This window comes from Dietzia sp. NPDC055340 (assembly GCF_053645335.1).
Genome location: NZ_JBSHML010000001.1, coordinates 170,945 through 226,519 on the forward strand (window position 1 = coordinate 170,945; position 55,575 = coordinate 226,519).

Below are 55,575 nucleotides of genomic sequence, written 5' to 3' on the forward strand. Positions count from 1 at the left end.
CACGAGCCCGTCGTCGACAAGCGAGGCCAACGCCCGCGCACGTTGCACGTCGTCCGGCCACACCAGGTCGAGCCGCGCGGCGGTCGCGGTGCCGTCGCCGTCGCGCAGCACGTCGAGCAACATGCCGCGGACCTGACGGTCGGTCCCGGCATACGCCTGGGCCTTCCGCCTGGGCCCGTCCCAGGCGGGCTTTCCGGCGGCAACCCACGCGCACGAGGAGGCGAGCGGGCAGGCGTCGCAGTCGGGGGAGCGGGCGGTGCACACGAGCGCGCCAAGTTCCATGATTGCGACGGAGAAGGCCACGGCGTCCTCACGCCGCGCGGGCAACAACGCCTCGACGGCGGCGAGGTCGCGACGGTTCGACGGCGGGCCCGCCTCGGCGAGCCCGTTGACGGCGCGCGCCACGACGCGCCGCACGTTTGTGTCCACCACGGGGACGGCCTGGCCGTGCGCGAAGCAGGCGACGGCGCGCGCCGTGTAGTCGCCGACGCCCGGCAGGGAGAGCAGGTCGTCGACGTCGGTGGGAACCTCGCCCCCGAATGTGTCGACGACGACGACAGCGCACTCCCGCAGTCGCAACGCACGGCGCGGATAGCCGAGTTTGCCCCACATGCGGATCACGTCCGCGGGGGCGGCGGCGGCGAGTTCGGCCGGGCCCGGCCACCGCGCCAGCCAGTCGCGCCAGACCGGCTCCACCCGGGCGACGGGCGTCTGTTGACTCATCACCTCACACAGCAGGATCTCCCAGGCGCTCACGCCGTCCTCGCGCCACGGCAGGGCGCGGCCGGCGCCGGAGAACCAGGAGATCAGGGCAGGGGTGTCGATGTCGTGGGCTGCGGTGGAGGTCACTGAGGGTCCTTCTGGGAAGCGAGTGCACAATATGAGCCATGCCTCATACCAACCCGATCAGCGCCTGGGCCTCGCTCCGCGACGGCAATCATCGATTCGTCAACGGCGAGATGCGTCATCCCAGCCAGAATACCCAGCGGCGTGAGGACCTGGTCGCCGCGCAGCAACCCAAGGCCGTGTTGTTCGGCTGTTCGGACTCGCGGGTGGCGGCAGAGATCATCTTCGACCAAGGGCTGGGCGATATGTTCGTCATCCGCACGGCGGGCCACATCATCGACACCGCGGTCCTGGGGTCGATCGAGTACGCCGTGCACCTGCTGGAGACGCCGCTGATCGTGGTGCTGGGGCACGACAGCTGCGGCGGCGTGGCCGCGGCGGTCGAGGCGCTCAAGACCGGCGAGATCCCGCCAGGGTTCCTGCGGGACGTGGTCGAGAAGGTCTCCCCGTCGATCCTCAACGGCCGTCGCGAGGGCCTCACGACGACCGACGACCTCGAGGCGCGGCACATTCTGGAGACCGGTGAGCTGCTGGAGCAGCGGTCCAAGATCATCTCGGAGCGGGTGGCCGCCGGCAAGCTCGCGATCGTGGGCGTGACGTACAAGCTCAACGACGGGCGAGCGTATCTGCGCAGCGTGATCGGCGACGTCGAGGACGTCCCGCACGGTCCCGGCGAGGAGATGGTCGCGGTCTGAGGGACACGCCGCGCCGCAGGTCGGGTGGGCGCGGGCTCGGATCTAGAGTTGGGCTCGTGCAAGAACCTCAGGGCCCCCTACCGCGCGAAGTCTATGTCCGCCGTCGTGTCGCGGCGGTCGTCGTCGCGGTCGTCGTCGTCCTGGCGGTGGTGGTGGCGCTCTTCCTGGCCTCCCGCGACACCGGGACGGACACCCAGGCGACGGCCGACGGCGGGGACCCGGATACGTCGGAGGCCGCAGAGACCACCGAGACCTCGACCACCGAGCCCACCGAGAGCGACAAGCCCGACGACGGCGGCGCGTCCCGCGGTCGTTGCGCTGACGAGGACCTGCGCCTGGACGTGTGGCCCGCCGGGCCGAACGTGCCGGTCGGCGAGGAGGTCCGCTTTTTCGTCAACGTCCTCAACACGTCCGAGACGACGTGCGACCGCGACCTGTCCGAGGCGCCGCTCTCGTTCGAGGTCTATCGGCTCGACGACAACACCAAGGTCTGGTCCAGCATCGACTGCACGACGCCCCGCGACGAGGACGAGGTCGAACTGCGCCCGAACGAGCCGGAGCCGCGCCAGATCGACTGGTCGGGCCGCCGTTCCGCCGAGGGCGCCTGTGCCGAGTCCGACCGCACGCCGGTCGAGGTGGGTTCCTACCAGGTGTACGCGCTGGTCGGGAACGTCTTCAGCCCGGCCGCGACGTTCAACGTGGTCGACGCGCCCGAGGCCTGACGTCTGAGACCTGACGCTCGCGTCTGACGTCGGTCAGCCGGTGACGAGGCCGGTGAGCCGCTGCCGGACGTGCCGCGCCCACAGGGAGCCGACGCCCTCGACATCGGCGAAGTCCGCCTGCTCGGCCGCCAGCAGCGCCGTCACCGAGCCGAACCGCTCCACGAGTGCCGCGATCTGCACCGGCCGCAGCCGGGGGATATGGGCGAGCATCCGGTAGCCGCGCGCCGAGACCTGGTCGTCCAGGTCCTCGGGCTCGGCCGGTAGCCCGAGGCAGCGCGCGACGGGGCCGGGTAGCAGCAGATCCGCGTCGGAGAGCACGGTGAGCCGCTCCAGGCCCGTCTCGACCTGCTCGGCAGTGGGCAGGGCCGGGGAATCCGCATCGGCGGGATCCATGCCGGTCTGGTCCACCACCAGGTAGTCGGCGACGAGGCCCCAGAGCTCATCCGGGGTGTCCGAGAGCAGCTCCTCGAGCTGCAGTGTGGTCTGACGCCCGTACTCGCCCATCTCGACGGTCAGCTCGGCGAGCTCGGTCCCCAGTCGCTCCAGGCGAAGCAGGCGCTGGGCCATGGTGATCACGTCACGCACGGCCGCGTACCCGCCGATCTCCGCGCGATCGAGTCGGGCCCGGGCGCGGGCGGTGCGGGCGCCGTGACGCTCCATCGTGGCGACGGTCTGGTCGGCGCGGGCGAGCAGCACGACGGGATCGGCCAACACGCGGGCCTGCCCTGCGGCGTACACGGTCACCGTGGTCATGGATGCCGACACGGCGACCGCGGGGACACCGGTGTGCCGGGCGGTCCGCTCCGCGGCGCGGTGACGGGTGCCCGTCTCCACTGCGGGCAGCGAGGGATCGGGCACCAGATGGACGTTGGCGCGGGTGATCCTCGTGCCGTCCGTGGACAGGACCACGGCGCCGTCCATCTTGCTCAGCTCGCGCAGGCGGGCCGGGGTGAACGGGACGTCGAGATCGACCCCGCCGTCACAGATGGACTGGACCGCGGGATCGTCCCCGAGTACGACGAGGCCGCCGGTTCCGCTACGCCGGATCCGGTCGAGCGCGTCGCGCAGCGGCGTGCCCGGGGCGAGGCGGCGGAGAACGCCGCGGACCTCGGCGTCGACGGGCGAGCCGTCAGCCGAGCGGGCGGACAGGGCGGACGTCTCAGTGCCCCTCGGACGGGGCGGCGGTCTCGGCCGGGCGGGTGTACTCGCCGATCTCGAGGTGCTCGGCCATCACGGCCGCGTCCAGCTCGATCCGCTCGCCGTTGCTGAAGGAGACGGTGGCGGGGACCGAGGTGCCGATGTGCAGCTCCTCGCCTCCGGGCAGCATCGCCGTGGCGTGCTCGAGGCAGACGTCGGCGGCTGGCGGCATGGGCGCCGCGTCCGGGCTGGCGTCGAAGACGATCGAGCAGCCACGCTCCATCGGCCGGGTGTCGCCGAGCTGTACCGGCATGCCGTCGACCTCGGCCGACTCGATGCCGATCGGGTCCTCCATGCCGTAGCCGGTGTACGAGGCCGCGAAGCCGACACGGGCCTCGCCGCCGTCCTGCGGGATGAGCACCTGGAAGTCGTTCACGGACAGATCGCCGGCCGAGCCACGGCCGCCGTCGACCGCGGCGACCTGGTTGGCGGTCTGCGACACCTGGCCGGATCCGCAGGCCGACGCCCCGAGGGCGGCGCCCACGGCCAGGACTACGAGCGCGGTGCGGCGCAGGCCGGTGTTCGGTGAAGTCACGTCAGGCTCCTCGGGGAATGGTCGTCTCTCAGGCCGGTCTCATCGTAGTCCACGGCCCCGCGCCATCGGTGCCGGAGTGGCCCCCCCGGGGGCGCCGGAATGCCTGGACAGGTCCGGCACGGTGCTGACCTGCGCAAACGGAAAACACCGAGGCTGAGGGCGTGCTAAGATAGGTCAGTCGAAAGGGGAAAGCCACTCATGGAGTTCAAGGTCGGCGACACCGTCGTCTACCCGCATCACGGCGCCGCGACCATTCAGGCGATCGAGATGCGGACGGTCAAGGGCACCGAGAAGGAATACCTCGTCCTCAAGGTTTCGCAGGGCGATCTCACGGTCAAGGTCCCGGCCGAGAACGCCGAGTACGTCGGAGTGCGCGACGTGGTGGACCAGGCGGGCCTCGACAAGGTCTTCGAGGTCCTGCGCACCGAGCACGCGGAGGAGCCCACCAACTGGTCCCGCCGCTACAAGGCGAACGGCGAGAAGCTCGCCTCGGGCGATGTGAACAAGGTCGCCGAGGTCGTACGTGACCTCTGGCGCCGCGATCTCGACCGTGGACTGTCCGCGGGCGAGAAGCGCATGCTGGCCAAGGCCCGCCAGGTGCTCGTCGGTGAGCTCGCGCTCGCCGAGCGCGCGGACGAGGATCGCGCGGACGCGCTCCTCGAAGAGGTGCTGGGCTCAGCAGCGCCCGCGTCCGCGTAATGCGGCACACCACCAGGTGACGCACCACGAATCGACCGGCCACCCCGCCCCTACGAGCAGGGTGGCCGCGGTCGTCCCCGCCGCCGGATCCGGCGTCCGTCTCGGCGCGGGGATCCCCAAGGCCTTCGTCGAGCTCGGGGGCCGCACCATGCTCGAACGGTCCGTGGCAGGGCTGCTCGCCTCGGGCGTCGTGGACGATGTGGTGGCCGTGGTGCCGGACGATCGCGTAGACGAGGCCGAGTCACTGCTGTCGCCCCTGCGGGTGGGCCGCCACGTCGTCGTCGTCACCACCGGCGGAGCCGAGCGCACCGACTCGGTGCGCAACGGCCTCGCGGCGCTGACCACCGCCCACGACGCGACGACAAGCGCGGCGGTTTACGACGTCCTGCTCGTCCATGACGCGGCGCGGTGCCTCACGCCCGCGGGGTCGATCCGACGCGTGGTCGAGGCGGTGCGCGCGGGCGAGGCCGCGGTGGTCCCCGTGCTTCCGGTCGTCGACACCGTCAAACAGGTCGATGCCGCGGGCCACGTGGTGGGCACCCCCGACCGTGCCGCCCTGCGCGCCGTCCAGACCCCGCAGGGCTTCGCGCCCGACGTGCTCCTCGCCGCCTACGACGCGGCCGGGGACGTGGCCACCGACGACGCGGGTCTGGTCGAGCGGCTCGGCCGACGCGTCGCCACCGTTCAGGGCGCGGCGCTCGCGTTCAAGATCACCACCGCGGACGACCGCGCGCTCGCAGAATTCCACCTGCGGTCCCGACCGACCGCACAGCCCCAGGAGGACCCGTGACCGGACCCGTCATCCCCCGCGTGGGGATCGGCACCGACGCCCACCGCGTCGAGCCGGGCAAGCCGTGCATGATGGCCTGCCTGCACTTTCCCGACGATCACGGGTGCGAGGGCCACTCCGACGGCGACGTCGTGGCGCACTCGCTCGTCGACGCGCTGCTGTCCGCGGCGGGGCTCGGAGACCTCGGCACCCTGGTCGGGACCGGGCGGCCCGAGTACGACGACGTCTCCGGGGAACAGCTCCTGCGCGAGGCCGTCCGCGAACTCGGCAGGCACGGCTGGACGATCGGCAACGGGGCCGTGCAGATGGTCGGCAACCGGCCCAAGATGGGGCCGCGGCGGGTCGAGGCCGAGGAGCGGCTGTCGGAGATCATCGGGGCGCCGGTGTCCGTCTCGGCCACCACGACCGACGGCATGGGGTACACCGGCCGCGGCGAGGGCGTCTCCGCCGTGGCCACCGCTCTGGTCTACCGGGCCTGAACTACCCCACACCCCGCGCGACGAGGCGGGCGTACGGCGCGGCCACCGGTAGACTCGGCCACCGTGACACTCCATCTGTATGACACCGCCACCCGCTCCCTGAGGGAGTTCGCCCCCGTCCGGGAAGGGCACGCGTCTGTCTACCTCTGTGGAGCCACCCCGCAGTCCGCCCCGCACATCGGGCACGTGCGCTCCGGCGTCGCGTTCGACATCCTCCGTCGCTGGCTGCTGGCCGCGGGCTATGACGTGGCGTTCGTGCGCAATGTCACCGACATCGACGACAAGATCCTGACCAAGGCGGCCGAGAACGGTCGCCCCTGGTGGGAATGGGCCGCCACGCACGAGCGCGAGTTCACCCGCGCCTACGACGCGCTGGGCGTGCTGCCGCCGTCGACCGAGCCGCGGGCGACCGGGCACATGACCCAGATGATCGAGTACATGGAGCGGCTCATCGAGCGCGGCTACGCGTACCCGGCCGAGGGGTCGGTCTACTTCGACGTGGCCGCCTGGTCGGCCGCGCCGGAGGGCGACTACGGGCACCTGTCCGGACACAAGCTCGACGAGGTGGACCAGGGGGAGTCCGCGGACCTGCGCGGTAAGCGCGACCCGCGCGATTTCGCCCTGTGGAAGGCGGCCAAGGACGGCGAGCCCAGCTGGCCCACCCCGTGGGGCGACGGCCGGCCCGGCTGGCACCTCGAGTGCTCGGCCATGGCCACCTGGTACCTCGGCGGCACCTTCGACATCCACGGCGGCGGCCTGGACCTGCAGTTCCCGCACCACGAGAACGAGGCCGCACAGTCCCACGCCGCCGGTGACGGCTTCGCGCGGTACTGGCTGCACAACGGCTGGGTCACCATGGCCGGCGAGAAGATGAGCAAGTCGCTGGGCAACGTGCTCAGCGTGCCCAACATCCTCGAGCACGTCCGGCCGGTCGAGCTGCGCTACTACCTGGGCAGCGCCCACTACCGCTCGATGCTCGAGTACTCGCCCGAGGCCCTGCAGGAGGCGGCGGCCGGCTACCGGCGCATCGAGGCGTTCGTAGGGCGGGTGAACGAGGCTGTCAGGGCAGACGCAGGGCCGTCCGTCGCTCCCGAGACCGCGGTGCCCGTCGGGACGTGGACCGAGGGGTTCGCCGCCGCGATGAACGACGACCTGGGGGTGCCGGCCGCGCTGGCCGAGATCCACGGGCAGGTCCGGGCGGGCAACACCGCGCTGGCGGCCGGCGACATGGAGGCGGCGTTGGCCGCCGCCTCGTCCGTGCGGGCGATGGCAGGTGTGCTGGGCGTGGATCCACTCGACGCCCGGTGGGTTGCCGCCGGTGGGGGCGACGACGACACGGCCGTCGCGCTGGATCTTCTCGTACAGGCCGAGTTGGCCGCACGGCAGCAGGCTCGGGCGGACAAGGACTTCGCCACCTCGGACGCCATTCGTGACCGGCTGGTCGCGGCGGGCATCGACGTGGCCGACACTGCGGACGGCCAGAAGTGGTCGCTCGCCAACCGGAAGGACTGATATGGCGGGCAACTCGAGCCGGCGCGGAGCGATCCGCAAGAGCGGCACGAAGAAGGGGCAGGTCGTCGGTTCCGGCGGCCAGCGTCGTCGTGGCCTGGAGGCGCGTGGCGCCACCCCCAAGGCGGAGGACCGGACCTATCACGCGGCCCACCGCCGGGCGAAGTCTGCGGACCGCAAGGCGCAGGGCGCGCAGCAGCGTCGCCAGTACGCCCAGAAGAAGGCCGACGGGCCCGAGCTCGTGGTGGGCCGCAACCCGGTCGTGGAGTGCCTGCGGGCCGGGGTCCCGGCGACCGCGCTGTTCGTGGCCGTGGGCGCGGACAACGACGAGCGGCTCACCGAGGCCGTGCGTTTCGCCGCCGACAACGGGATCTCGATCCTGGAGGTGCCGCGCGTCGATCTGGACCGCATGACGTCCAACGGCATGCATCAGGGGATCGGGCTGCAGGTTCCGCCGTACGAGTACGCGGACCCGAACGACCTCATCCAGAGCGCCATGCACTCGTCGCAGCCGGCGCTGCTGGTGGCGCTCGACAACATCACGGACACGCGGAACCTCGGCGCCGTCATCCGCTCGGTCGCGGCGTTCGGCGGCCACGGCGTCCTGATCCCCGAGCGTCGCAGTGCCTCCATCACCGCGGTGGCGTGGCGGACCTCGGCCGGCGCGGCGGCACGCCTGCCCGTCGCCCGCGCCACCAACCTCAACCGCACGCTGCTGGACTGGGCCAAGTCCGGCGCCCAGCTCGTCGGGCTCGACGCCGGTGGCGACGTGTCGTTGGACGACTACGACGGCACCGGCCCCACGGTCATTGTGGTGGGATCCGAGGGCAAGGGCCTGTCCCGGCTGGTACGCGAGAACTGCGACTCCATCCTGTCGATCCCGATCGCCTCGAAGGTGGAGAGCCTCAACGCCTCGGTCGCGGCGGGCGTGGTGCTGTCGGAGTTCGCGCGTCAGCGGCGCGTCAAGGGCTGACGCTGGCTGTCCGGCCAGGCGGGTACATTGTTTGGTGCACTTCGCTTGTGACTTCTGATCCAGGGAGATAGACATGCTCGGTTCGCTGTTCAACGGCTCGATGGAGATCGCCGGTGGCATCGCCAACCAGTTCCCCGGTCCGGAAGGCGGGGGGATCAGCCTGGGCTCGCTGATCGTTGGTTCTGCGGCGGCCCCGTGGAGCCTCGTACAGGCGGGCGCACAGGCGCTGGGGATCCCGCTCGAGTGGCTCTTCCCGGCACCCTGATCCACCCGCCGCGGATCCCCGCGCGAGTCCTGACGCGCTACCCGTGGGTGCCGACGGTCATGCCCGCGGGCGGCGGGGTGACCGGCAGCGATCAAAGGTCGCTCGTGCGTACTCCCACGTCTCCTCGCCGTAGTACAGGTGGCCGGCGAGCATGTAGAGACCGGCCAGCCGCTGGTAGGTCCACGCCCGATCGAGGAACTCAGGATCCACGCGACCGACGTAGCGCGCCAGGACGTCCTCCACGAAGCGCGGGCCGTATTCGTACAGCTCCGCGAAGTCGATGGCCGGGTCTCCGATGCACATATCGGTGAAGTCGATCAGGCCAAGCTGGCCTGGTGAGCCGGCCTCGGCCTCGGTTCCGCCAGCACGGCCGCGCTGCCAGTACAGGTGGCGGGCGTAGATGTCGTAGTGCAAAAACACCCGGGGCAGCAGGGTGGACTGCAGCACGGCCACCTCGTCGCAGATCTCGCGGGCCGTGCGCATCTCGTCCGGTGTGAGCACGTCGGGCATGTTGTTCTCCACGATCCCGCGCACGAAGTCCAGGTTCTCGGGCTGGTACGACGGCGCGACCAGATCCATCGGTGGCGCCGAGGTGTCCTGGATGTGCAGCGCAGACAGCAGAGAACCCAGCTGCGTGGCGATGTTCGTCTGCTCGGTGAAGGGCAGGCTGTGCAGTAGGCCCGCGGTGAGGCGTTCCCCGTGGACCATCGGGTAGCCGGCGAACGGGATGAGGCCCTCGTCCGGCCGCGCGCTCGCAGGCACATGCGTGTAGCGGGGGAGCGCCGCCTCGATCCGGGGCGCCAGGTGCTCGAGCACCGCGATCTCGGTTGGCAGCTGCGCGAGCGCCTGCTCGTCGGAGGGGAAGCGGAACACCAGATCGGCGTACCCGAGGGCGTCCTCGCCGGAGCAGCCGCGGCAGAGGATCACCACGTGGTCCCAGCCCTCGTCGGTGCGGCTGACCGACTCCCAGTGCAGCGACGGGTAGGCCATGCGGATCGCGTGGAGTTCTGCCCCGCCTTCAGCCGCGGCGTCGTCGACATCGGGTCCGGCGCCAGCGTCGGGCTCGGGCTCGGGCTCGGAGGCGGTGTCCATCATCGTCCAGACGTTAGTAGCGACAAGCGCGGACGCCGTGCTTCCTCTCGGCATGGCGGGCTGACCTGGTCCGACCCGGCGTCGCGAAGAGGGTTTCGCACAGTGCCTCTCGGGCGATGTGGGCGAAAGGCTCTTCGCGACGAAAGGCGGCGGCGCTGTGGAGTGCTGTGAGGCGGGCGCGGCACGGGGCCGGCCCGGCTCACCGCCTGCGCGCACCCACGACCCGACAGGCCAGGTAGATCACGAACGAGATCGTGGTGACGAACACCGACACCGGCACGCCGGGTGCCAGCGAGAGCAGCATCCCGCCCACGGCCGCGACCTCGGCGAACAGAATCGTCAGCCCGATCGCGCGCGCCGGGCTCGAGGTCACGGCGGCCGCGGCGGCGGCCGGGGTGATGAGCAGCGACAGCACCAGCAGCGCGCCCACGACCTGCACGGCCTGCGCGGCGGCGAGCCCCACGAGCACGGCGAAGACCATGTTGATCGCCCGCACGGGCACGCCGCGGGCCTCGGCGACCTCGGGGTCGGCGGAGGAGAACACGAGCGGCCGGTACAGGGCCACGAGCGCGGCGCAGATGATCGCCGCGACGATCGCCATCTGCACCACCCCGTGCTCGGATACCCCCACGATCTGGCCGGTGAGCAGGGCGAAGGCGGTGCCGGAACGACCGGGGTACAGGTGGATGAACAGCACGGCCAGGCCGAGGCCGAACGCCAGCACCACGCCGATCGACGAGTCGCGCTGGGAGGCCCGCGAGCCCATGATCCCGAACATCAGGGCCGCGATCACCGACCCGACGATCGCGCCGAACCCCAGGTTGAGGCCGAACAGCAACGCGGCGGCGGCGCCGGTCAACGCCAACTCGCTGGCACCGTGCACGGAGAACGACATCTGCCGCATCACGACGAACGGCCCGATCGCCCCGGCGAGCAACCCGAGCAGCGCGATGGCGGCCAGACCGAGCAGCACGAAATCCTGCTGCAGCAGGTAGGCGGTGACCTCGGTGTCGGCGAGGGACCGACCGATCTCGAGCAGGCGGTCCATCAGTGCGCTCCGTGGTCGTCGTCGTCGTGATGGTGGTGCCCGGTCGAGTAGGGCTCGGCCACCAGGTGCTGCGTGTCGCCCACCACGACGATCTGCCCGCGCACCCGCAGCACCTCGACGGGCGAGGAGTACAGGTCGGACATGACCTCGGAGGTGAACACCTCGTCGGGCGTGCCGATGCGGTGCCGGCCGTCGACGATGTAGAGCACGCGGTCGACCATCGGCAGCACCGGGTTGATCTCGTGGGTGACGAAGACGATCGCGGTGTCGTCGTCGCGGCGCCGGTGGTCGAGCACGGAGGCGACGGTGCGTTGGCCGGTGAGGTCGAGGCTGAGCAGTGGCTCGTCGCACAGCATGACGCACGGGTCGCACGCGATCGCCTGGGCCACGCGCACGCGCTGCTGCTCACCGCCGGACATCCGGCCGAGCGGCTTGTCGGCGAGCTTTCCGGCCTCGAGCCGGGCCAGCGAGTCCTCGACGATCCGCTTTTTCACCCCGCGTCGTCCGGGCCATCCGGGGCCCCAGCGGGTGCCGTCGATCCCCAGACTGACCAGGTCGCGGCCGCGCAGGGTGATGCCGGGGTCGAACGCGCGCTGCTGCGGCACGTAGCCGAGGTGGGTGCCGCGGTCGCCGGGCGCCCGGCCGTCCACGACGACACGGCCGGCGTCGGGGGCGAGCTCGCCGAGCAGCACCTTGAGCAGGGTGGACTTGCCGGCGCCGTTGGGTCCGAGGACGGCCACGAACTCGCCGGGCTGGATCTGCAGGTCGAGGTCGCGGATGAGGGTCCGGCCGCCGCGCGAGATGGTCACGCCGTCGAGCGAGACCACCGGGCCGGGCCCGGGGATGCCGCGCTCGTGGTCAGTGCCCACCGTCGCCCTCCGGCGTGGCGTCGGAGAGTGCGCGGGTCAGGTCGTCGACGATGTCGCGCATCCAGGTGAGATAGTCCGCGCCGTCGGGGAGGGTCTCGGTGAGATCGACGACGACGACACCGGCCTCCACCGCGGCGTCACGCACCCGGGCCGTGACGGCCGTCTCGGTCTGCGAGTTGAACGCCAGGAACGCGACCTCCCGCTTGTGGAGCAGGTCGATCAGGCCGGCGAGGTCGGCGGCCGCCGGGTCCGTGTCGTCCTCGACGGAGGAGAGGAACCCGGCCGGCGTCAGGTCCACCATGTGTGCGTAGTCGAACAGATGCGCGCCGATGCGCTCGGTCTGGGCGTAGGTGAAGTGCCCGCGGTCGTGGATCTCGTCGAGCTGCGCACGGAGCGGGCTCAGCTCCCCGCCGAAGTCCCGGGCGTTGGCCCGGTACTCCTCGGCGTGCTCGGGGTCGAGTTCGGAGAGCTGCTCGGCTACCCGCTCGGCCACGGCGGCCGTGGTGGGCAGGCTGAACCAGACGTGCTCGTTGGTCTCCGAATCGTGCGAGTGGCCGTGGTCGTCGGCGGCATTGTCGGCGGGGATGTCGTCGTCGTGCGCGTGGTCGTGACCGGCGTGACCCGCGTCGTCGCCGTGATCGTGGGAGTGCTCCGGCGCGGCCTCGCCGGTGACCCGGGAGTACTCGTCGACGGCCCGCACCACCGGGACATCCCCGGCGTTGGCCAGGGCGAGGTCCACGAACGAGTCGTAGCCGCCGCCGTTGTAGACCACGAGGTCGGCCGTGGCGACCCGGGCGGCGTCGGCGGGGCCGGCCTCGTAGGAGTGGGGGTCGGCGGCGGGGTCGGAGATCACGGACTCGACCTCCGCGTTGCCGCCGGCGACCTGCCGGGCGATGTCCGCGTAGACGGTCGTCGACGCCACCACGGACGGACCGTCGCCGTCGGCGGGCCCCGTGCCCGAGGCGCCGCCGCAGGCGGTCAGCGCGCCGGCGCCGACCAGAGCGGTGGCGAGCACGGCCAGGGTCCGGGACAGGCCGGCGCGGCGGGGCTGGCGGGAGGCCGGGCGGGAGGTCGACACGGGCACCACTCCTCGGGGTGAAGGCGAACGGTAATGGGAACCGTTGTCGGTAAGTGTACGACCGCGCCTGCGCAGGGCGACAACCCCGGGGGTGCTCCCGCCGCATGTGCCGCGCCCGCCCGCCTCCGGGTGTCCGGAATCGCCGCCCATTGGATGTCTCGCCACCCACGGGATTCGGCAGGTGGCGCGACATCCGATGGGTGGCGCTGCGGACCGGCGGGGTCAGCCGCGGAGGTCGGCCAGGGTTTCCAGCAGGCGCACGACGGCGGGGATGTCCTCCACTCGGTGGCCGGCCGCGGTCTCGCCCGGACCGACCTTGATCCCCACGTCCTGCGGGCGCAGTCGCGCGAAGCCGCGCTCGTCGGTGACGTCGTCGCCGATGAAGATCGTCACGTCGGCGCCGGCCTGCTCGGTGAGCCGCTCGAGTGCCGCCCCCTTGCTCGCCTCGCGGACCGCGATCTCCACGACGTTCTTGCCCTCGGTCACGAACACCCCGCCGGCAGCGGCGGGCCCGGCCAGCGCCCGGGCCGTCGCCTGCTCGCGTGCGGCCGGATCCTCGACCGGCCGGACATGCAGCACGGCGGCGGTCGGCTTGGATTCGACGTGCGCCCCGGGGGCGTCGGAGGCGATCTCCGTGAGTTCGGCGTGGATGCGGGCCAGGAGGGCGTTGTCGTCGTCGTCGAGTGGGGCGTCGAACCCGCCCTCCCACTCCGAACCGTGGCTGCCCACCAGCACCACCGGGGCGCCCGCGCCGCTCACCTCGGCCAGCGCGGCGCGGTTGCGGCCCGACAGGAGGGCGACCGTCGTGCCGGGCAGTTCCGCGAGTCGCGCGAGGACGTCGAGCGCGCCGGGGGCGGCGAAGGCGCTCATGGGCTCGTCGGCGAAGGGGGCGAGGGTGCCGTCGTAGTCGCACGCCACGACGAGGGCGGATGCGGCGGCGGCGCGGCGCAGTGCCTCGGCCAGGGCCGGGGTGAGGTCCGGCTCGGTGGGCTCTGGGGTGGAGGCGGTGTGGTCGGCGGCGCTCATGGCTCCAGCGTAGAAGATGTCCTTGACGGGGCGCGGACCGAATGTACGATTGTCGACAATCCGACGAAAGGTGGCCTGATGACCGCGTCTCTCACCGCACTGCAGCTCGCCGAGAAGTTCCGACGCGGCGAGCTGTCGCCCGTCGACGCGGCGCGCGACGCGCTGGCCGCGATCGATCGGGTCGACGGTCGGCTGAACGCGATCTGCCACACCGACCCCGACGAGACGCTCCGGCAGGCACGGGCGGCCGAGCGACGGTACCGCGACGGCACGGCGATCGGCCCCATCGACGGCGTCCCCACCACCATCAAGGACATCTTCTACACCCGTGGAGTGCCGACCCTGCGCGGCTCCCACCTGCTGGCCGACAAGCCCGGCGCGGACGACCCGGCCTCCTGGCCCGACGACGCCCCCGTGACCGCCGCGACCCACGAGGCCGGCTGCGTGGTGATCGGCAAGACCACCACACCCGAGTTCGCGTGGAAGGGCGTCACCGACAACACCCTGACCGGCATCACCCGCAACCCCTACGACCCGGCGCTCACCCCGGGCGGCTCGAGCGGCGGCGCCTCGGCCGCGGTCGCCGCAGGGCTCGGGCAGCTCGCGCTGGGGACCGACGGCGGCGGATCGGTGCGGATACCGGCCGCGTTCTGCGGCATCGTCGCCCTCAAGCCCACCTACGGCGTCATCCCCATGTTCCCGTCGAGCCCGTTCGGCACACTGGCCCACGCCGGGCCGATGACGCGCACCGTCGCGGACACGGCCGCGTTCATGGACGCGCTCCTGCGCCCCGATCCACGCGACTGGTCCGCGGTGCCCGCCCGCGCCACCACGCCCACCACCGGTGGATACCTCGCCGCCGCCACCGACGGCGCCCGCGGCGACCGGCCGCTCGAGGGGCTGCGCGTCGCCTACAGCGCGACCCTGGGATTCGGGAGGAACGACGACGACGTCGAGCGTGAGGTCGCGCGGGCCGTGGGCGTACTCGAGGCGCTCGGCGCGCGCGTCGACACGGTGGATCCCGGGATCACCGACCCCGTCGACGCGTTCCACGTCCTGTGGTTCGCCGGGCTCGCGGCGGTGCTCGCGCCGCACGGCCCGGGGGCGGTCGAGCGAGTGGACCCGTCGATGCGGGAGGCGCTCGGCCGCTACCACGACTTCTCGGCCGCCGACTACCTCGACGCGGTCGCGATCCGGATGGCGTTGGGCGCCCGGCTGGCAGACTTCCACCAGAACTACGACCTGCTGGTCACGCCCACCACGCCGATCCCCGCGTTCGCCGTGGGCTCGGACGTCCCGCCGGGCTGGCACAGCCCCGACTGGACCTCGTGGACGCCCTACACCTACCCCTTCAACATGACCCAGCAGCCGGCGCTGTCCGTGCCGTGCGGGCTCACCGATTCCGGGCTGCCGGTCGGGGTGCAGCTGATCGGGGCCCGGTTCGACGACCTGCTCGTGATCCGCGCCGGGGCGGCGCTCGAGGCCGCGCTCGGTCAGGTGGTCCCGGCACCGCCCGTCCACGCCGACGCGCAGCTGGGGCCTGGGGGCGCCACGGCATGAACGAACCGGATCATCTCGCCGGGCTCGACCCGGTGGTGCAGGAGTCGACCCCCGCGATCATCGCGCGGGGGCTGCGCCGAGCGATCTCCGACGGCAGCTTCGCCCCCGGCGACCAGCTGGGGGAGGCCGCGCTGGCGCGCACCCTCGGGGTGAGCCGGGGCCCGCTGCGGGAAGCGATGCAGCGGCTCACCCAGGAGGGACTGCTGGTCTCGCACCGCAACCGCGGGCTGTTCGTCGCCGACCTCACCCCCGAGGCCGTGGCCGACATGTACCTGCTCCGCACGACCATCGAGACGGCGGCGCTCCAGCGCGTCCTCGAATCGGGGGCGGGTGCCCGGACCGCCGACGAGCTGGACTCCGCCGTGGACGCGATGGCGGCGCTGGCAGAAGAGCCCCGCTCGGCCGCGATGGTGGCCGCGGATCTCGACTTCCATCACGCGTTGGTCGAGGCCGCGCGCAGCCCGCGATTGTCCCGGGTCCACGAGACGGTGCTGGTGGAGACGAGCATGTGTCTGCACGCCATGAGCGCCACGTATTCGGACGCCGATTCGCGGTTATCGGAGCATCGCGCGATCGCGGAGGCGGTCCGGGCGGGGGATGCCGCGCGTGCCACATCGCTGCTGGTGGAGCACATGCACGACGGACTCGCCCGGGTCCGGGCGGCCGGCCCGGCGACCTGACCCCGGCGGGTCGGCCGAAGATCGGAGATGGTGAGGCTGAGGCGGTTGGGGTTTACGGTTGTGTCGGGAGCCACAAGTGACCCGTGATAAGTTCGGAATCAGCTAAGAGAGCATCGGGCGTGAGCCCACGTTCCGGTGAGACGTGAAGGTCGGACCGCGGGAGGGCCCGCGGTGCGATCGCGACCGGAAGGCTGACAAGACAATGGCACCCTCGATGTTGAGAAGTCCCGCACGAACCCGTGCGATGGGCGCGATCGCCGCGACCGCGGCGGCCGTCATGGCGCTGTCCGGCTGCACCTCCACCTCGACGGATGAGGACGGCAGTCTCCTCGAGCGGCTGCAGGATCAGGGAACGGTGACGGTGGGCTTCGCGGGTGAGGCCCCGTACTCCTTCGAGGAGAACGGCGAGCTGACCGGTGCCACCGTGGCGCTGCACCGCGAGATCTTCGGCAACCTGGGGATCGACACCGTCGAGGGCCAGAACGCCGACTTCGGCGCCCTCATCCCCGGCCTGCAGGCCAACCGCTTCGACGTGGTGAGTGCGGGCATGTCGATCCTGCCCGAGCGCTGTGAGCAGGCCGCGTTCTCCGAGCCCGAGTTCAACTACACGACCGCGCTGATGGTGCCCGAGGGCAACCCGATGGGGCTGACGGACCTGCAGTCCGTGCTCGACAGCGGCGCTCGCCTGAGCACCATGACCGGCGCGATCGAGTCCGACTACGCCGCCCAGATGGGTATCGACAACACGCAGGTCGCCACCCCGCAGGACGGCATGGACGCCGTCACCTCCGGCCGCGCGGACGTGTTCGCGCTGACCGCCATCTCGCTGAACTGGATGGCGGACAACAACCCCGACGCCCCGGTCGAGGTGACCGAGTCGTTCGTCGCCGAGATCGACGGCGTGCCGCAGGTCGGCGCGGGTGGCACGGTGTTCCGCACCGACGACCAGGAGCTGCTCGACGCGTACAACGAGGAGCTCGCCAAGATCACCTCGGACCCCGAGAAGTACCTGGAGATCGTGGGCGAGTACGGGTTCACGGCCGAGGAGCTCCCGGATCCGGAGCTGACGACCGCGGACCTCTGCGCAGGGGCGTGATCCCGATTCCGAGAACCGGGGTGAGCGGCAGTGGACCGTAACCTCGACGCCTTCCTGGATTCCTGGCCCGGATTCCAGGAAGGCATTCTCATCACCATCTACCTGACCCTGGGCGGGGCGGCGCTGGCGTTCGTCATGGCGCTGGTGCTCGGCGTCGCCGCGGGGTCGCGACTCATCGTGTTGCGCGGGATCGCCCGCACGATCATCGAGTTCTTTCGCGGAACCTCCCTGCTGGTACAGCTCTTCTGGCTGTTCTTCGTGTTGCCCCTGCTCGGGTACGAACTCGACCCGCTGTTCTGCGGGATCCTGGCACTGGGCCTGAACTACGGCGCGTATGCCGCCGAGGTCGTCCGCGGAGCGCTGGCGGCCGTGCCGGCCGCGCAGACCGAGGCCGCGATCGCGCTCAACCTCTCGACTTGGCAGCGGCTGTACAAGGTGACGTTCCCGCAGGCGTGGGTGCAGATGATCCCGCCGCTGAACAACCTGCTGATCCAACTCCTCAAGGGCAGCGCGCTGGCCAGCTTCATCCTGCTGCACGACCTGACCTTCCAGATCGGCGAACTGCGCAAGACCACGGGCGACACCCTCTTCGCGTTCGGAATCGGCCTGATCCTGTACTTCGTGATCGCCTACGTACTGACCCTCTTCATGAACCTGCTCGAATTCCTCGCCAAGGCCCGTCTCGGGACCGGACCGACGCTCAAGGGGCTGCTGAGTCTGCGGCCCGAACGCGTCGACGACGCGGTGGGGGTGGACCGATGAGCGTGAACTGGAGTTGGGAACGCGCGGTCGAGAGCATCCCGTTCCTGCTGGAGGGCTTCAAGATCACCCTGCTGGCCACGGTGGCGGGTTTCGTCATCGCCGCGATCCTCGGACTGGTGGTCGCGGTGCTACGGCGCTCGGGCCCGAAGGTCGTGACGGTGCCGCTGCGGATGGTCACCGAGTTCATCCGGCTGACGCCCCTGGTGGTGCAGCTGCTGTTCGCCTACTTCCTGCTGCCACAGTTCTCCGCGTTGCAGATCGGTATCACCGTGCTCGGCATCCACTACGCCACCTACATGGCCGAGGTGTACCGGGCCGGCATCGACGCGGTGCCCCGCGGGCAGTGGGAGGCCGCGCGTGCGCTGTCGCTGCCCCCGGGACGGACCTGGCGCGCGGTGGTGCTGCCGCAGGCCATCCGGAACACCGTGCCCGCGCTCGGCAACTACGCGATCTCACTGTTCAAGGACACCCCGTTCCTCTTCGCGATCACCGTGGTCGAGATGGTCACGGCCGCGCAGCAGTACGGCGCCCGGAACTTCCAATACCTCGAGCCGATCACGATCGCCGGCGTGATCTTCCTGCTCGCGAGCTACCCGACGTCGATCCTGATCCGGAGACTGGAGAAGACCCTTGTCTACTGACGGAAACCCCCCGACCGGACCCGCCCGGCCGGCGGACCCAGCGGGCGCGGGCTATGACGGCTCGCACATGGTGGTGTTCGACAAGGTGCTCAAGCAGTTCGGCAGCAACGTCGTGCTGGACCACCTGGACTTCACCGTGCGACGGGGCGAGCGTGTGGCCCTGATCGGCCCCAGTGGCTCGGGTAAGACCACCATCCTGCGTCTGCTCATGACGCTCGAAGAGGTCAACGACGGAGTGATCTGGGTGGAGGGCCAGCCCCTGACCCACCAGCGCAAGGGCGACAAACTGGTCAAGGCGTCCCAAAAGCACCTCCGGCAGGTCCGGTCGAAGATCGGGATGGTGTTCCAGCAGTTCAACCTGTTCCCCAACATGACGGTGATGGAGAACATCACCGAGGCCCAGATCCATGTCCTTAATCGCTCCAAGGCCGAGGCCGTGGACCGGGCCCGCGAGCTCCTGGCCACGGTCGGGCTGTCGGACAAGGAGAACGCCCACCCCACCACGCTCTCGGGCGGTCAGCAGCAGCGGGTCGCGATCGCTCGCGCGCTGGCCATGGACCCGGACATCCTGCTGCTCGACGAGGTGACATCCGCCCTCGACCCCGAGCTCGTCGCCGACGTCCTCGGTGTGCTGAGGACGATCGCCGAGACCACTGACATCACCATGCTGCTGGTCACCCACGAGATGGGATTCGCCCGCGACGTGGCCGACCGGGTTCTCGTGTTCGACAAGGGCAAGATCGTCGAGGAGGGCACGCCCGAGGCAATCTTCACCAACCCGCAGAAGGAGCGGACGCGGACGTTCCTCAAGGCCGTCCTCGACCGCTGACCGGGGGCGTCAGGCGGGCAGGACGCCGGCTGCCCGTAGTCCCTCTGCCTGCTCCTCGGTGATCCCGAGCTCGGAGAGCACCTCGGCGGTGTCCGCGCCGCGGTCGCGCGGGCCGAAGCGGACGGCGCCCGGGGTGTGCTCGAGCTTCACCGGGATGCCCACGCTGCGGTACCCGTCCCGCTCGACCACCATCTCGCGGTGGAGGACCTGGGGCAGCGACATCGCTTCCCCGACCGTGTTGACCGCCCCCGCCGGCACCCCGGCTGAGCGACACAGATCCGACAGCTCGGCGCGGCCCCACTCGCCGACGATCGCGCCGAGCGTCCCGCGCAGCTCCGCCGAATGGGCGAGCCGCTCGGCATTGGTGACGTAGCGCGGGTCCTCTGCGAGCTGGCCGACGCCGAGCGCGGAGGTGAGAGACCGGAACTGCGAGTCGTTTCCCACGCCGATGAAGAACGGGCCGTCCGCGCACTGGAACGTCTCGTACGGGCAGATCGTCGGGTGTGCCACGCCGGTGCGCGGCGGGGTCTCGCCCGTGGCGAACCACTTGCCGGCGTGCGGGTGGAGAATCGATACGGCGTTGTCGAGCAGCGCGAGGTCGACCAACTGGCCCCGGCCGGTCGTCTCCCGGGCGTGCACGGCCATGAGGATCCCTGCCATCGCGTTGAGGCTGGTGATGATGTCGACCAGGGGGATGCCGACGCGCATCTCGGGACCGTCGGCCTCACCGTTGATGCTCATCAGGCCGGACAGTGCCTGGAGGACGGCATCGTATCCGGGCGCGCCGCCGAGCGGACCGTCGACGCCGTACCCGGTGATCCGGCAGTGGATGAGCCGTGGGAACTCCACGGCGAGCACCTCGTCGGACAGGCCCCAACGATCGAGTGTGCCGGCCTTAAAGTTCTCGATCACCACGTCCGCCTCGGCCAGCAGTCGGCGAAGGAGGGACTGCCCCTCGTCGGTGCGCAGGTCCACGCTGATGTTGCGCTTGTTGCGGTTGAGCCCGTCGAAATAGGCGCTGTGGCCCGGTTTGACGAAGGGCGGGCCCCACCACCGGGTGTCGTCGCCGGCGGGGGGTTCGACCTTGATCACGTCCGCGCCGTGGTCGGCGAGCATCTGCCCGCAGAGCGGCCCGGCCAGGACGCGGGAGAGATCGACGACCCGCAGGTCGGTGAGCGCGCCGGTGCGGTCGGTGGTGTCGGTCATCTGTCACTCCTGGTGTTCGGTGTGGTCTGGTCGCGGGGGTCGGGTGCGCGACGGGTCGGCAGGGCACCAACCCGGCCGAGCTCGTCAAAGGGATGCCGGCGGAGCGAGACGCTCGTGGTGGCCGCCGAGGCGGCGGTGAGTGCGCCGGAGAGGAGGAATACGCTGCCCGGGCCGGCTATCCCGGCGATCGCGCCGGCGCCGAGGGGGACGAGGACCTGGGCGGCCCGGTTGCCGGTCAGTCGCAGCGACAGCGCTGCGGCGCGCTCCCCGGCCGGCGCGGCCGCGGTCACCCAGTTCATGGTCACGGGTTGGTTCATGCCCCAGAAGAACCCGATTACGGCGAGGCAGGCGAACATCGTCCCGGCGTCGCCGGCGAGGCCGAGTACGACCACCGCCGGGGTGGTTACGACGGGGGAGGCGATGAGGATCGCGCGCTGGGACCACCGCCGCAACGCCCACGGTGTGGCCGCGCGGGAGATCATGGAGAACACCGAGCGCGTCGCGACGAGCAGGGTCACCACGAGCGGCGTCAGCCCCACGGACTCGCCCAGCACGGGCATGTACGCGGTGATGAGGTCGAAACCCGTCACCACGATGAGCGCGGCGAAGATCGACGGCGGCATGCCCTTCCGGCGCAGGAGCGCGGTCATCGACTCGGCCCGGGGCTGACCTGCGCTTCGCGCGGGGGGCGTCGACCGGGGCAGGGCGAGCGCGAACGGCAGCGAGATGACGATCGCGCTCGCCATCACCCACAGCGCCGGGCCGGTGTCCACGTGCTCACCGGTGCGGCCGGCCTGGAGCAGGACGCCCATGACCGGCGTACCCACCGCCTGGCCGACCGAGACGGCGAGCGTGAACATCGCAAAGCCGTTGACGTGCCGGTCGCGGGTGGTGAGCTCCATGACGAATCCCTGCGCGGCGATGAGGGTCATGACCTGACCCAGGCCGACCATCGCGTTGGCGGCGGCCAGGACGGGGATGGAGGGCGCCACCGCGGTCAGGGCGACCGCTGACGCGGACACCGCGGTACCGACGGCGAGGACGCCCCAGCTGCCGCGCCGGTCGACGAGCCGCCCGAACTGCAGGGCGACGAGCATCGGCAGCGCCGCGAACGTGGCGGCGACCAGCCCCACCTGGGCGGCGTCGCCGCCGAGCGCGAGGGCCCGGTACGAGACCGCCACCCGCACGGCGTCGTACGCGCCGTTGACCAGCACGACGGCGACGAACAGTCGGGCGAGCGGAGCGGTCACGGATCGGCCTAGGCGCCGGTCACGGCGTCGAGCCACGCCGAGGGGATCCCGTCGACGGGGGCGCCCTCGACGATCATCGGCCAGGCCCCGTCCATCCCGCCGGTGACGGCGGCGCGGCTGAGGAAGCCCTCCCAGAAGGCGGCCGAGCCGAACTCCGACCGCCACTGCAGCGCGGGGAGGGTGAGCCGGTGCAGCGTGTGCTCATGCGTCGTGCCGATCGCGCCGTGGATCTGGTGTGCGTTGCGCACGGCGACGGCCAGCGCCTGCGAAACGACGCTCCGGGCCACGGCCACGCGGAATTCCGACAGGTCCCCGGCGAGGTCGTCGGTCAGGGCGTCGACGAGCGCGGTGTCAACGGCGGCGCGGGACAGAACGGATTCGGCGGCGATGTCCACGACCAGGTTCTGCACCGACTGGAATTTCGCCAGCGCCCGGCCGAACTGGTTCCGCTCGGTGGTGTGGGCGATCGACGAGGCGAGCATCCCGTCCATCGCCCCGACGCACTGGAGGGCGCGGGCGAGGGCGCCGCGCAGGACGTGGGCCTGCACCGCCGAGGCGGGGACCGGCGCCCACGGGTGGTCGCCGTCGGCGGTGACCGAGCCGGTGGGGACGGCGGAGATGCCCTCGGACTCGACGACGACGAGGTGGTCGGTCGCCACGTCGGCGACCTCGTAGCCGTCTGATACCCGCCGGACGCACAGGACGGTCGCGGTGGCGCCGGCCCAGGGCACGCGGTGCGCGGTGCCGTCGGACCCGAGGACGGCCACTGTTGCGGTCTGCCCGGACGAGTCGTCCAGGCCGGCAGCGCGGCGGAGGGGGCCGGCGAGCAGGTCGGTCTCGGCGAACGGCACGGCCACACCGGCGGCGGCGAGCGTCCGCAGGAGGGCCGCGGCCTCGGTCCAGCCCGCGCCGCTGCCGCCGGACTCCTCCGGCGCGGTGAGTCGGGCGAGGCCGACCTCGGTCAGGGTGGCCCACACCGCATCCGGGTCGGGCTCGACGTCGGGTCCGGAGAACCCGGAGACGAGGTCGTCCATGAGGTTCTGCAGGTCGGGATCGACACCGAGGTCGATCTCGGTGGTGTTCGAGGTGGTCATCAGCGCATCCCCAGTCCCCGCGCGATCACGCCGCGCAGGATCTCGTTGGTTCCGCCTCGGAGCGTGAAGCCCGGGCGTTGGTGTAGCCCTGCACGCAGGAGGGCGTCGATCTCTCCGGGGGCGGCGGGTGTCTCGTCGCCGAGCCCGGTGGAGACCACGTCGACGAGGTCGCCCTCGGTCGTGGTTCCGAGCAGTTTGACCAGCGCGGCCGCGGTGTCGGCCTTCTCTCCCCGTTGCAGGGCGCCCGCGATGTTCTGGCTCAGGGCGTGGAGACCGGCCATCCGGGCGACGGATCGGCCGAGGTCGGTCCGCTCGGGGAGCCTGCCCGCGGTGATCTCACCGATCTCGGCTGCGAGCAGGCGGAAGGAGGACAGGAAGCGTTCGGGCCCGCTGCGTTCGAAGGCGAGCTCGGCGTTGACCTGCTCCCAGCCGTTGCCCGGGGTGCCGAACACGCGGGAATCGGGGACGAACACCTCGTCGAGGACGACCTCGTTGAAGTGATGGTCCCCGGATAGCGAGACGATGGGGCGGATGGTGACGCCCTCGGCGCGGAGGTCGACGATGAACTGACTCAGGCCGGCGTGCCGGTGATTCGTGTCGAGTGGCTCGGTGCGGGCCAGGGCGATGAACGCCTCGGCGTGCTGGGCGCCGGAGGTCCACACCTTGGTCCCGGTGATCGTCCACCCGCCGTCGACGCGCACGCCCCGGGTGCGCACGCTCGCGAGGTCGGACCCCGAGTCGGGCTCGCTCATGCCGATGCCGAAGCAGCAGTCGCCGGCCGCGATCCGCGGCAGGAACTCCTGCTTCTGCTCCTCGGTGCCGTAGCGCAGCAGCGAGGGCGCGATCTGCCGGTCGGCCACCCACTGCGCGGCGACCGGGGCGCCCACCGCGAGGAGTTCCTCGGTGATGACGAAGCGCTCGAGGTGTGTGCGACCGCGGCCGCCGTACTCCTCGGGGATCGTCATGCCGACCCAGCCGCGATCGGCCAGGCGCCGGGTGAACGCCTCGTCCCAGCGGGTGAGCCACGTGTCGATCCACGGGGTGAATGCGCCTGCGGCGATCTCGGCGGCGAGGAACTCCCGCACCTGACCGCGGAGCTCCCGCATCTGCGGGGTCTCCACGGTCGTGGGCGGGGCGAAGGTGGTACTCATCGGTTCTCCTGCTGGTGAGGGCTGTCGGGCCGCGTGATGTCACTATGACACCGCTCGGCCGATTACGCAATAGAGCAACTAGTTACGGATTTAAGTAAGTATGGGCTGCGACTTGGTAGGCTCGTGCTCATGACCACCACTGCCGAGCTCGATGCCCAGATCCCGGAACGGCCCAGGCATCGGATGGTGGACAGGGTGGCGTCGATCCTCGAGGCGGTGGCCCGGTCCGGATCGGGGATGACGCTCACGGCGATCGCCAAGGCGCTCGGCGCACCGGTCAGTTCGACGCAGGGGCTCGTCAACGGCCTGGTGGCCACCGGGTATCTGGACGAGCGGGACCGGGTCTACACCCTCGGGATGGCGCCGTACCTGCTCAACGTCATCGCGGGTCGCCCTCCCGTGACGCAGGTCCCCCACGACGCGCTCGAGGCGATCAACGAGGAGACCGGGATGGTCACCGTTCTCTCCGCCGCGGTGGGCGACGACCTGTTCTACGTCGATCACGTCTCGTCCGACCCCGCCTATGCGTACCTCGCCGAGAACCGTCTGCGGCGCTCGTTGCTCCGGACGTCGGCCGGGTGGGTCCTGCTCGCGGCGCGGGAGAACCGGGACCTCTGGGCCTACCTCAATGCCCGCCCCGAGGCGGATTCCGGCCGGGTCGAGGCCTTCCTCGAGGCGCTCGCGCAGATCCGCGAGACCGGGATCTGCGCGGCGCCCCACGCCGCCGAGAAAGGCGCTGATGGCGTGTCGGTCGCGGTGACCGAGCGGGGCGGCACGATCGCCGCGGTGGGCGTCATCGGTTCCCGTGCCGAGATCGATGAGCGACGTGACGACCTCGTGGAGATCCTCGGCCGTCACGTCGCCACCTGGCAGCTCGACTGACCGCGCCCGGTCAGCGACCCTCGTAGTTCCCCGGTCGCTTCTCGCCGAACGCGGCGAGCGCCTCGCGGTGGTCCGCGGTGTGGTGCGCGAGGGCCTGCATGGCCGCGGAGAGCTCGAGCACCGACTCCAGGGACTGGTGCTGGGATTCGCGGAGGAGTTTCTTGGCCATCCGGACCGAGTGCGGCGGGTTCTTGGCCACTCGCGCGGCCAGCTCACGGGCCGCGCCCATCAGCTCCTCGGGCTCGACCACCCGGGAGACCAACCCCCAGTCGAGCGCGGTCGCGGCGTCCACGCGGTCGCCGGTCAGCGCCATCTCGGCCGCGCGGGCCGGGCCCACGGCCTTGGTCAGCAGCCACGCGCCGCCGTCGCCGGGGATGATGCCCAGTTGGACGAAGCTCTCGGCGAACCACGCCCTGCTCGACGCCACCCGGAGATCACACATGAGGGTGAGATCGCAGCCCGCGCCGACGGCCGGGCCGTTCACGGCCGCGATCACGGGCACCTCGCAGTGGTAGAGCGCGCGCGGGATCCGCTGGATGCCGTCGCGGTAGCCGCCGCGCACCTCGTAGGGGCTCCCCCCGAACATTCCGCTGCGGTCGACCATGTGCTTGACGTTGCCGCCCGCGGAGAACGCGGAACCGGCGCCGGTGAGGATGACGGCACGCACATCGGGGTCGGCGTTGACGACGGACACCCGGTGGACGAGCGCCTCGATCACACGGTCGTCGGAGATGGGGTTGCGAGCGTCCGGCAGGTTGATGGTCCAGGTCTCGATGTGATCGGCGCGGTCGATCAGCAGCGCGTCGTCGGAGGTGTTCTCTGTCATCGTCATTCCTTTGCGGGGGAGGGTTGGAGTGGGTGTCGGAGTGGGTCGGTCGGGTCGGCTCAGGTCACATTGTCTCCGGGATCCAGAGCACGATGCCGGGGAATATGAGGAACAGCAGGGCAACGGCCAGCATGGCGATCACGTACGGGAAGGCACCGCGGAAGACCTCCTCGACCCGGCGGCCGGCGGAGCGGGCCACCACGAACACGTTGAGGCCCATGGGCGGGGTGACGAGGCCGACCTCGGCCAGGAGCACCATGAACACCCCGAACCAGATGGGGTCGTACCCGAGCTCGACGACCAGCGGGAGGACGACCGGGACGGTGAGCGCGATGATCGCGATCTGGTCCATGAAGAAGCCGAGCACCACGTAGACGATGCCGATGCACAGCATGATGACGAACGCGGGGAGCGTGAGGTCGCCGATCCACGCGACGAGCGTCGGCGTGACCTTGGTCTCGGTGAGGAAGTGGCCGAAGACGTGCGCCCCGATGATGATGGCGAAGATCATGGCCGTGGACTTGGTGGTCTCCACCAGGGTGTGTCCCACGCCGGCGAGGCTGAACCGCCCGCGCGCGATCACGAGAATCATCGCCGCGACGCTTCCCAGTGCCGCCGCCTCGGTAGGAGTGGCCCACCCGAGGTAGATGGAGCCGACCACGGCGAGGAAGACCAGTGCCAGCGGGGCGGCCGTGCCCAGCGCGCGTCCCTTCTCGGCCCACGTGGAGGGCTGCCCGGACGGTACGGCATCGGGATCGCGCAGCATTGTCACGTAGAGCATCACCACGAGAGCGCACGCGATGATCACGCCGGGCAGGGCGCCGGCGATGAGCACGTCGCCCACGCTCACCTCGGCGGTGATCGCGTAGAAGACCAGGATGATCGACGGCGGGATCATGGCGGCGAGGGTGCCGACCACCGCGACGAGGCCGCTCGCGGTCTTGGGACTGTAGCCCTCGTCGATCATCTTGAGCGTCGAGGTCTGGGCGAGCGTGGCGGCCGCCGCGGTGGAGGAGCCGGACACCGACGCGAACGCGGTGCCCGCGCCGATGGAGGCGACGGCCGTGCCTCCCCGGATGCGGCCGACGATGGCCCGCGCCGCGTCGAAGAGCGAATCGAGCAGTCCGGACAGCATCAGGAGGTGCGCCATGAGGATGAACAGCGGCACGGCGGACAGCGAATAGCTCATCACCGAGGTCGCGGGCACGGTCTGCATGACCCCGTCGACCACGCCGAAGCCGCCCACGGCGAACAGTCCGATGATGCCGGCACCGAGGATCGCGAACGACACCGGGACCCGGATGAGGATGAGGACGAGCAGGAGCACGACTATGGCGAGTGCGAGCATGTCAGATCTCCTCTGCGTGGATGCCGGGCTCGTAGTCGGTGGCGACACGATTGAACGGGGCGGTGAGTTCGCGATAGAGGTCGATGGCCACCACGACGAAACCGAGGCCGGAGGCCACCGGGATGATCGACTTCCACCACCAGCTCGGAAGTGACAGTTCAGCCATCCCGGGTGGGGGGATCTCCGAGGTGACGAACGAGAACTGCATGGCGCGCGTTCCCGAGTACACCAGGAGCACGAGCCCGGCGAGGATGATGAGGTACGTGATCAGCAGCAGTACCTTGCGCACCGGCTCGGGGGTCTTCTCGAAAATGGTGACCACGGCGACGTGCGCGCCGGCGCGGTAGGCCGTGACCGTGCCGAAGAAGGCGAGGGTCATCATCAGGTACTGCTCGACCAGGCCGACGTTCCAGCCCAGCGGTGCGTCGAAGGCGGTCCGGGTGAACACCTCGAGCGCGGTGAGGGCGACGATGACGACGATCGCGACGCTGGCGATCACCGCGCAGAACGCGGAGATCCCGTTCTGGATGCGGTCGAGCCTCGGGTGGGTGTCGGTGAGGTAGCCGAACGGCGTCCGACGGGCGGGTGTGGACCCCTGGCGGGGGACGATGACCTCGGGTACCTGGTCGCTCATGATCGCTCGCTTCCGTGCTCGGACTCCGCACGGGCGAGTGCGGCGGTGAAGTCGTCGAGGACCCGGCGGGCGGGCAGACCGATGCTCTCCAGGTCCCTGACCCAGGACTCCCGGACGGGCGCGGCCAGCGCCTCCCAGTGGGGACGCTCGGCGTCCGTGACCTCGATCATCTGTACGCCCGCGTCGCGCATTGCCTGCTTAGACTCGTCCATCGACCGGTTGATCTCGCGGCACACGGAGTCCTGTGCGACCTCGGATGCTTCGGCGAGGACGGCCTGCTGCTCCGGGGTCATCTCGTTCCAGACCGTGTCGGAGACGGAGTAGGTGACCGTGAACGAGCCGAGGTTGGCACCGTCGGTGGAGTACTGGATGACCTCCTCGAGGCTGTACGGCGTGATGCTCAGTGGGCTCGCGAGGGTGCCTTCGACGGTGCCGCGGGAGATCGCCTCGTACATGTCACCCAGCGGCATCGAGACGCCGGCCGCGCCGGCTGCGTCCACCACGCGGTCGGCCGCGCCTCCGGTCGATCGCATGATCTTGCCGTGGAGAGCGTCGACGGAGTCGACGGGGAACGCGCCCGACATGGCTTCGTAGCCGGGGATATAGGCGACCCAGAGCGGGTGCACGTCCTGCGGCGCGAGCTCGGTCTCGAACAGCGTGGTCCCCGGCTGCATGATCTCGAGCATCGCGTCACCGCCGACGCACGAGTCCTGGGTGAAGCCGGGAAGGTCTCCCACGTTCGCCAGGGGGAGTTGCGTTCCCACGTACGCGGGGGAGACGGCTGCGATCTGGGCGATGCCGGTGCGCAGCACGGCGGGCATGTCCCGCTGCTTTCCGAGCTGGCCGGAGTCGAAGTACACGATCTCCATCCCGGCGGACGGCGCCGTGTCCCGGAGGATCTCCATGAAGTCGGTCGTGCCGCTGCGCCCGATGGGGTGGGTGGCGGCGAAACTGTCCGCGACCCTGATCTCCAGAGGCTCGGACGGGTTGTCGGGCTCGCCGGAACATGCCGTCGCGGCGATCGCCACGGATAGGCCGGCCGCGAGCGTCGACGCCGCGCGACGGGCTGTGGTCCGCCGGGCTGCACCGCGGATCGGACGAGGGGGGCGTCTCATGAGAATCCTTAACTAGGGAACTCACTACGCATATACGTAGCAACGGGACGCGGCTAGGATATGTCGTGACGTGAGTCACTGTCAATCCCGCTGGGCGGATGGCTCGATACGACGACGTGGGCACCACGCGCGAGGAGCGCGTTCGCCACCGGAGGAATTTCGACAGGCCAATGCCCCGGCTCGGGGCGTGCGGGCGGGGACTGCCAGCCGGGCTCCTGTCCGGGGTCAGTGCGAGGGCTCGAGCCCGTTCCGCATCCCCCACGCCACGGCCTGCGCCCGCGTGGTGACCCCGATTTTCCGGTAGGCCTCACGGATGTACGACTTCACGGTGTTGGGCGAGAGGTAGCGCGACCGGGCGATCTCCTCGTTGGAGTAGCCGCGCACGATCAGCGAGAGCATCTCGGCCTCGCGGGGGCTCAGGCCCACGCCTTCGGCGGGCCAGTGATCGCCGGCGACGCCGCCGTCCCACGCGCCGAGGTCCACCACGCGATGCCCGCCGGCGATCGACTCGATCCCCTCGACGAGTTCCTCGGCGGGGAGTGACTTGGCCAGGAAACCGCCGGCGCCCGCGGCGAGTGAGTCCTCCACGGCCCGCGGGTCGGTCATGAACGAGTAGACGGCCACGGCGCCCACGCGCGGGTCGGTCGCCAGCTCAGCCAGCTGCACCTGCCAGTCGAGCGGTGCGGCGAACGTGTCGAACAACGCCACGTCCACGACGAGGTCAGGATTTGTCCGGAGTTGGGTTTCCACGACCAGCACCCGGTCGGCGAACGGGGACAGCAGCGCGCGCACGCCGGCCACCACGATGTCGAAGTCGTCGATAACGCACACGCTGACCGGCATGGGGCAAAGGTAGCAGCGGGTGGCACACGAATTTGTCGGGGCCTGCAGTTTTCTCCCCGCCCGGCGGTGATCACACCCCTGGGGGTGTGCCGCGGGTCAGCGCCTCTGGCAGAAGGTTGATCTCGTAATGGAGGAGATGACCTGGATGACACTGCCGACGGGGATCCGCCGGATCGACGAACGATGGGAATGGGCAGATCACGGGCATTGTCAGGAGTTGCCGGATCTGTTCTACAACTCCGAGGACGAGCCCAAGCGGGTGCGCCGCCGGAAGGAGACCGCCGCCAAGAAGATCTGTGCCGGCTGCCCTGTCTTGGCCGAGTGTCGCGAGCATGCCGTGGCCAACGGTGAATTGTATGGCGTCTGGGGCGGCCTGACCGAGATCGAACGTCACCGCCTGGCTGGCCGGGCCCGCACCGGCTGAACCCGCAGCCGACGCGGCGGGCGCCGGCCCCGCGTCAGCGCACCGGGATCGCGACGAGCTTGGTCTCGAGGAACTCCTCGATTCCGGTCGTCCCGCCCTCGCGGCCCAGCCCCGACTGCTTGATGCCGCCGAACGGTGCCGCCGGGTTGGAGACCACGCCGACGTTGACGCCGACCATCCCCGCCTGTAGCCGCTCGGACATCGTCAACGCGCGGTCGAGGTTCTCGGTCATGACGTACGAGACCAGTCCGAACTCGGTGTCGTTGGCCAGTTCCACGGCCTCATCGTCGGTGTCGAAGGGGATCAGTGCGGCGACGGGGCCGAAGATCTCGGTCGTCATCAGTTCGGACTCGGGCGAGACCCCGGTGATCACGGTGGGCGGGTAGAAGAACCCCGGCCCGTCTCCGCGATTACCGCCGGTTAGGACCTGGGCGCCCCGCGAGACGGCGTCGTCGACCAGCCCCTCGACCTTGGCGACGGCCTTCTCCTCGACCAGCGGGCCCACGTCCACGCCGTCCTCGACACCGTTGCCGACGGTGAGCGCGCCCATCTTCTCGGTGAGGCGCCGCCCGAACTCGTCGATCACCGAGCGGTGCACGAGGATCCGGTTGGCGGACGTGCACGCCTCGCCCATGTTGCGCATCTTGGCGGCCATGGCGGCGCCGACAGCGGTGTCCATGTCCGCGTCCTCGCACACGACGAACGGCGCGTTCCCGCCCAGCTCCATGGACGTGCGCAGCACCCCGCGTGCGCACTGTTCGAGCAGTGACCTGCCGACGGGGGTGGAGCCGGTGAAGGAGAGCTTGCGGGCGATGCCGGAGTCGATCCACGGCTCCACCACGTCGCCGGGGGAGGTCGTGCACACGACGTTGAGCACGCCGTCGGGCAGCCCGGCCTCACGCAGCAGATCGACCACGTACAGCGAGGTCAGGGGTGTGAGGTTGGCGGGCTTGAACACCATGGTGCAGCCGGCGGCGATCGCCGGCCCGATCTTGCGGGTGGCCATGGCCAGCGGGAAGTTCCACGGGGTGATGAGGATGCACGGCCCCACTGGCTCGGCGGTGACCACCAGCCGGGTGTTGCCGTCGGGGGAGCGGCGGGCGTCGCCGGGGATGCGGCAGGCCTCCTCGGAGAACCAGCGGAAGAACTCGGCGCCGTAGGTTACCTCGCCGCGCGCCTCGGCCAGCGGTTTTCCCATCTCGGTGGTCATGATCAGTGCGAGCTCGTCGGCGTGCTCGATGAGTAGTTCGTAGGCACGCCGGAGGATCTCGGCCCTCTCGCGCGCGGGCACGGCCGCCCAGCTCGCCTGGGTGCGACCGGCGGCCTGGATCGCCGCCGCGGCGTCGTCGGCACCGCCGTCGGCGAGGGTCGCCACGGGTTCGCCGGTGGCCGGGTTGTGCACCTCGAACGTGGCGCCGGTGGCGGCGTCGCGCCACTGGCCGTCCACGTGGATGCCGGTGCCGAGGGTGGCGATGAGATCGGCGACGGAGCGGGTCATGGCTGCCTCCTGGGGGTCGGGTCGGTCGGGTCGGGGTCGAGGAGTTCGAACAGGTGACGGCCGGTCCGGCGGCCGACGCGCGGGTCGCGCGCCGCGAGGTGGGCGACCTGGGTGGCGCACGAGAACCCGTCGGCCAGGACGGGGGCCTCGGGATCGGCACGAAGGGTGGGGGCCAGGGTCTGCTGCGCCACCGCGTCGGCGACGAACTCGTGCCCGGCGGTGAACCCAAAGTCCCCGGCGAGGCCGCAGCAGCCGGTGGCCTCGCGTACCGAGCCCACGCCGAGGGCGGTGAGGGTGGCGCGCTGGACCCGGTTGCCGAAGGTGGCGTACTCGTGGCAGTGGGTCTGCACCGTGACGCGGTCGGGCGGGGCGCCGCCGGGCCAGGCGGGGGCGCGGCCGGAGGCGGCCAGTACGCCCAGGTGCTCGGCGGCGGAGCGCACGCGCGCGGCCACGCGGCGGGCGAGCTCGGCGTCAGAGGTCTCCGCGAGGAGCCTGGGCAGGTCGCCGCGCAGGGCGGCGGCGCAGGAGGGTTCGACGACGACGACGGGGACCTCCTCCCCGTCCGGGCCGCGGATCCCGTCGAGGTGCCGCACGGTCTCGCTCAGGGTGCGGCGGGCGGCGTCCAGCCGTCCGGTGGTGATGTGGGTCAGCCCGCAGCAGTGGCCGGAGCTGCACGCGACGGACGTGTGCGAACCGCCGAGGACGCGGGCGGCCGCGCCGGCGACCGCGGGGCGCAGTCCCCGGGTGAAGGAGTCGAGGAAGAGCACCACCTCGGCCGAGGTGCGCGTGGCAGCGGCGGAGGCCGGCGTGGCGGCCCCGCGCCTGACTGCCCAGACGCTGTCGGGGGCCCGGGCCAGTTCGGTTCGCAGTTCGGCGGCGGAGGCGAAGCGGGGCAGCTCACGGTCGGCGGCGACCCCGCCCACCCGGGCGGCGGCGCGCCCGAGCCGCGTGGACATGACGGCGTTGAGCGGCCCGGCGATCCGGCCGGTCGCGCGCAGCCACACCGGCAGCAGGCCGAGGGAGTAGTGCACCCGGGGCCGGGGTCGCCCCCGGTAGCGGCGGTGCAGGGCCTCGGACTTGAAGGCTGCCATGTCCACACCGGTGGGGCAGTCCGACGAGCACGCCTTGCAGGCCAGGCACAACTCGAGTGATTCCTCGACCGCCGGGTCGTCGACGGGCAGGGTGCCGCGCACGACCTCCTGCAGGACGCGGGCGCGGCCCCGGGTGGAGTCCTTCTCATCGCCGGTGGCGCGGAACGACGGGCACATCACGCCGCCGGTGGAGGTGCGGCAGCGGCCCACCCCGATGCAGGCCTGGACCGGGTGGGCGCCCCCTGCGGAGGTGAGCAGGCCCAGGTCGCGCGGGGGGCGCCGGTCGGGGATGCCGTCCAGGGCCAGATCGACATCCAGTGGTCGGGTGGCGGTGAGCCCGCCCGGAGCGAGCAGCCCCGCGGGGTCCCACAGGCGCGCGAAGCGGTCGAACGCGCCGAGCATCTCGGGCGAGTACATGACCGGCAGCAGTTCGGAGCGGGCCCGGCCGTCGCCGTGCTCCCCGGAGAGCGAGCCGCCGTGGCGCACGGCGAGGCGGGCGGCGTCGGTGCAGAAGGCGCGGAAGACGGCCCGACCGGCGTCGCTCCTCAGATCGAAGGTGATGCGGATGTGCATGCAGCCGGCGCCGAAGTGTCCGTACATCACGCCGGTGAGTCCGTGCTGGTCCAGCAGTTCGCGGAACTCGGCGAGGTAGTCGGCCAGGCGCTCGGGCGGGACGGCCGAGTCCTCCCAGCCGGGCCACGACTCGATGGTCCGGCCGGTGACCGGGTCGGTGAGCCGCGAGCTGAGCCCGGCGCCGTCCTCGCGGACCCGCCACAGGTCGGCGCGGGCCACGGGGTCGGTCACGACGAGCGCCCGGATGGCGTGACCGGTCCGGACGAGTTGGTCGGCGAGTGCGGCCATCCGGGCCTCGAGCCCGCTGGCGGTGTCGGTGCCCGGGGTGGCAGCCTCGTCGTCGTCCAACTCGATGAACAGCCACGCGCGTCCGTCGGGGAGCTCGGCGACGGAGTCCGCGCCGCGCCGGGAGCGCATCGTCGCGACGATCACCTCGTCCACGCCCTCTACGGCTGTAGGGCGGTGCGGCAGGATGGCCGTCACGTCGCGCGCGGCGTCCACGACATCGGCGTATCCCACCACGAGCAGGCCGGTACGGGCGGCGCGCGGCACGATCCGCATACGCGCGGCGGTGACGATCGCGCAGGTGCCCTCCGACCCCACGAGCGCCCGGGCCACGTCGAAGCCCTCCTCGGGCAGGAGGTGCCGCAGGTGATAGCCAGACACCTGGCGGGGGATCCGGCCGAGCTCGGTGCGGATCGCGGCGAGGTGATCGGTGGCCAGGTCCCGGAGTTCGGTGGTGAGGTGTTCGGCGCGCGCGGTGGCGGCGGCATCGCGCGGGTCGGTGGCCTCGATGCCGCGCCGGGTGGCGGTCAGTCGCAGGCCGTCGGCGGTGACCAGGCGCAGCGCCTCCACGTGGTCGGCGGTCCGGCCGTGACGCACCGAGTGGTTCCCACACGCGTCGTTGCCGATCGCCCCGCCCAGGCAGGCCCGCGACTGGCTGGACGGGTCGGGGGCGAAGGTCAGGCGGCTGTCGGTGGCGGCGTGGACGGCGGCGCGCAGCTCGGTCAGGACGACGCCGGCCTCGGCGGTGACCACCCTGGCTGCCTCGTCCACCTCGCGCACGCGGTTCAGGTGCCGCGACAGGTCCAGCACGAGGCCGCTGCCGATCGCGTTGCCGGCCATCGACGTGCCGCCGCCCCGAGCGGTGGCCGGCACGCCGAACCGGTGGCATGCCGCCAGCGCGGCGGCCACCTCCTCCTCGGTGTGGGGGAACACCACGGCCGCGGGGGCGACCCGGTAGTTGGAGGCGTCGTAGGAGTATTCGGCGATGCGGCGGGGGTCGGACTCGGGCGACAGGCCGGCGGCGGTGAGCGCCTCGATCAGCGCGTCGCGGCGGGCCCCCACCGTCGCGGTCACGACCGGCCCACGACCCGGTGGACGGCGCGGGTCAGGCGCTCGACGCCCGCGTCGACCTCGTCGGCGGTCACGACCAGGGCCGGGATGACGCGCACGATCGAGCCGGTCGGGCCGCAGGTCAGGGTGAGCAGGTCCTCGTCGATGCAGGCCTGCTGCACGGCGCCGGCCAGGCGGGCGCCCTCGAGCGCGCCGGGGCTGCCTGCGGGCGCGGCTGCGTCACCGAACTCGACGGCCAGCATGAGTCCGGTACCGCGGATGTCGCAGATCTCGCTCACGTCGCCGAGATTACGCCGAAGCCCGTCGAGAAGTTGCGTTCCGCGCTCGGCGGCACCCGCCACCAGTCCCTCGCGCTCGATGACGCCCAACGTCGCGACGGCCGCCGCGGCCGCGACCGCGTTGCCGCCGTAGGTGCCGCCCTGCGACCCGGGCCAGGCCTTGGCCATGATCTCCTCCGGCGCGGCGATGGCCGAGATGGGAAAACCCGAGGCGATGCCCTTGGCGGTGATGAGGACGTCCGGCACCAGTCCCTCGGTGTGCTGGTGGCCCCAGAACCGGCCCGTGCGCCCGACGCCGGCCTGCACCTCGTCGAGCACGAGCAGCGCGCCGTGCTCGGTGGCGCGCTCGCGCAGCCCCTGCAGGTAGCGCTGCGGGACGGCCATGTAGCCGCCGTCGCCGAGCACCGGCTCGATCACGATCCCCGCCAGCTCGCGCGGGTCGATGCGGGTGGCGAGCAGGAAGTCGAACTCGGCCAGCGCGTAGTCCACGGCCTCGTCCTCGCTCATCTTCAGTCGCAGCGCATCGGGGTAGGGGGTCTGCGCGACGCCGGCCATGAGCGGGCCGAACCCGGCGGAGAACTTGGTGCCGGCGGTGGTCAGGCTCGCGGCGGCGACGGTGCGCCCGTGGAAGCCGCGCTGCACGGTGACGATGTACTGCCGGCCGGTGGCCATGCGCGCCAGGCGCACGGCGGCCTCGACCGCTTCCGAGCCGGAGTTGGCGTAGAACACCGAGTCGATACCCGATGGCAGGTGCTCACCCAGCTTCTCTGTGAGCTCGAGAAGCGGCTGGTGCATGACGGTCGTGTACTGCGCGTGGATGATCTTCGCGCACTGCGCCTGCGCGGCCGCCACCACGTCGGGGTGGCAGTGGCCGGTCGAGGTCACGCCGATGCCGGTCGTGAAGTCGAGGTAGTCGCGGCCGTCGGTGCCGTGGATCCACGAGCCCAGGGCGTGGTCCACCACGACGGGCGTGGCCTGCTTGAGGACGGGGGACAGGTGCGCGGTCATGCGGTCAGTGTGTGACCGGTCGGGGCGATTGTCAACAATCCGACAACGCCGGATTCCGGCGGGTTACGGTGGTGGCATGACGCAGGAGAAGCCGACCGTCGTACTGCTCACCGCCGACGGCGTCCCCGAGCCCGCCGACCTCGCCACGGTGCGCGATCTCGCCGACGTCCGGGTCTGCACCGCCGGCACTCTCGCCGAGGCCCTGCCGGGCGCCGAGATCCTTCTCGTCTGGGACATCTTCTCCGGCGCGCTGGCCGACGCCTGGCACGCCGCCGACTCGCTGCGCTGGATCCACGTGGCCGCCGCGGGTGTCGACGCCCTGCTCTTCGACGAGCTCCGCGAGTCGGACGTGCTGGTCACCAACGCGAGCGGGGTGTTCGACGGCCCCATCGCCGAGTACGTGCTGGCGTGCGTGCTGGCCCACGACAAGCGCCTGCACGAGACCGAGGCCTTCCAGCGCGCCGGGAGGTGGCGTCACCGCGAGACCCTCCGGGTGGCCGGCCGCCGCGCCCTGGTCGTGGGGACCGGCGGGATCGGGCGGGCCACCGCGCGCCTGCTCCGCGCGGTCGGGCTCGAGGTCCACGGCGCGGGACGACGACGACGGGACAGCGACGAGGACTTCGGCCACGTCGTGGATTCCGCGGACCTGGCCGCGCACCTGCGCGAGGTCGACCATCTCGTCATGGTCGCGCCGCTGACGGAGGCCACCCGGGGGATGCTCGGTGCGCAGGAGCTGGCGGCCCTGCCCGACGGCGCCCACGTGATCAACGTCGGACGCGGAGAACTCGTCGATCAGGATGCGCTGACCGCCGAGCTCGCGACGGGCCGACTGTCGGCGCACCTGGACGTCGTCGTCGTCGAACCTCTTCCAGGTGGCGACCCGCTCTGGACACTCGGGGGCGCGCACATCAGCCCCCACATGTCCGGCGACGTGGAGGGCTGGCGCGACACACTCTCCGCGCAATTCGTCGACCACCTGCGGACATGGCTGAGCGGTGACGAACCGGCGCCAGCGGTCGACAAAGGTCGAGGATACGTCAGCAGCTGAGCGGTTGTCCAAGGTCACAGGGTCTTCTACGGTCGGGCCCATAGGCGCGTGAACCATCCGTGCCCCCGACCGAGAGGAGAACAATGACCCTGGCCGTCGATGACTACATCACCCGAGTGAGCGGTGCCCCGGTGATCGTCGACCGACCGGACCCGGTGGTGTGGTCCGACCTGGACGATCCCGAGATCCGGGACTTCGCCGACCGCGGGTACATCCAGCGCGAGGGCGCGATCGACGATGCCCGGATCGACGCCTGCCTCGAGGAACTGCAGCGGATCGGCCACCATCCGGACATGGCCGACGACCCGCGGATCATCCGCGAGGCCGGCAGCGAGGCCGTCCGCTCGATCTTCGATGTGCACCTGCTCAGCGACGTCGTGTGGGAGGCCGTCGAGAGCTCCGGCGCGATCGAGCTGGCACGCGAGATCCTAGGCTCGGACGTGTACGTGCACCAGAGCCGACTCAACTACAAGCCCGGTTTCGCCGGCGGCGCGTTCTACTGGCACTCGGACTTCGAGACCTGGCACGCCGAGGACGGCATGCCGCGGCCGCGCGCCTGCAGCGCCTCGATCGCGCTCACGCCCAACCGCACCTACAACGGGCCGCTCATGATCATGCCCGGCACCCAGAAGTACTTCGTGCAGTGCGCGGGCGAGACGCCGGACGACTACTTCAAGGAGTCCCTGGTCTCGACGGCGCCGAAGGTCGGGGTGCCCTCGGAGGAGCACATCTCCGAGCTGTACCGGCGGCACGGCCTCGACGTGCTCACCGGCGACGCGGGGTCGATGACCGTGTTCGACTGCAACGCGCTGCACGCCTCCGGCGGGAACATCACGCCCATGCCGCGGGCCAACGTGTTCATCGTGTTCAACAGCGTCGACAACGCGCTGGCCGAGCCGTACGCGGGCACCCCGCGGCGCCCGGACTTCCTCGCACGCCGACCCTGACCGGGCGACCGACCGGTCACGCGGCGGACAGGCCCATGAGGTCTGCCGCCTCGGCGAACGCGTCGACGAACGCCCGCAGCTGGAGCCGCCTCGTATCGCGTTCCCGGAAGGTGACCGACACCGTGCGGGTGGGGGATTCGACGAGCGGCAGCACGTCCACGCCCTCGGGTGTGGTGACCAGTCCCAGGTCGGAGGCGATCGTCACGCCGAGGCCGGCGGCGACCAACGCGAGGGCGGTGGACTGCTCGCCGGCCTCGTGGCGGACCTCCGGATCGAAGCCGGCCTCGCGGCAGGCTATCCGGACCGCCCGACCGAAATGCGATCGCGGGTGCGCGATCACCCAGGGCGCGCCCGCGAGGTCGGTCAGCGACACCTCGCCGGCCGGGATCGACCCCCGCGGCACCACCGCGCGCAGGGACTCGACCGCGACGGGCAGGCGGGCCAGGTCGGGAACCCGCGCCATCGGATAACTCGAGTAGTCGAGGACGAAGGACAGGTCGAGCGAGCCGTCCCGGACCGCGCCGGTGGTGTCCTCGGGTGCCAGCTCGCGGGTGCGGACGCTGATCTGCGGGTGGTCGCGGCCGAGGACCCGCAGGCCCGCGGGCAGCAGTGCCGTGGCCACCGACGCCCACACCCCGGCCGTCAGCGTGGTGGCACCGCCCTCGCGGGCCGACTCCATGGCGTGGCCCGCGTCCTCGACGGCCGCCAGGATCGTGCGGGCGTGCCCGGCCAGGACCAGCCCGGCCTCGGTCAGCACCAGCCCCCGGCCCCGCCGCTCGAACAACGGCGTGCCCGCCTCCCGTTCCAGCAACGAGAGTTGCTGGGACACCGCCGAGACCGTGTAGTCCAGCGCGGACGCGACGGCCGTGACGGTGCCGCGCCGCTCCAGCTCGTGGAGCAACCGCAGGCGGTGCAGGGACGGCTCCATGGGCCAGAGCGTAGGAGGGGGAGCGACATCGTGCAGGAAAAGTGAACGGTGGACTCCATGAATCCTCGCTGGACCGGTCGGTAGAGGGCTCTCATGCTGGGGGTACGCCACCGGATAGGCCGGTCGGCGCGGTCGCCGCCCACGGGGCGGACACCACAGCGAGGAGGCGAGCATCATGACGTCGATCGAGATTCCCGGCAGGGCAGGCATTCCGGCGGTGGCACCGGGCGCCTCCGGCACTCCCACCTCGCCCTCGCAGGCGCCCGGTCGGGCGACCCGCGAGCCGTACCTGCGCCTGCACTGGGAGGACGACCTCACCGACGCGCGCGGCTACCTCGTGGTGGACACGCTCGTCGGGGGACTGGCGACCGGCGGAACCCGCATGCGGGCCGGCTGCACCATGGGGGAGGTGGAGGACCTCGCCCGCGGCATGACCCGAAAGACCGCGGCGTTCGATCTGCCCGTGGGCGGCGCGAAGGGCGGGATCGACTTCGACCCCAAGGACCCCCGCGCCGTGGAGGTGCTGGCGCGCTTCTGCGAGGCCATGCACCCGTTCCTCGACCGGCATTGGGTGACCGCCGAGGACCTGGGCGTGACCCAGCAGCTCATCGACGAGGTCTTCGCCCGACTCGGCATGCGCCAGTCGTACCACGCGGCCATCGAGCGTTCGTCGAACTGCGCGGACACCACCGAGCGCATCTACCGCGGCCTCAACGCTCAGGTGCCGGGCGGCCTGCTCGGCGACGTGATCGGCGGGTACGGGGTCGCGCAGGCATGCCTGGCCGCCGCGAGCGTGCGCGGCTGGGACATCGAGCGCACCTCGGTGGCGGTCCAGGGCGTGGGCACCATGGGCGGCGCCGCCGCCTGGTACCTGCACGAGGCCGGGATGAGGGTGGTGGCCCTCGCCGACGCCGGTGGCACCCTTTACGACCCGGCGGGGCTCGATGTCCACGCGTTGCTGGCCACCCGCGATCGCTACGGCGAGATCGACCGCGACGCCGTCCCCGCCCGCGTGCAGCGACTGGACCGCGACGCGATCCTCGGCATGGACGTCGACGTCCTGGTCCCCGCCGCCGTCTCGTACGCGATCACGGCCGAGAACTGCGCCCGGGTGACGGCCCCGGTGATCATCGAGGCCGCCAATGCCGCCACGACGGCGGATGCCGAGCTCGACCTCACCGCCCGCGGGATCGCGGTGGTGCCCGACTTCGTGGCCAACGCGGGCGCCGTGGCGTGGGCGTGGTGGCTCATCCTCGGCGAGGTCGACGAGCGGGCCGAGACCTCGTTCCTGCGACTGGGGCGGGCCATGACGACGAAGGTCGCCGACCTCATGAGCGACTGGACCCCGTCCGACGGTCCGTTGCGGTGGGCGGCCGACGTCTCCGACAGGGTGCGGGACGTCCCCGCGGTGGTGGTGCCCTGACGCCCGCGAGGGCGCCGCGTCAGTCCCGGGCGGGCTCGCGAGCCCCGTAGCCGAGCGCCTCGTTGATGCGCCGCTCCCACGGTAGCCAGACGTGAGAGCGGCGCATCCCCTCGCGGATTTCCGGGGGCGGCCCCTCGAACAGGAACGCGCCCTCCTCGCGGCCGAGGAGCTGCCGGACCTCGGGATGCGCATGGGCCGCGCGGATGACGTTGAGCAACGTGTCCTCGTCCACGTCGAAGTTGAGCAGACTGATGGGATTCGCCCGTTCCCCGACGCGAAACGGGCCCTCGGGGATCGTGGCCTCGTCGGTGGTGGTGAAGACGATCTCGGCGCGCTTTCCGATCCCGAACGGCCGCATCGCGCTCGGGCCGCGGTGGACGTTCACCTCGAGGATCGAGCGCCAGGGGATCAGTGCGACCAACGAGTCGTTCTGGCCGGCGAGCCCGCGCGGCGAGAACTCCAGGCGTCGCCCCAGCGGCACCTTCGCCAGCATCCAGAAGGTGTAGACGATCAGAAAGATGTTGAGGGCCACAAAGGCGGGGTACTGCCGGTGGTGCGAGATGTGTATGGCGCCCACCCTGTCGGCTGTGATGGCCCCGATGCCGAGCATCACGAACCCGAGAACGGCCATGCCGCCAGCGGTCCACGGCGTCCAGTCCCCGCGGGCGCTGACGTGTGCGATGCCGTCCGTGACGCTCACGCGCCCCCGTCGGACAGGGATCGCACCGGAGCGGCCGACATAGGCGAGGGCACCGCCGCAGAACAGAATGAACACGCCGGCCAGGGCGACGATGACGCTCGGGTGCGTGGAGGACCAACTGATGTTGAAGACCGTCCAGGCGAGCGTGGCGGCTGCCCCTACCCCGGCGAGCACAGCGGCGACCAGTGCGGCCGGGTCGGTGCGGTCGTAGAAGTGTCGGCGCCACTCCAGTGGCGCGGCATCGTTCTCCTGCCGAGGCTCGGGTGTGCTCACCATCCGAAGCCCTCCTTTCCGTCAGCACGTTCTCGTTCGATGTGGTTCCGCAGGGCGGCGGTGGCCGCGGGGCCGGCCAGCAGCCTGACGCCGGCCCCGAGCGCGAATCCGAGCGCGGTACCGGGGCCGGGCAGGACGCTTCCGGCGGCCGCCCCGGCCAGCGCGGACGCCGCCACCCCGGCGCTCTCGATGGCGAGCGCCTCCCCGAGGGACTCGTGCTCCGGTCTCGTGGCGAGCCCGATCGCCAGTCCCAGGCCGGTGCCGAGCACCGGGAGGCTTCGGGTGACCGCGCTCGCGGCGTCCATCACCTCGGCTGTCGAGTCCAGGGCGTCTAGGCTTCCGGAGATGGCCGCGCCGGCGGCCACGGTCCGGGGGTCTATCTCGATCAGCTCGGGCTCATAGGGGTAGGAGACGTACGACTCGGTCATGGACAAGAGGTTCAGCGCGTTGGCCGCCGCGAGGTCGAGGTCCTCCAACGCGCGCAGGAGCGGCAGGATCCGGCTCTCGATCGCCGAGGCGTCGGCCTCACCGCGCTGGTGCGCACGGGCCACCTCCGGGTCGGAGGGATCCCCGATGAGCAGCGGACCCCGCACCGTGCCGTCGTCCGCCACCCGGCACTGCGCTGCGGCGGCCTCGTCGACGGCGTCCAGCAGTCGACTCCGCAGGCCCGGGGCCCGGGCGCAGAAATCGGAGAGGGCCCGGACCGCGTTCTCGGCTTTCCTGGCGACGATGGTGATGTCCCGCGTGATTTCGGCGCAGCTCCCGGCGGAGGCGGAGACGGTATCGCCCGCGGAACCGTCGAGGTGCGCGTCCGCGGCCGAGCGCACGGCCATCGCCGAATCGAGGAACGATTCCGCGTCGGAGCGCAGGTCGTCGACCCGGGCGGACACCGTGTCGAGATCCCAGGACATGACGTCCGGCACCGTCAGGCTCATCGCGGCGGCCCCACGAGTCCGAGGGCCGCGGTGGTGGCCCATTCCTGGTCCTCGAGGACGCCCGCCGCGGTGACGAGCGCGTCGATCTCGGTATCGAACCGCGTGGCGATGTTCTCCTGGAACTCCAGGATGTCGAGGGAAACCGCACCGTGGCACTCGGCGATGAGCGAACCGCGCAGGGCCGCCCCGATGGTGGTGAGCGCACCGGCCGGGGTCAATCCGCCGGTGCGTTGTTCCTCGTCGCCGAGGATTCGCGACAGGTGACGCAGACGCGCGGGATCGACGTCGATGATGTCAGCCATGGGCCCTCCGGGGTGATGAATGTTCGTCACCAGGTCTGACGGGCCGGGCCGCCCATCTGGTTCCCCCGGAAGGAAAGTTCGCCGGAGCTAGGCCTCCGCGGCGCCGCCGTTCGCGCTCTCGCCGCCGCCGTTGCCGTTGCCAATCGCCGAATGCAGACTCACCCGTCGCGGGGAGTCGTCGGTACCCAGCAGCAGGTCGATGGTCAGCCCGAGGCGGTTACTTACGTCCGCGGCCGTCGACCGGCGGGTCAGCCACGCGACCAGGTTCGACATCCACACGTCGGAGATCACGCGCGCGATCGACAGTTGCACCTCGTCGGGCGTGCCCTCGGCGATGGCGCGGGCGATGATCCGGTCCATGAGGAAGCCCACCTCCTCGACCTCGTTGGCCACGGAGGCGTCGGCGAACATGAATGCCCGGGTCATGGCCTCGGTGAGGTTGGGATCGCGCTGCATGGCCTTGGTGATCCCGCCCACCACGACCTTCATCCGCTCCTGCGCGGTGTCGCCGGGCGGGGAGGTGCGCTCGGTGCGCTGGTCGAGGCGGCGGAACTCGCGGGCCAGCGCCGAGACGAGCAGGTGCACCTTGGAGGGGAAGTAGCGGTAGAGGGTGCCCACCGCGACCTCGGCCTTCTCCGCGACCGCACGCATCTGCACGGCCTCGTAGCCGCCCTTCGCCGCCAGGGCCAGGGTCGCGTCGAGGATCCGCCGCCGGCGTTCGCGCTGGGACGAGGTGCTGGGCTCATCGGAGCGGACGGCGGTGTCGGAGGCGCTACTGCCGGAACCGGTCCCGGTCGAGCTCTTGGTCATGGGGCGAACCTTCTGCGCTGGGCGGATCTGGGACCCGGTTGTGCGGATCGTGGCGTGCTGATGCATTCTAGAACACGTTTCCTAGAACAGGTTCTATTATGTCGGGAGGGCGCGATCCGTGATGGTTGTGCCGCCACCGAATACAGTCGCGCCGAGGAGTCATACGTGAGCATCGCCACCACCCCGGATCAGACCGAGATCCAGAACTCGATCAAGGCCTGGGCGAAGTCCGCCGATCCCGTGACCACCGTACGCGCCCAGGAAACCGATCCCGACGCGTGGAAGGCCCTGTGGCCGCATCTCGCCGAGCTCGGCCTGTTCGGCGTGGCCGTGGCCGAGGAACACGGCGGAGCGGGGGCGGAGATCGTCGACCTGGCCTGCATGCTCGAGGCCGCGAGCTCACGCATGGCCCCCGGCCCGATCCTGACCACGGCTCTGGCCGGCGTCCTCGTCTCGAAGGCGGGCGGCGACGTGGCCGCCGCGCTGGGCGAGACGATCGCCGAGGGCGGGCTGCCGGTCGGCATCTGCCTGGGCTTCGGGACCGAGACCCTCGACGCCTCCGGCGCGGTGACCGGGGATGCCGGCATCGCCTACGGCGGAACCGTCGACGGCGGACTGCTGCTGCCCGTCGTGGTCGACAGCCTCACCCGCTGGGTCCTTCTGGAGCCCGGCGCCAAGGGCGTGACCATCACCCCGTCGACCCCGTACGACATCTCCGCGTCCATCGCGCGGGTGTCGCTGGAGGACGTGGCGATCCCGGCCGACCGGATCCTCGACGGCATCACGACCGCCCAGGTCCACCAGCTGTTCGTCACCCTCGCCGCGGCCGAGGCCGCCGGGGTCGCGGACTACACGCTGAACACGGCCGTCGAGTACGCCAAGATCCGCGAGCAGTTCGGCCGCACCATCGGCTCGTTCCAGTCCATCAAGCACCTGGCCGCCGACATGCTGTGCCGCACCGAGCAGGTCCGAGCCCTGGCCTGGGACGCCGCCGTGGCGGCAGAGGACCTCACGAGCGCGGACTCCGAGCTCCCCGTGGCCGCCTCGGTCGCCGGCGCGCTCGCGTTCGACAACGCGGTGGCCAACGCGCAGGACTGCGTCCAGATCCTCGGCGGCATCGGCTTCACCTTCGAGCACGACGCGCACTTCTACATGCGTCGAGCCGGCGCCCTGCGCCAGGCTATCGGCGGTGCCGCCCGCTGGCGTCGGTCGCTCGCCGACCTCACGCTGGCCGGCAAGCGTCGCCACCTGGACATCGACCTGTCCGAGATCGACGGGATCGACGCCAAGCGCGAGGAGATCAAGGCGCTGGTCGCCGAGGTCGCCGCGGTGGAGGGCGCCGAGCGCAAGCAGGCCCTCGCCGACACCGGCCTGTTCATGCCGCACCTGTCCGAGCCGTGGGGCCTGGGTGCCTCGCCGGCCGAGCAGCTCATGATCGACGAGGAGCTCGAGGCCGCGGGAGTGTCCCGGCACGACATCACCATCGGCGGCTGGGCCGTGCCCACCATCCTGCAGGCCGCGCCCGAGCACGCCGACCTGCTGGTCCGCGACACCATGGCCGGCAAGATCAAGTGGTGCCAGCTGTTCTCCGAGCCCGGCGCCGGCTCCGACCTGGCCGCACTGCGCGCCACCGCGGAGAAGGTCGACGGGGGCTGGAAGCTCAACGGCCAGAAGGTGTGGACGTCGCTGGCCCGCGAGGCCGACTGGGCCATGTGCCTGGCCCGTACCGACAAGGACGCCCCCAAGCACAAGGGCATCACCTACTTCCTGGTCGACATGAAGTCGGCGGGCATCCGCACTTCACCGCTGCGCGAGATCACCGGCGAGGCCCTGTTCAACGAGGTCTTCCTCGAGGACCTGTTCGTGCCCGACGAGTTCCAGATCGGCACGGTCAACGACGGTTGGAAGATCGCCCGCACCACCCTCGCCAATGAGCGCGTGGCCATGGGTGGCGGCTCCTCGCTCGGTGACGCCGCCGAGGAGATCATCGGCCTCATCGAGGCGGCCGGCGTCTCGGACGACGCCCTCGTCCTGGACGAGCTGGGCAAGCACATCGCGGACGGCGTCGTGGGCAGCCTGCTCGACCTGCGCACCGCGCTGCGGAGCCTGGCGGGCTCCGGCCCGGGCGCCGAGTCGAGCGTCCGCAAGATCGTCGGCGTGCGCCACCGCCAGGACATCGCCGAGTTCGGCCTCGAGCTCACCGGCACCAGCGGTGTCGAGTTCACCGAGCAGGGCCGCAAGTTCCTCATGGTCCGCTGTCTGTCGATCGCCGGCGGCACCGAGCAGGTCCTCCTCAACGTGGTGGGCGAGCGCATCCTCGGCCTGCCCCGCGACTGAATCACCTCCCCTCCCACTCCCGAACAGGACTGATCCCCCGTGGACTTCACCCGTACCGAGACCCAGGCAGCCGTCGCCGAGGCGGTGGCCGGCGCCCTGACCACCGCAGCACCCGCCGAGGAACTGCTCACCGCGTTGCCCAGCCGCAGCGTGGAGGACGCGGGCTACGACGAGCGCCTGTGGGCGTCGTTCGCGGAGTCCGGACTGCTCTCCCTCGGCCTCCCCGAGGACCTGGGCGGCGACGGCCTGACCGTCGCCGACGTGGCCGTGGTGCTCGAGGAGGTCGGCCGCGCGGGCGTGGTGATCCCCGCCCTGGAGACCCTCGGCTTCGGCGTTCTGCCGATCGTCGCGCTCGGCACGCCGGCGCAGCAGAAGAGGCTGCTCGAGGGGATCGAGGACGGCCGGATCCTCACCGCCGCCGTCGCGGAGCCCGGGCGTCCGCTGCCCGCCGTGCCCTCCGTGCGTCTGAACGGCGGGACGATCACCGGCACCGTCACCTCGGTGCGTTACGCGGCCCAGGCGCGATCCGTGCTGGTCCCGGTGTCGACCCCCGAGGGTGCGGCCGTCGTCGTCGTCGCCCCCGACGCCCCGGGGGTCACCCTCACCCCCACCCTCGGCTCCCTGGGGGTGCCCGAGTACGCGATGCGGTTCGAGGCCACGCCGGTCGACGACGACGACGTGGTCCGCGGCGGCGACGAGCCCCTTCTCGAGGTGTTCCGGCGGCTCATCCTCGCGGCGTGCGTCGCGCACGGCGACGGCCTCATCGCCGGTGCGCTGGACATGACCGCGGACTACCTGAAGGAGCGGGAGCAGTTCGGCAAGCCGCTCGGCTCGTTCCAGGCGGTGCAGCAGGAGCTCGCCGACGTCTACATCGTGTCGCGGACGCTGCACGTGATCTCGCAGTCGGTGGCGTGGCGGATCTCTTCGGGCCCCACGGGCTCTTCCGACCGCTACGAGACCGATCCCACGATCGGCGCATACTGGCTCGCCGCCGAGGGGCCGCGCGCGGTGCAGGTCCTGCACCACCTGCACGGCGGCGTCGGCGTGGACATCACCTACCCGATGTTCCGGTACTCCTCGGCGGTCAAGGACCTGGCCCGATTCGTGGGCGGCCCGCGCCTGCAGCTCACCGAGCTCGGCGAGGCCGTGGCGGCCGACCCGGTCGACGCAGTGTCGGTCGCGTCGTCGAGCGACGACGCGGTAGCCGACGACGACGAGGCGTTCATCGACCTCACCCCCGCCCAGCGCGCCCTCCAGTCCGAGCTGCGCGAGTACTTCTCCACCCTCATCTCCGCCGACGAGGCCGCCGACATCGGCACCACCCGGCACGGGAAGACCTACGAGGAGATCATCAAGCGGATGGGCCGCGACGGCTGGCTGGGTGTCGGCTGGCCCGCCGAGTACGGCGGCAAGGGATTCGGCCACCTCGAGCAGCAGATCTTCACCAACGAGGCCACGCGTGCCGACGTGCCGCTGCCCTCGGTGACGCTGCAGACGGTGGGCCCGACCCTGCAGAAGTACGGCACGGACATCCAGAAGAAGAAGTTCCTGCCCGGCATCCTCGAGGGGACCGTGCACTTCGCGATCGGCTACTCCGAGCCCGACGCCGGCACCGACCTCGCGTCGCTGCGCACCACCGCCAAGCGCGACGAGGCCACCGGCGACTGGATCATCAACGGACAGAAGATGTGGACCACCGGCGGCCATCACGCCGACTACATCTGGCTGGCCGCCCGCACCGGCACCCCGGACTCCCGCCACCGTGGTCTGACGATCTTCATCGTCGACACCTCCGATCCGGGCTTCTCGTTCACGCCGATCATCACCTGCGACGGCGCGCACCACGTCAACGCCACCTACTACTCGGACGTGCGCGTGCCCGCCGACATGGTGGTCGGCGAGGTCGACGGCGGCTGGAAGATGCTCACCACCCAGCTCAACCACGAGCGCGTCATGCTCGCCCCCTCCGGGCGGCCCGGCGGCTACTACGACGAGCTGGCCGAGTGGGCGCGCGGCACCGGGCCCGACGGTGTCCGACACCTGGACCGGCCCGAGGTCCGCGACGGACTGGCCGAGATCTTCGCGATCGTCCGCCTCAACGAGCTGCTCAACTGGCAGGTCTCCGCGATGGGCGACAACCCGTCGATGGGCGACTCCGCCGCCTCGAAGGTGTTCTCCACCGAGAAGATCCAGCACGTCGGCCGCATCGCCGAGGAGCTGCTCGGGCGCTTCGGCGACCCCACCGACGCCGGCACGGCCAAGCTGCAGCGCTGGTTCGACATGGTGAACAAACGCAACGTCGTGATCACGTTCGGCGGCGGCGTCAACGAGGTCATGCGCGAGCTGACCTGCATGGGCGGCCTCGGCATGCCCCGCACCGCCCGCTGATCCGACCCCGTACGAAAGGCACCCATGAGTGACGACACGGCTACCGCCGCCCAGGCCGGCCGGATCCTCGCCGCATCCGAGGAGATCCGGGCCGCCGGCGGCAGCGCCCCCCGCGCGGGCCGCGATCCCATCAACACCCCGATGATCCGCAACTGGACAGAGGCGATCGGCGACGCCAACCCGATCTACGAGTCCGAGGAGGCGGCCGTCGCGGCCGGCCACGGCGGACTCGTCGCCCCGCCCGCGATGGCCCAGGTCTGGACCATGCGCGGCCTCGGGAAGACCCGCGAGTCCGACGACCCGCTCGGCAACATGACCGATCTGCTCGACGCCGAGGGCTTCACCTCCGTCGTGGCCACCAACTGCGACTCCACCTATCACCGCTATACCCGCCCCGGCGAGGAGGTGACCATCTCCTCGGTCCTGACCGACGTGGTGGGCCCCAAGAAGACGGGCCTGGGCGAGGGCTGGTTCTTCACCACCCGCAACTACTGGCGGGTCGGCGACGAGGTCGTGGCCGAGATGGACTTCCGGATCCTCAAGTTCCGGCCGCCGGTCAAGACTGCCGAGCCGGCCGCCTCCGATCAGATCGTCGCGAGCTCCGGCTCGGCCACCGACGATCTGGTCGTGGGCAAGGTCCTGCGGCCCTCGGTCTCGCAGGACACCCGCTTCTTCTGGGACGGCGTCGCCGCCCACGAGCTGCGCATCCAGAAGCGCGAGGACGGCTCGCTGCAGCACCCGCCCGTGCCGGCGCTGTGGAAGGACAAGACCGAGCAGACCGACTACGTGGTCTCCTCCGGCCGCGGCACGGTCTACAGCTTCGTCAACCACCACGCCCCGCGCGTGCCGGGGCGCACCCGGTTCCCGTTCGTGATCGCGTTGGTGGAGCTGGAGGAGGGCGTACGCATGCTCGGCGAGCTGCGCGACGTCGACCCGGCCGACGTCGAGATCGGCATGGACGTCGAGGTGGAGTTCCTCGACATGCCCGGTGATTCCAGCGAGGACGCGGCGTTCGGCACCGAGCCGTGGACGCTGTACGCGTGGCGGCCCGCCGGTGCCGCTCCTGTCGAACGCCAGATGTCCGAAGTCACGGAAGGTGGCGCGAAGTGAGCGAGAACAGTGCAGTGACCGGCGCGGTCTGCCCCGCCGAGCCGCCCGCCGCGCGAGTGGGGGACACCCTGCCCGAGCTGGCCATCGAGGGGACGCCGACGTTCATCGTGGCCTCGGCCCTGGCGACGCGCGACTTCCAGGATGTCCACCACGACCGGGACCTGGCCCACCAGAAGGGCTCGAAGGACATCTTCGTCAACATCCTCACCGACACCGGCCTCGTGCAGCGGTTCGTCACCGACTGGGCCGGACAGAAGGCGCGGATCACCTCCATCAAGTTGCGTCTCGGTGTGCCCTGGTACGCCTACGACACGCTGACCCTGACCGGTGAGGTCACGGAGATCGCGACCGACGGTCTGGTCACGCTGAAGATCGTCGGCAACGACTCTCTGGGCGCGCACGTCACCTCGACCGCGACCCTCTACATGAACGGAGACCCGCAGTGAGCACGCTGGCTTCTGAGTCACTCGCCAACCGGGCGGCGATCGTCGGGATCGGCGCCACCGACTTCTCCAAGGACTCCGGCCGCTCCGAGCTCCGACTGGCGGCAGAGGCCGTGCAGGCCGCCGTGGCGGACGCGGGACTGCAGCCGTCTGACGTCGACGGCCTGGTGTCCTTCACCATGGACACCAACACCGAGATCGCCGTGGCCCGCGCGGCCGGCATCGGCCACCTGAACTTCTTCTCGCGGATCCACTACGGCGGCGGCGCGGCGTGCGCGACCGTCCAGCAGGCCGCGATGGCCGTCGCGACGGGTGTCGCCGAGGTGGTGGTCTGCTACCGCGCCTTCAACGAGCGCTCGGGCATGCGGTTCGGGCAGGTCAACTCGGCGCTGGTGCAACAGGTCAACTCCTCCGGCACCGACAACGCGTTTTCCTACCCGCACGGGCTGTCCACGCCGGCCGGGTTCGTCGCCATGGTCGCGCAGCGCTACATGCACGAGTACGGCGCCACCAGCGAGGACCTCGGCCGGGTGGCCGTGGTCGACCGCAAGCACGCCGCCGTGAACCCGGCCGCGTTCTTCTACGGCAAGCCCATCACGCTCGAAGAGCACCAGAACTCGCGCTACATCGCCGAACCGCTGCACCTGCTGGACTGCTGCCAGGAGTCGGACGGCGGGCAGGCGATCGTGGTGACCACGCCCGAGCGCGCGAAGGACCTGCCGCACAAGCCGGTCTCCATCGCGGCCGCGGCGTCGGGCTCCGGACCGGACCAGTACATCATGACCTCGTACTACCGTCCCGAGCTCGCGGGACTGCCCGAGATGGGGATCGTGGGCGACCAGCTCTGGAACCAATCCGGGCTGCGCCCCGACGACATGGACATGGCCGTGCTCTACGACCACTTCACCCCGTACGTCCTCATGCAGCTCGAGGAGCTGGGTTTCTGTGGCCGCGGCGAGGCCAAGGACTTCGTCCGGGAGCCGGGCGCCCTCGAGGTGGGCGGCCGCCTGCCGCTGAATACTCACGGCGGCCAGCTGGGCGAGGCGTACATCCACGGTATGAACGGCATCGCCGAGGGCGTGCGCCAGCTGCGGGGCGATTCGGTGAACCAGGTCGCGGGGGCGGAGAAGCTCGTCGTCACCGCCGGTACCGGCGTCCCCACCTCGGGGCTCGTCCTCACCGTCTGAGCCGACAGGCTCCCGTCCCTCCACGTCGTCAAGAGTGTTTCGCACACGCTTCCCGAGAAGGGGGTGTGCGAAACGCTCTTGTCGTTGATGGAGGTGGGCGGAGACCGGGCGTGTGCGGAGTGGTGCCCGGGGCCTCTCGTCGTCCGGTGGTGCGGTGGCGGGTGCGCGTCGACGACCCTAGCCGCGCAGGCAGCCGCGCACGAACGAGCCGATGTCGCGGACCGCGGCCCTGGCCTCGGGGACCAGCGGGTGGAACGCCTGGAACACGTGGAACTGGTGCGGCCAGAGTTGGAACTCGTGCGTCACGCCGTGCTCGGCGAACTTCTCGGCCAGCCTTGCGATCCCGCCCGCGAAGTTCTCCGCGCCGCCGCACTGGATGAGGAAGGGCGGCCAGTCGGGGGAGGGGCGGTAGTTGATCGGCGAGATCGCGGGGTCGTCGGCGTCGGTGCCCGGCGCGTACTGGGCGCGGCACATTTCAGCCATCCCCAGGGCCAGGAACGGGTCCTTCTTCGCCCTGTCGCGGGCGGACATGTCGGAGAAATCCAGGTCGACCCAGGGGGACATGAGGACGACGCCCGCGGGCATCGCCTCGCCCGACTTCTCCAGGTGGGCGACCAGTTGCAGCGCGAGGTTGCCGCCCGCCGAGTCGCCGGCCACCACGATGTTCTCGGCGGGAAAGCCCATGTCGAGCAGCCACTGGAAGCCGGCGATCGTGTCCTCGGTGGCGGCCGGATGCGGATGTTCGGGGGCCAGGCGGTAGTCGGGCAGGAACACCGGTGTGCCGGTCTCGGCGGCCATCCGCGAGGCCAGGGCCTTGTGCGACCAGGGCGAACCGAAGGTGAACCCGCCGCCGTGGACGTGGTAGATCACCTTGTCCGAGTCGAAGAACCTCTTCCGGCCGACCCACAGGCCCGGCACCGGACCGTCCGACGACCAGTCGGCGGTGGTTTCCAGGGCGGCCGCGCGGCCCGCCCCGGAGGTGAGGGCACGAAGCCGGTTGAGCGAGGCCTCGGTGGGCGGCATGCGATCCAGCGCGGGGCGGACGAACATGCGCAGGCCCCCGGCCAGGCCGCGGGCGCGCAGGGTGCCCTGCACGCCGGGGCCGGCCAGGAGCGGTGCGCGCTGGGAGGGCCGCTCCGCTTCGACGTCGGCGGAGCGCTGACCGTCCGCCGGGACGTCCCCGGACCCTGTCGCCTGGGGCAGTCGGAGTCCACCGTCGTACGGGGCGCCCGTCCGCCGGGGCCGCGATCCACTCATGTGCGCAATGTAGATGTCGGAGCGAGGTGACGGGTGTCGAATCGCCGCTGCTACCATAAATCCCAGCTAGAACTCGTTCTCGTTCTCCGGGGATGGCGCAGGCCACGGGCCGGTCTGGACACGAGAACAAGTTCAGGTCACAATGTGACAGTAGCCACATCTGCCCTCAGTTAGAAGGAATTATTCCCGCGATGACCGACGCAGCAGCCGATCACACGTCCGACCCCCTCGCCGGGACCAATCCCGAGATGAACCAGGCATTGGTGTTCGAGGCGATCGTCGACAAGATTCCTGACAACCTGCTCCTCACCATGGACGGCGAGGACTTCACGTACCGGCAGATCGATGATCTGGCCAACCAGATGGGGCACGTGCTCCGGGCCCACGGCACCGAGCCGGGCGATCATGTCGCGCTGTACATGAAGAACAGCACGCCGCACATGGCCGCGATCATCGCGACCATGAAGATCCGGGTCGCCGGCATCAACGTCAACTACCGCTACACCCCGGCCGAGCTGGTCTACCTGTTCAACGACTCGCAGTCGACCGGAGTCCTGGTGGACGCCGAGTTCGCCGAGACGATGGCGGCCGCGGCGCCCAAGCTCGAGACCGTCAAGACGATCTTCTCCGTGGGCGGCGTGCCCGAGGTCCTGGCCACCGCGTGCGCCGAGAACGGCATCGCGGTCGTCGACCTGGACTCCGAGATGGCCACCCAGTCCACCGCGCGGGATTTCGAGCCCGCGCGAGGCGACGACAAGTGGATCGTCTACACCGGCGGCACCACCGGCTTCCCCAAGGGCGTGCAGTGGAACCACTCGGACTACTACTACGCGTGCCTGTCCGGCGGTAACCCGTACGGCGACAAGCGACACAGCCCGGCCGAGGTCGCCGAGCACATCAACCCGGACGGCGGGTTCCGCGTGGTCATCTCGGCGCCGCTCATGCACGGCGCCGGGCTGTTCACCCTGCTGACCTTCGTCAACCTCGGCGGACACCTGCTAATGTTCCGCGACTTCGACCCGCAGGCCATCGTCGAGACGGTCGCCGAGCGCCAGGGCCAGATGCTGGTGTTCGTGGGCGACGGCATGGCCGTGCCGATCACCGACGCGATCGTGGCCAACAAGGACAAGCTGGACTTCAGCTCGCTGTTCATGGTCGCCTCCGGCGGCGGCATCTGGTCCAAGGCCACGCGTGACCGCCTCCTCGAGGTCCTGCCGAACATCATGACGCGCGACAACTTCGGTGCCTCCGAGTCGGGCAACGACGGAGAGCTGGCCATTTCCGAGAAGGCGGAACTGACCCTGCCGTCGAGCGCGCGCATCGGCCTGATCAACGAGTCCAACCAGCCGATCAACCCGGGCTCGGACGAGATCGGGTACATCGTGCGCCGCGGCCACGTCCCGGTGGGCTACTGGAACGACCCGGAGAAGACCGCCAAGACCTTCCCCGAGGTCGGCGGGCGGCGTGTCTCGGTGCTCGGTGACATGGGCCAGATCCGTGAGGACGGCACCATCGTCTTCCTCGGTCGCGGCTCGGGCTGCATCAACACCGGCGGCGAGAAGGTGTTCCCGGAGGAGGTCGAGCAGGCGATCAAGGCCCACCCGGCCGTCCACGACGCGCTGGTCGCCGGCGCCCCCGACGAGCGGTTCGGCCAGAAGGTCGCCGCGGTGGTGTCCTTCCGCGAGGGCCAGTCGGCCACGAACGAGGAGCTGACCACGTTCCTGCGTGAGTCGCTGGCCAACTACAAGGTGCCCAAGACGATCGTCGACGTCCCCGAGATCCGTCGTTCACCCGCCGGCAAGGCCGACTACAAGTGGGCCAAGGACCAGGTGTCCTGACGGACCGGTAAGCACGACTGACCCACTGCGAAGGCCGGGTCCGCCACCAGGGCGGGCCCGGCCTTCGTACGTGCCCCCGTAGTATCGGCGGCATGCGCAGATTCGATCCGACGCCGCGGATCCGCGGCCTGGTGCGGTCGTATCGCGGTCGGCACGGCCGTCGCGCCGGTGTGCTCGCGGTGCTGTTGGAGAGCGACGACGACAACGCCGCCGCCGAGCTGACCGTCCACCCGTCACAGGTGCGGCTGCCCCGGACCGTGATCTATGCGGCCGCCCGCAGCAGGGGGCTGGAGCCCGTCGGTGGTGCGGCAGCGCTCGCGCAGCGCGGACCGTGGATCGACCCGATGCGGTTCGTCCGGCCGTCGGAGGGGAGTGCCGGATGAGCGCGGGGTGGCTCCTCGTCGCGCTGGCGCTCCTGCCGCCGGCCCTGTGGCTCCTGGCGATCGCGGTGGTCGCGGCGCGCGGGAGGCTGCGCCGCAGAGGGGATGAGAGGACGCGCCGGCTGCGACTGGCCCGCATGTTCGGGCGCGGTCTCGGTGGTGATGTCGTCGTCGTCCCCACCGCGGATGTCGATCTGCCCGAGCACGCCGTCCTGGAGGTGGCCGCGGGGGCGGGGTTCCGGTTCATCGGGTATGAGCGCGCCGACACGCCGCTGCGCAGGCGGGTGGGCGTGTTCGTCCGCGTCGGAGGGCCGGTCGACGCGGTGATCAGGGGCCCGCTGGGGTCGGGCGAGCGGGCGAAGTCGGCGGTGCACGCGGGGAGGGCCCCGGCGCCCCGGTAATGTCGCGCGCATGCGCATCGGAATGGCCCTGAACTACAGCGGCGGGTTCGCCGAGACCGCGGCGGAGGCCGCGGACCTCGAGCGGGCCGGACTGGACATCGCCTTCGTGCCGGAGGCCTACTCCTTCGACGCCGTTAGCCAGCTCGGCTACCTCGCGGCCCGCACGTCCACTATGGAACTCGCGTCCGGGATCCTGCAGATCTACACCCGCACGCCCACGCTCACCGCCATGACCGCCGCCGGCCTGGACTTCGTGTCCGAGGGCCGCTTCACGCTCGGACTGGGCGCCTCGGGCCCGCAGGTCGTCGAGGGCTTCCACGGCGTGAAGTACGACGCGCCGCTGGCCCGCACCCGCGAGATCATCGAGATCTGCCGCCAGGTGTGGCGGCGCGAGAAGGTCGTCCACGACGGCGCCAAATACCAGATCCCGCTGCCCGCCGACCAGGGGACCGGGCTGGGCAAGCCGCTCAAGCTCATCAACCACCCGGTGCGAGAGAAGATCCCCATCGTGCTGGCCGCGCTCGGGCCCAAGAACGTGGAGCTGGCCGCCGAGATCGCCGACGGCTGGCAGCCGCTGTTCTTCCACCCCGAGAAGGCACACCTGGCGTGGGCCGACCCGCTGGCCAAGGGGCGCGCCAAGCGTGACCCGTCGCTCGGTGAGCTGGACGTGTACGCAGGCCCGCCGCTGGCGATCTGCGACGAGAGCGAGGTCCCGGGCTATCTGGACTTCGTGCGCCCGCACCTCGCGCTGTACATCGGCGGCATGGGTGCGCGCGGCAAGAACTTCTACAACGAGCTCGCCTGCCGCTACGGCTACGAGGCCGAGGCCGAAAAGATCCAGGACCTGTACCTGGACGGCAAGAAGGACGAGGCGGCCGCGGCCGTGCCGGACGAGCTCGT

53 protein-coding genes and 2 pseudogenes (2 of these 55 only partly in view) are annotated in these 55,575 nt (G+C 71.1%); 29 read left to right on the forward strand and 26 right to left on the reverse strand.

Going from position 1 to position 55,575, the window contains the following annotated elements:
• On the reverse strand, positions 1-849 hold the 5' portion of the coding sequence (locus ACWIFB_RS00770) for an A/G-specific adenine glycosylase (RefSeq protein ID WP_454056988.1). 36 nt of this gene lie to the left of the window's left edge; only the first 849 of its 885 coding nucleotides appear in the window; its start codon is at positions 847-849; its stop codon lies off the left edge, out of view.
• Between the two features lie 38 nt (positions 850-887).
• On the opposite strand from ACWIFB_RS00770, the gene ACWIFB_RS00775 reads away from it, so the two are divergent.
• Both ACWIFB_RS00775 and ACWIFB_RS00780 read left to right on the forward strand, forming a co-directional pair.
• Positions 888-1,541, forward strand: a complete 654-nt coding sequence (locus ACWIFB_RS00775) for a carbonic anhydrase (protein WP_452099655.1) — start codon at positions 888-890, stop codon at positions 1,539-1,541.
• A 56-nt stretch (positions 1,542-1,597) separates the two neighbouring features.
• Positions 1,598-2,263 (forward strand): hypothetical protein, encoded by a 666-nt coding sequence (locus ACWIFB_RS00780; protein ID WP_230929933.1) that lies wholly within the window; start codon positions 1,598-1,600, stop codon positions 2,261-2,263.
• 33 nt (positions 2,264-2,296) lie between these two features.
• On the opposite strand, the gene disA is transcribed toward ACWIFB_RS00780, so the two are convergent.
• Both disA and ACWIFB_RS00790 read right to left on the reverse strand, forming a co-directional pair.
• Positions 2,297-3,412 (reverse strand): DNA integrity scanning diadenylate cyclase DisA, encoded by a 1,116-nt coding sequence (gene disA / locus ACWIFB_RS00785; protein WP_452099712.1) that lies wholly within the window; start codon positions 3,410-3,412, stop codon positions 2,297-2,299.
• A gap of 10 nt (positions 3,413-3,422) precedes the next feature.
• Positions 3,423-3,995 (reverse strand): hypothetical protein, encoded by a 573-nt coding sequence (locus ACWIFB_RS00790; RefSeq protein WP_452099654.1) that lies wholly within the window; start codon positions 3,993-3,995, stop codon positions 3,423-3,425.
• A gap of 198 nt (positions 3,996-4,193) precedes the next feature.
• Here ACWIFB_RS00790 and ACWIFB_RS00795 point away from each other — a divergent pair, with 198 nt between their 5' ends.
• The 6 genes from ACWIFB_RS00795 to ACWIFB_RS00820 all read left to right on the forward strand — a co-directional run bounded on the left by ACWIFB_RS00795 (position 4,194) and on the right by ACWIFB_RS00820 (position 8,710).
• Positions 4,194-4,694 carry a CarD family transcriptional regulator gene (locus tag ACWIFB_RS00795; protein ID WP_452099653.1) on the forward strand — a complete coding sequence of 167 codons (501 nt, stop codon included), beginning with the start codon at positions 4,194-4,196 and terminating at the stop codon, positions 4,692-4,694.
• Between the two features lie 16 nt (positions 4,695-4,710).
• Positions 4,711-5,484 carry a 2-C-methyl-D-erythritol 4-phosphate cytidylyltransferase gene (gene ispD / locus ACWIFB_RS00800; protein WP_454056989.1) on the forward strand — a complete coding sequence of 258 codons (774 nt, stop codon included), beginning with the start codon at positions 4,711-4,713 and terminating at the stop codon, positions 5,482-5,484.
• Positions 5,481-5,963, forward strand: a complete 483-nt coding sequence (gene ispF, locus ACWIFB_RS00805; RefSeq protein WP_454056990.1) for a 2-C-methyl-D-erythritol 2,4-cyclodiphosphate synthase — start codon at positions 5,481-5,483, stop codon at positions 5,961-5,963. The genes ispD and ispF overlap by 4 nt, the downstream gene beginning before the upstream one ends.
• Before the next feature lie 63 nt (positions 5,964-6,026).
• Positions 6,027-7,475: a cysteine--tRNA ligase gene (gene cysS, locus ACWIFB_RS00810; RefSeq protein WP_454056991.1), complete on the forward strand. Its 1,449-nt coding sequence runs from the start codon at positions 6,027-6,029 to the stop codon at positions 7,473-7,475.
• 1 nt (position 7,476) lies between these two features.
• The gene (gene rlmB / locus ACWIFB_RS00815; protein ID WP_452099649.1) at positions 7,477-8,445 is read left to right on the forward strand and encodes a 23S rRNA (guanosine(2251)-2'-O)-methyltransferase RlmB; all 969 of its coding nucleotides are present in this window, start codon (positions 7,477-7,479) and stop codon (positions 8,443-8,445) included.
• A 73-nt stretch (positions 8,446-8,518) separates the two neighbouring features.
• On the forward strand, positions 8,519-8,710 hold the full coding sequence (locus tag ACWIFB_RS00820; protein WP_454056992.1) for a hypothetical protein: 192 nt from the start codon (positions 8,519-8,521) through the stop codon (positions 8,708-8,710).
• A 57-nt stretch (positions 8,711-8,767) separates the two neighbouring features.
• Here ACWIFB_RS00820 and ACWIFB_RS00825 read toward each other — a convergent pair whose 3' ends face one another.
• The 5 genes and pseudogenes from ACWIFB_RS00825 to otsB form a co-directional block, all read right to left on the reverse strand.
• Positions 8,768-9,805, reverse strand: coding sequence for an aminoglycoside phosphotransferase family protein (locus tag ACWIFB_RS00825; protein ID WP_454056993.1), 1,038 nt, complete (start codon positions 9,803-9,805; stop codon positions 8,768-8,770).
• 196 nt (positions 9,806-10,001) lie between these two features.
• Entirely contained in the window at positions 10,002-10,850 is an 849-nt protein-coding gene (locus ACWIFB_RS00830; RefSeq protein ID WP_454056994.1) for a metal ABC transporter permease, read from the reverse strand.
• Positions 10,850-11,614: pseudogene (locus ACWIFB_RS00835) on the reverse strand (metal ABC transporter ATP-binding protein); the annotation flags it as partial. The pseudogene ACWIFB_RS00835 and the gene ACWIFB_RS00830, both read right to left, overlap by 1 nt.
• A 94-nt stretch (positions 11,615-11,708) precedes the next feature.
• Positions 11,709-12,797, reverse strand: coding sequence for a metal ABC transporter solute-binding protein, Zn/Mn family (locus ACWIFB_RS00840; RefSeq protein ID WP_452099647.1), 1,089 nt, complete (start codon positions 12,795-12,797; stop codon positions 11,709-11,711).
• A 222-nt stretch (positions 12,798-13,019) separates the two neighbouring features.
• Entirely contained in the window at positions 13,020-13,823 is an 804-nt protein-coding gene (gene otsB, locus ACWIFB_RS00845) for a trehalose-phosphatase (RefSeq protein ID WP_452099646.1), read from the reverse strand.
• A 78-nt stretch (positions 13,824-13,901) separates the two neighbouring features.
• Between otsB and ACWIFB_RS00850 the strand changes: the two genes are divergently transcribed.
• The 6 genes from ACWIFB_RS00850 to ehuA all read left to right on the forward strand — a co-directional run bounded on the left by ACWIFB_RS00850 (position 13,902) and on the right by ehuA (position 19,391).
• The gene (locus ACWIFB_RS00850; RefSeq protein ID WP_454056995.1) at positions 13,902-15,383 is read left to right on the forward strand and encodes an amidase; all 1,482 of its coding nucleotides are present in this window, start codon (positions 13,902-13,904) and stop codon (positions 15,381-15,383) included.
• The gene (locus tag ACWIFB_RS00855; RefSeq protein ID WP_452099644.1) at positions 15,380-16,063 is read left to right on the forward strand and encodes a GntR family transcriptional regulator; all 684 of its coding nucleotides are present in this window, start codon (positions 15,380-15,382) and stop codon (positions 16,061-16,063) included. The genes ACWIFB_RS00850 and ACWIFB_RS00855 overlap by 4 nt, the downstream gene beginning before the upstream one ends.
• 244 nt (positions 16,064-16,307) lie before the next feature.
• Positions 16,308-17,159, forward strand: a complete 852-nt coding sequence (ehuB, locus tag ACWIFB_RS00860; protein WP_454057041.1) for an ectoine/hydroxyectoine ABC transporter substrate-binding protein EhuB — start codon at positions 16,308-16,310, stop codon at positions 17,157-17,159.
• A gap of 30 nt (positions 17,160-17,189) precedes the next feature.
• Entirely contained in the window at positions 17,190-17,921 is a 732-nt protein-coding gene (gene ehuC, locus ACWIFB_RS00865) for an ectoine/hydroxyectoine ABC transporter permease subunit EhuC (RefSeq protein WP_452099643.1), read from the forward strand.
• Positions 17,918-18,562, forward strand: coding sequence for an ectoine/hydroxyectoine ABC transporter permease subunit EhuD (gene ehuD, locus ACWIFB_RS00870; protein WP_230931368.1), 645 nt, complete (start codon positions 17,918-17,920; stop codon positions 18,560-18,562). Before ehuC ends, ehuD begins: the two co-directional genes overlap by 4 nt.
• A gap of 67 nt (positions 18,563-18,629) precedes the next feature.
• On the forward strand, positions 18,630-19,391 hold the full coding sequence (ehuA, locus tag ACWIFB_RS00875; RefSeq protein WP_230931369.1) for an ectoine/hydroxyectoine ABC transporter ATP-binding protein EhuA: 762 nt from the start codon (positions 18,630-18,632) through the stop codon (positions 19,389-19,391).
• A gap of 9 nt (positions 19,392-19,400) precedes the next feature.
• Here ehuA and ACWIFB_RS00880 read toward each other — a convergent pair whose 3' ends face one another.
• From ACWIFB_RS00880 to ACWIFB_RS00895, 4 genes are read right to left on the reverse strand one after another with little or no spacing between them, the layout of a single operon-like run.
• Positions 19,401-20,597 carry a CaiB/BaiF CoA transferase family protein gene (locus ACWIFB_RS00880; RefSeq protein WP_452099642.1) on the reverse strand — a complete coding sequence of 399 codons (1,197 nt, stop codon included), beginning with the start codon at positions 20,595-20,597 and terminating at the stop codon, positions 19,401-19,403.
• The gene (locus tag ACWIFB_RS00885) at positions 20,594-21,847 is read right to left on the reverse strand and encodes an MFS transporter (RefSeq protein WP_454056996.1); all 1,254 of its coding nucleotides are present in this window, start codon (positions 21,845-21,847) and stop codon (positions 20,594-20,596) included. The genes ACWIFB_RS00880 and ACWIFB_RS00885 overlap by 4 nt, the downstream gene beginning before the upstream one ends.
• An 8-nt stretch (positions 21,848-21,855) precedes the next feature.
• Positions 21,856-22,941: an acyl-CoA dehydrogenase family protein gene (locus tag ACWIFB_RS00890; protein WP_454056997.1), complete on the reverse strand. Its 1,086-nt coding sequence runs from the start codon at positions 22,939-22,941 to the stop codon at positions 21,856-21,858.
• Complete coding sequence (locus ACWIFB_RS00895; protein WP_452099639.1) at positions 22,941-24,092, reverse strand: acyl-CoA dehydrogenase family protein; 1,152 nt, start codon at positions 24,090-24,092, stop codon at positions 22,941-22,943. Before ACWIFB_RS00895 ends, ACWIFB_RS00890 begins: the two co-directional genes overlap by 1 nt.
• Before the next feature lie 129 nt (positions 24,093-24,221).
• Between ACWIFB_RS00895 and ACWIFB_RS00900 the strand changes: the two genes are divergently transcribed.
• On the forward strand, positions 24,222-24,974 hold the full coding sequence (locus ACWIFB_RS00900) for an IclR family transcriptional regulator (protein WP_230931374.1): 753 nt from the start codon (positions 24,222-24,224) through the stop codon (positions 24,972-24,974).
• 10 nt (positions 24,975-24,984) lie between these two features.
• On the opposite strand, the gene ACWIFB_RS00905 is transcribed toward ACWIFB_RS00900, so the two are convergent.
• From ACWIFB_RS00905 to ACWIFB_RS00925, 5 genes are all read right to left on the reverse strand, one after another.
• The gene (locus ACWIFB_RS00905) at positions 24,985-25,800 is read right to left on the reverse strand and encodes a crotonase/enoyl-CoA hydratase family protein (protein WP_230931375.1); all 816 of its coding nucleotides are present in this window, start codon (positions 25,798-25,800) and stop codon (positions 24,985-24,987) included.
• A gap of 64 nt (positions 25,801-25,864) precedes the next feature.
• On the reverse strand, positions 25,865-27,148 hold the full coding sequence (locus ACWIFB_RS00910; RefSeq protein WP_454056998.1) for a TRAP transporter large permease: 1,284 nt from the start codon (positions 27,146-27,148) through the stop codon (positions 25,865-25,867).
• A 1-nt stretch (position 27,149) separates the two neighbouring features.
• Entirely contained in the window at positions 27,150-27,782 is a 633-nt protein-coding gene (locus tag ACWIFB_RS00915) for a TRAP transporter small permease (protein ID WP_454056999.1), read from the reverse strand.
• Positions 27,779-28,897, reverse strand: a complete 1,119-nt coding sequence (gene dctP, locus ACWIFB_RS00920) for a TRAP transporter substrate-binding protein DctP (protein ID WP_454057000.1) — start codon at positions 28,895-28,897, stop codon at positions 27,779-27,781. The genes ACWIFB_RS00915 and dctP overlap by 4 nt, the downstream gene beginning before the upstream one ends.
• A gap of 225 nt (positions 28,898-29,122) precedes the next feature.
• Positions 29,123-29,740: a LuxR C-terminal-related transcriptional regulator gene (locus ACWIFB_RS00925; protein WP_454057001.1), complete on the reverse strand. Its 618-nt coding sequence runs from the start codon at positions 29,738-29,740 to the stop codon at positions 29,123-29,125.
• 127 nt (positions 29,741-29,867) lie between these two features.
• Between ACWIFB_RS00925 and ACWIFB_RS00930 the strand changes: the two genes are divergently transcribed.
• Complete coding sequence (locus tag ACWIFB_RS00930; RefSeq protein WP_454057002.1) at positions 29,868-30,164, forward strand: WhiB family transcriptional regulator; 297 nt, start codon at positions 29,868-29,870, stop codon at positions 30,162-30,164.
• A gap of 34 nt (positions 30,165-30,198) precedes the next feature.
• Here the strand turns inward: ACWIFB_RS00930 and ACWIFB_RS00935 are convergent, their stop codons facing one another.
• Genes ACWIFB_RS00935 through ACWIFB_RS00945 form a run of 3 tightly spaced genes read right to left on the reverse strand, consistent with a single transcriptional unit; the run spans position 30,199 to position 35,968 of the window.
• Positions 30,199-31,662 carry an NAD-dependent succinate-semialdehyde dehydrogenase gene (locus tag ACWIFB_RS00935; RefSeq protein ID WP_454057003.1) on the reverse strand — a complete coding sequence of 488 codons (1,464 nt, stop codon included), beginning with the start codon at positions 31,660-31,662 and terminating at the stop codon, positions 30,199-30,201.
• Positions 31,659-34,685 carry an FAD-binding and (Fe-S)-binding domain-containing protein gene (locus tag ACWIFB_RS00940; protein ID WP_454057004.1) on the reverse strand — a complete coding sequence of 1,009 codons (3,027 nt, stop codon included), beginning with the start codon at positions 34,683-34,685 and terminating at the stop codon, positions 31,659-31,661. Before ACWIFB_RS00940 ends, ACWIFB_RS00935 begins: the two co-directional genes overlap by 4 nt.
• Complete coding sequence (locus ACWIFB_RS00945; protein WP_454057005.1) at positions 34,682-35,968, reverse strand: aspartate aminotransferase family protein; 1,287 nt, start codon at positions 35,966-35,968, stop codon at positions 34,682-34,684. Before ACWIFB_RS00945 ends, ACWIFB_RS00940 begins: the two co-directional genes overlap by 4 nt.
• Before the next feature lie 76 nt (positions 35,969-36,044).
• On the opposite strand from ACWIFB_RS00945, the gene ACWIFB_RS00950 reads away from it, so the two are divergent.
• Both ACWIFB_RS00950 and thpD read left to right on the forward strand, forming a co-directional pair.
• A complete protein-coding gene (locus ACWIFB_RS00950; RefSeq protein WP_454057006.1) occupies positions 36,045-37,016 on the forward strand; it encodes a D-2-hydroxyacid dehydrogenase in 972 nt (323 codons plus the stop codon).
• Positions 37,017-37,099: 83 nt separating this feature from the next.
• Positions 37,100-37,963 (forward strand): ectoine hydroxylase, encoded by an 864-nt coding sequence (gene thpD, locus ACWIFB_RS00955; protein WP_454057007.1) that lies wholly within the window; start codon positions 37,100-37,102, stop codon positions 37,961-37,963.
• A gap of 16 nt (positions 37,964-37,979) precedes the next feature.
• Here the strand turns inward: thpD and ACWIFB_RS00960 are convergent, their stop codons facing one another.
• On the reverse strand, positions 37,980-38,891 hold the full coding sequence (locus tag ACWIFB_RS00960) for a LysR substrate-binding domain-containing protein (protein ID WP_454057008.1): 912 nt from the start codon (positions 38,889-38,891) through the stop codon (positions 37,980-37,982).
• A gap of 175 nt (positions 38,892-39,066) precedes the next feature.
• Between ACWIFB_RS00960 and ACWIFB_RS00965 the strand changes: the two genes are divergently transcribed.
• Positions 39,067-40,314: a Glu/Leu/Phe/Val dehydrogenase dimerization domain-containing protein gene (locus ACWIFB_RS00965; RefSeq protein WP_454057009.1), complete on the forward strand. Its 1,248-nt coding sequence runs from the start codon at positions 39,067-39,069 to the stop codon at positions 40,312-40,314.
• Between the two features lie 19 nt (positions 40,315-40,333).
• Here the strand turns inward: ACWIFB_RS00965 and ACWIFB_RS00970 are convergent, their stop codons facing one another.
• The 4 genes from ACWIFB_RS00970 to kstR all read right to left on the reverse strand — a co-directional run bounded on the left by ACWIFB_RS00970 (position 40,334) and on the right by kstR (position 43,334).
• On the reverse strand, positions 40,334-41,287 hold the full coding sequence (locus ACWIFB_RS00970) for a hypothetical protein (RefSeq protein WP_454057010.1): 954 nt from the start codon (positions 41,285-41,287) through the stop codon (positions 40,334-40,336).
• Entirely contained in the window at positions 41,284-42,222 is a 939-nt protein-coding gene (locus tag ACWIFB_RS00975; protein WP_454057011.1) for a hypothetical protein, read from the reverse strand. The genes ACWIFB_RS00970 and ACWIFB_RS00975 overlap by 4 nt, the downstream gene beginning before the upstream one ends.
• Entirely contained in the window at positions 42,219-42,524 is a 306-nt protein-coding gene (locus ACWIFB_RS00980) for a hypothetical protein (protein ID WP_454057012.1), read from the reverse strand. The genes ACWIFB_RS00975 and ACWIFB_RS00980 overlap by 4 nt, the downstream gene beginning before the upstream one ends.
• A gap of 87 nt (positions 42,525-42,611) precedes the next feature.
• Positions 42,612-43,334: a cholesterol catabolism transcriptional regulator KstR gene (kstR, locus tag ACWIFB_RS00985; protein ID WP_454057013.1), complete on the reverse strand. Its 723-nt coding sequence runs from the start codon at positions 43,332-43,334 to the stop codon at positions 42,612-42,614.
• A 165-nt stretch (positions 43,335-43,499) separates the two neighbouring features.
• On the opposite strand from kstR, the gene ACWIFB_RS00990 reads away from it, so the two are divergent.
• The 6 genes and pseudogenes from ACWIFB_RS00990 to ACWIFB_RS01015 all read left to right on the forward strand — a co-directional run bounded on the left by ACWIFB_RS00990 (position 43,500) and on the right by ACWIFB_RS01015 (position 50,799).
• On the forward strand, positions 43,500-45,671 hold the full coding sequence (locus ACWIFB_RS00990; protein ID WP_454057014.1) for an acyl-CoA dehydrogenase family protein: 2,172 nt from the start codon (positions 43,500-43,502) through the stop codon (positions 45,669-45,671).
• 150 nt (positions 45,672-45,821) lie between these two features.
• Positions 45,822-46,733 (forward strand): annotated as a pseudogene (locus tag ACWIFB_RS00995) (acyl-CoA dehydrogenase family protein); the annotation flags it as partial.
• Positions 46,734-46,841: 108 nt separating this feature from the next.
• Entirely contained in the window at positions 46,842-48,059 is a 1,218-nt protein-coding gene (locus ACWIFB_RS01000; RefSeq protein ID WP_454057042.1) for an acyl-CoA dehydrogenase family protein, read from the forward strand.
• A gap of 24 nt (positions 48,060-48,083) precedes the next feature.
• Positions 48,084-49,169 carry a bifunctional MaoC family dehydratase N-terminal/OB-fold nucleic acid binding domain-containing protein gene (locus ACWIFB_RS01005; protein WP_454057015.1) on the forward strand — a complete coding sequence of 362 codons (1,086 nt, stop codon included), beginning with the start codon at positions 48,084-48,086 and terminating at the stop codon, positions 49,167-49,169.
• Positions 49,166-49,615, forward strand: coding sequence for a MaoC family dehydratase (locus tag ACWIFB_RS01010; RefSeq protein WP_452099619.1), 450 nt, complete (start codon positions 49,166-49,168; stop codon positions 49,613-49,615). The genes ACWIFB_RS01005 and ACWIFB_RS01010 overlap by 4 nt, the downstream gene beginning before the upstream one ends.
• Positions 49,612-50,799: a lipid-transfer protein gene (locus ACWIFB_RS01015; RefSeq protein WP_452099618.1), complete on the forward strand. Its 1,188-nt coding sequence runs from the start codon at positions 49,612-49,614 to the stop codon at positions 50,797-50,799. Before ACWIFB_RS01010 ends, ACWIFB_RS01015 begins: the two co-directional genes overlap by 4 nt.
• 177 nt (positions 50,800-50,976) lie before the next feature.
• Here the strand turns inward: ACWIFB_RS01015 and ACWIFB_RS01020 are convergent, their stop codons facing one another.
• Positions 50,977-52,056, reverse strand: coding sequence for an alpha/beta hydrolase (locus ACWIFB_RS01020; protein ID WP_454057016.1), 1,080 nt, complete (start codon positions 52,054-52,056; stop codon positions 50,977-50,979).
• A 191-nt stretch (positions 52,057-52,247) separates the two neighbouring features.
• Here ACWIFB_RS01020 and ACWIFB_RS01025 point away from each other — a divergent pair, with 191 nt between their 5' ends.
• The 4 genes from ACWIFB_RS01025 to ACWIFB_RS01040 all read left to right on the forward strand — a co-directional run.
• Positions 52,248-53,894: an AMP-binding protein gene (locus ACWIFB_RS01025; protein WP_452099616.1), complete on the forward strand. Its 1,647-nt coding sequence runs from the start codon at positions 52,248-52,250 to the stop codon at positions 53,892-53,894.
• A gap of 92 nt (positions 53,895-53,986) precedes the next feature.
• Complete coding sequence (locus ACWIFB_RS01030) at positions 53,987-54,277, forward strand: hypothetical protein (RefSeq protein ID WP_454057017.1); 291 nt, start codon at positions 53,987-53,989, stop codon at positions 54,275-54,277.
• The gene (locus ACWIFB_RS01035; protein WP_344988711.1) at positions 54,274-54,675 is read left to right on the forward strand and encodes a hypothetical protein; all 402 of its coding nucleotides are present in this window, start codon (positions 54,274-54,276) and stop codon (positions 54,673-54,675) included. The genes ACWIFB_RS01030 and ACWIFB_RS01035 overlap by 4 nt, the downstream gene beginning before the upstream one ends.
• Positions 54,676-54,685: 10 nt before the next feature.
• Positions 54,686-55,575, forward strand: partial view of an LLM class F420-dependent oxidoreductase gene (locus ACWIFB_RS01040; protein WP_454057018.1) — the 5' portion only. 154 nt of this gene lie beyond the right edge of the window; 890 of the gene's 1,044 nt are visible here — the first part of the coding sequence; its start codon is at positions 54,686-54,688; the stop codon falls past the right edge of the window.

Coding starts and splice junctions, on each gene's coding strand:
- ACWIFB_RS00775 (WP_452099655.1), top strand. CDS start 888: ATGCCTCATACCAACCCGATCAGCGCCTGGGCCTCGCTCCGCGACGGC.
- ACWIFB_RS00795 (WP_452099653.1), top strand. CDS start 4,194: ATGGAGTTCAAGGTCGGCGACACCGTCGTCTACCCGCATCACGGCGCC.
- rlmB (WP_452099649.1), top strand. CDS start 7,477: ATGGCGGGCAACTCGAGCCGGCGCGGAGCGATCCGCAAGAGCGGCACG.
- ACWIFB_RS00820 (WP_454056992.1), top strand. CDS start 8,519: ATGCTCGGTTCGCTGTTCAACGGCTCGATGGAGATCGCCGGTGGCATC.
- ACWIFB_RS00825 (WP_454056993.1), bottom strand. CDS start 9,805: ATGATGGACACCGCCTCCGAGCCCGAGCCCGAGCCCGACGCTGGCGCC.
- ACWIFB_RS00830 (WP_454056994.1), bottom strand. CDS start 10,850: ATGGACCGCCTGCTCGAGATCGGTCGGTCCCTCGCCGACACCGAGGTC.
- otsB (WP_452099646.1), bottom strand. CDS start 13,823: ATGAGCGCCGCCGACCACACCGCCTCCACCCCAGAGCCCACCGAGCCG.
- ACWIFB_RS00850 (WP_454056995.1), top strand. CDS start 13,902: ATGACCGCGTCTCTCACCGCACTGCAGCTCGCCGAGAAGTTCCGACGC.
- ACWIFB_RS00855 (WP_452099644.1), top strand. CDS start 15,380: ATGAACGAACCGGATCATCTCGCCGGGCTCGACCCGGTGGTGCAGGAG.
- ehuB (WP_454057041.1), top strand. CDS start 16,308: ATGGGCGCGATCGCCGCGACCGCGGCGGCCGTCATGGCGCTGTCCGGC.
- ehuD (WP_230931368.1), top strand. CDS start 17,918: ATGAGCGTGAACTGGAGTTGGGAACGCGCGGTCGAGAGCATCCCGTTC.
- ehuA (WP_230931369.1), top strand. CDS start 18,630: ATGGTGGTGTTCGACAAGGTGCTCAAGCAGTTCGGCAGCAACGTCGTG.
- ACWIFB_RS00880 (WP_452099642.1), bottom strand. CDS start 20,597: ATGACCGACACCACCGACCGCACCGGCGCGCTCACCGACCTGCGGGTC.
- ACWIFB_RS00890 (WP_454056997.1), bottom strand. CDS start 22,941: ATGACCACCTCGAACACCACCGAGATCGACCTCGGTGTCGATCCCGAC.
- ACWIFB_RS00895 (WP_452099639.1), bottom strand. CDS start 24,092: ATGAGTACCACCTTCGCCCCGCCCACGACCGTGGAGACCCCGCAGATG.
- ACWIFB_RS00900 (WP_230931374.1), top strand. CDS start 24,222: ATGACCACCACTGCCGAGCTCGATGCCCAGATCCCGGAACGGCCCAGG.
- ACWIFB_RS00905 (WP_230931375.1), bottom strand. CDS start 25,800: ATGACAGAGAACACCTCCGACGACGCGCTGCTGATCGACCGCGCCGAT.
- ACWIFB_RS00910 (WP_454056998.1), bottom strand. CDS start 27,148: ATGCTCGCACTCGCCATAGTCGTGCTCCTGCTCGTCCTCATCCTCATC.
- ACWIFB_RS00915 (WP_454056999.1), bottom strand. CDS start 27,782: ATGAGCGACCAGGTACCCGAGGTCATCGTCCCCCGCCAGGGGTCCACA.
- dctP (WP_454057000.1), bottom strand. CDS start 28,897: ATGAGACGCCCCCCTCGTCCGATCCGCGGTGCAGCCCGGCGGACCACA.
- ACWIFB_RS00925 (WP_454057001.1), bottom strand. CDS start 29,740: ATGCCGGTCAGCGTGTGCGTTATCGACGACTTCGACATCGTGGTGGCC.
- ACWIFB_RS00930 (WP_454057002.1), top strand. CDS start 29,868: ATGGAGGAGATGACCTGGATGACACTGCCGACGGGGATCCGCCGGATC.
- ACWIFB_RS00935 (WP_454057003.1), bottom strand. CDS start 31,662: ATGACCCGCTCCGTCGCCGATCTCATCGCCACCCTCGGCACCGGCATC.
- ACWIFB_RS00945 (WP_454057005.1), bottom strand. CDS start 35,968: ATGACCGCGCACCTGTCCCCCGTCCTCAAGCAGGCCACGCCCGTCGTG.
- ACWIFB_RS00950 (WP_454057006.1), top strand. CDS start 36,045: ATGACGCAGGAGAAGCCGACCGTCGTACTGCTCACCGCCGACGGCGTC.
- thpD (WP_454057007.1), top strand. CDS start 37,100: ATGACCCTGGCCGTCGATGACTACATCACCCGAGTGAGCGGTGCCCCG.
- ACWIFB_RS00960 (WP_454057008.1), bottom strand. CDS start 38,891: ATGGAGCCGTCCCTGCACCGCCTGCGGTTGCTCCACGAGCTGGAGCGG.
- ACWIFB_RS00965 (WP_454057009.1), top strand. CDS start 39,067: ATGACGTCGATCGAGATTCCCGGCAGGGCAGGCATTCCGGCGGTGGCA.
- ACWIFB_RS00975 (WP_454057011.1), bottom strand. CDS start 42,222: ATGAGCCTGACGGTGCCGGACGTCATGTCCTGGGATCTCGACACGGTG.
- ACWIFB_RS00980 (WP_454057012.1), bottom strand. CDS start 42,524: ATGGCTGACATCATCGACGTCGATCCCGCGCGTCTGCGTCACCTGTCG.
- kstR (WP_454057013.1), bottom strand. CDS start 43,334: ATGACCAAGAGCTCGACCGGGACCGGTTCCGGCAGTAGCGCCTCCGAC.
- ACWIFB_RS01005 (WP_454057015.1), top strand. CDS start 48,084: ATGAGTGACGACACGGCTACCGCCGCCCAGGCCGGCCGGATCCTCGCC.
- ACWIFB_RS01020 (WP_454057016.1), bottom strand. CDS start 52,056: ATGAGTGGATCGCGGCCCCGGCGGACGGGCGCCCCGTACGACGGTGGA.
- ACWIFB_RS01025 (WP_452099616.1), top strand. CDS start 52,248: ATGACCGACGCAGCAGCCGATCACACGTCCGACCCCCTCGCCGGGACC.
- ACWIFB_RS01030 (WP_454057017.1), top strand. CDS start 53,987: ATGCGCAGATTCGATCCGACGCCGCGGATCCGCGGCCTGGTGCGGTCG.
- ACWIFB_RS01035 (WP_344988711.1), top strand. CDS start 54,274: ATGAGCGCGGGGTGGCTCCTCGTCGCGCTGGCGCTCCTGCCGCCGGCC.